This is a genomic window from Streptomyces fulvoviolaceus, from assembly GCF_000718165.1.
Taxonomy (GTDB): domain Bacteria; phylum Actinomycetota; class Actinomycetes; order Streptomycetales; family Streptomycetaceae; genus Streptomyces; species Streptomyces fulvoviolaceus.
Window position 1 is genome coordinate 57,033 of sequence record NZ_JOEY01000048.1, and the last position, 57,671, is coordinate 114,703.

General features: G+C 70.4%; 46 protein-coding genes and 1 pseudogene (2 of these 47 cut by a window edge). 19 read left to right on the top strand and 28 right to left on the bottom strand.

The window, feature by feature from the left end:
* Positions 1-772, top strand: partial view of a shikimate dehydrogenase gene (locus IG08_RS0140540; protein ID WP_030615201.1) — the 3' portion only. Its footprint begins 107 nt before the window's first position; 772 of the gene's 879 nt are visible here — the last part of the coding sequence; its start codon lies beyond the left edge, outside the window; the stop codon is at positions 770-772.
* 121 nt (positions 773-893) lie between these two features.
* The gene (locus IG08_RS0140545) at positions 894-2,687 is read left to right on the top strand and encodes a bifunctional sugar phosphate isomerase/epimerase/4-hydroxyphenylpyruvate dioxygenase family protein (RefSeq protein WP_030615202.1); all 1,794 of its coding nucleotides are present in this window, start codon (positions 894-896) and stop codon (positions 2,685-2,687) included.
* Here IG08_RS0140545 and IG08_RS0140550 read toward each other — a convergent pair.
* The 8 genes and pseudogenes from IG08_RS0140550 to tkt all read right to left on the bottom strand — a co-directional run bounded on the left by IG08_RS0140550 (position 2,674) and on the right by tkt (position 13,203).
* Positions 2,674-4,137 carry a hypothetical protein gene (locus tag IG08_RS0140550; RefSeq protein WP_030615203.1) on the bottom strand — a complete coding sequence of 488 codons (1,464 nt, stop codon included), beginning with the start codon at positions 4,135-4,137 and terminating at the stop codon, positions 2,674-2,676. The genes IG08_RS0140545 and IG08_RS0140550 overlap by 14 nt on opposite strands.
* A 208-nt stretch (positions 4,138-4,345) precedes the next feature.
* Positions 4,346-4,933: a histidine phosphatase family protein gene (locus IG08_RS0140555; RefSeq protein WP_030615204.1), complete on the bottom strand. Its 588-nt coding sequence runs from the start codon at positions 4,931-4,933 to the stop codon at positions 4,346-4,348.
* A gap of 6 nt (positions 4,934-4,939) precedes the next feature.
* Positions 4,940-5,818 (bottom strand): phosphogluconate dehydrogenase (NAD(+)-dependent, decarboxylating), encoded by an 879-nt coding sequence (gene gnd / locus IG08_RS0140560; protein ID WP_030615206.1) that lies wholly within the window; start codon positions 5,816-5,818, stop codon positions 4,940-4,942.
* Between the two features lies 1 nt (position 5,819).
* The gene (gene pgi / locus IG08_RS0140565) at positions 5,820-7,472 is read right to left on the bottom strand and encodes a glucose-6-phosphate isomerase (RefSeq protein WP_030615209.1); all 1,653 of its coding nucleotides are present in this window, start codon (positions 7,470-7,472) and stop codon (positions 5,820-5,822) included.
* Entirely contained in the window at positions 7,465-8,400 is a 936-nt protein-coding gene (gene opcA / locus IG08_RS0140570; protein WP_030615213.1) for a glucose-6-phosphate dehydrogenase assembly protein OpcA, read from the bottom strand. The genes pgi and opcA overlap by 8 nt, the downstream gene beginning before the upstream one ends.
* Positions 8,397-9,966: pseudogene (gene zwf, locus IG08_RS54880) on the bottom strand (glucose-6-phosphate dehydrogenase). The gene opcA and the pseudogene zwf overlap by 4 nt, the downstream one beginning before the upstream one ends.
* Positions 9,963-11,108: a transaldolase gene (gene tal, locus IG08_RS0140580; RefSeq protein ID WP_030615215.1), complete on the bottom strand. Its 1,146-nt coding sequence runs from the start codon at positions 11,106-11,108 to the stop codon at positions 9,963-9,965. Before tal ends, zwf begins: the two are co-directional and overlap by 4 nt.
* A 19-nt stretch (positions 11,109-11,127) precedes the next feature.
* Positions 11,128-13,203, bottom strand: a complete 2,076-nt coding sequence (tkt, locus tag IG08_RS0140585) for a transketolase (RefSeq protein WP_030615217.1) — start codon at positions 13,201-13,203, stop codon at positions 11,128-11,130.
* 146 nt (positions 13,204-13,349) lie between these two features.
* On the opposite strand from tkt, the gene IG08_RS0140590 reads away from it, so the two are divergent.
* Positions 13,350-14,255, top strand: a complete 906-nt coding sequence (locus IG08_RS0140590) for a helix-turn-helix domain-containing protein (RefSeq protein ID WP_030615224.1) — start codon at positions 13,350-13,352, stop codon at positions 14,253-14,255.
* Positions 14,256-14,479: 224 nt separating this feature from the next.
* Positions 14,480-14,908, top strand: coding sequence for a spore germination protein GerW family protein (locus IG08_RS0140595; protein WP_078655927.1), 429 nt, complete (start codon positions 14,480-14,482; stop codon positions 14,906-14,908).
* A gap of 51 nt (positions 14,909-14,959) precedes the next feature.
* On the opposite strand, the gene IG08_RS0140600 is transcribed toward IG08_RS0140595, so the two are convergent.
* From IG08_RS0140600 to IG08_RS0140615, 4 genes are all read right to left on the bottom strand, one after another.
* Positions 14,960-16,345 carry a glycoside hydrolase family 16 protein gene (locus IG08_RS0140600; protein ID WP_030615226.1) on the bottom strand — a complete coding sequence of 462 codons (1,386 nt, stop codon included), beginning with the start codon at positions 16,343-16,345 and terminating at the stop codon, positions 14,960-14,962.
* 143 nt (positions 16,346-16,488) lie between these two features.
* On the bottom strand, positions 16,489-18,324 hold the full coding sequence (locus IG08_RS0140605) for a hypothetical protein (RefSeq protein WP_052425064.1): 1,836 nt from the start codon (positions 18,322-18,324) through the stop codon (positions 16,489-16,491).
* 243 nt (positions 18,325-18,567) lie between these two features.
* Entirely contained in the window at positions 18,568-19,803 is a 1,236-nt protein-coding gene (locus IG08_RS0140610; RefSeq protein WP_030615230.1) for a L,D-transpeptidase, read from the bottom strand.
* 179 nt (positions 19,804-19,982) lie between these two features.
* On the bottom strand, positions 19,983-22,085 hold the full coding sequence (locus IG08_RS0140615) for an MMPL family transporter (protein ID WP_030615232.1): 2,103 nt from the start codon (positions 22,083-22,085) through the stop codon (positions 19,983-19,985).
* A 202-nt stretch (positions 22,086-22,287) separates the two neighbouring features.
* On the opposite strand from IG08_RS0140615, the gene IG08_RS0140620 reads away from it, so the two are divergent.
* On the top strand, positions 22,288-22,692 hold the full coding sequence (locus IG08_RS0140620; protein ID WP_030615235.1) for a VOC family protein: 405 nt from the start codon (positions 22,288-22,290) through the stop codon (positions 22,690-22,692).
* A gap of 89 nt (positions 22,693-22,781) precedes the next feature.
* Here the strand turns inward: IG08_RS0140620 and IG08_RS0140625 are convergent, their stop codons facing one another.
* Together IG08_RS0140625 and IG08_RS0140630 are read right to left on the bottom strand one after the other, a co-directional pair.
* Positions 22,782-23,450, bottom strand: coding sequence for a response regulator (locus IG08_RS0140625; RefSeq protein ID WP_030615238.1), 669 nt, complete (start codon positions 23,448-23,450; stop codon positions 22,782-22,784).
* Entirely contained in the window at positions 23,447-24,655 is a 1,209-nt protein-coding gene (locus tag IG08_RS0140630) for a sensor histidine kinase (RefSeq protein WP_030615252.1), read from the bottom strand. Before IG08_RS0140630 ends, IG08_RS0140625 begins: the two co-directional genes overlap by 4 nt.
* A 189-nt stretch (positions 24,656-24,844) precedes the next feature.
* On the opposite strand from IG08_RS0140630, the gene IG08_RS0140635 reads away from it, so the two are divergent.
* Positions 24,845-26,686, top strand: coding sequence for a sulfatase-like hydrolase/transferase (locus IG08_RS0140635; protein WP_420823310.1), 1,842 nt, complete (start codon positions 24,845-24,847; stop codon positions 26,684-26,686).
* Positions 26,687-26,693: 7 nt separating this feature from the next.
* Here the strand turns inward: IG08_RS0140635 and IG08_RS0140640 are convergent, their stop codons facing one another.
* Together IG08_RS0140640 and IG08_RS0140645 are read right to left on the bottom strand one after the other, a co-directional pair.
* Positions 26,694-27,449 carry an IclR family transcriptional regulator gene (locus tag IG08_RS0140640; protein WP_030615258.1) on the bottom strand — a complete coding sequence of 252 codons (756 nt, stop codon included), beginning with the start codon at positions 27,447-27,449 and terminating at the stop codon, positions 26,694-26,696.
* The gene (locus IG08_RS0140645; protein WP_030615261.1) at positions 27,446-27,877 is read right to left on the bottom strand and encodes a MarR family winged helix-turn-helix transcriptional regulator; all 432 of its coding nucleotides are present in this window, start codon (positions 27,875-27,877) and stop codon (positions 27,446-27,448) included. Before IG08_RS0140645 ends, IG08_RS0140640 begins: the two co-directional genes overlap by 4 nt.
* Before the next feature lie 245 nt (positions 27,878-28,122).
* On the opposite strand from IG08_RS0140645, the gene IG08_RS0140650 reads away from it, so the two are divergent.
* Genes IG08_RS0140650 through IG08_RS0140665 form a run of 4 tightly spaced genes read left to right on the top strand, consistent with a single transcriptional unit; the run spans position 28,123 to position 31,931 of the window.
* The gene (locus tag IG08_RS0140650) at positions 28,123-29,040 is read left to right on the top strand and encodes an SDR family NAD(P)-dependent oxidoreductase (RefSeq protein WP_030615265.1); all 918 of its coding nucleotides are present in this window, start codon (positions 28,123-28,125) and stop codon (positions 29,038-29,040) included.
* Positions 29,041-29,042: 2 nt separating this feature from the next.
* The gene (locus tag IG08_RS0140655) at positions 29,043-29,927 is read left to right on the top strand and encodes an amidohydrolase family protein (protein WP_030615267.1); all 885 of its coding nucleotides are present in this window, start codon (positions 29,043-29,045) and stop codon (positions 29,925-29,927) included.
* A 12-nt stretch (positions 29,928-29,939) separates the two neighbouring features.
* Positions 29,940-31,442, top strand: a complete 1,503-nt coding sequence (locus IG08_RS0140660) for an acyl-CoA synthetase (protein ID WP_030615270.1) — start codon at positions 29,940-29,942, stop codon at positions 31,440-31,442.
* A 33-nt stretch (positions 31,443-31,475) separates the two neighbouring features.
* Positions 31,476-31,931: a MaoC family dehydratase gene (locus tag IG08_RS0140665; RefSeq protein WP_030615273.1), complete on the top strand. Its 456-nt coding sequence runs from the start codon at positions 31,476-31,478 to the stop codon at positions 31,929-31,931.
* Positions 31,932-32,048: 117 nt separating this feature from the next.
* Here the strand turns inward: IG08_RS0140665 and IG08_RS0140670 are convergent, their stop codons facing one another.
* The 8 genes from IG08_RS0140670 to IG08_RS0140705 all read right to left on the bottom strand — a co-directional run bounded on the left by IG08_RS0140670 (position 32,049) and on the right by IG08_RS0140705 (position 43,565).
* Complete coding sequence (locus IG08_RS0140670) at positions 32,049-32,894, bottom strand: hypothetical protein (protein ID WP_030615276.1); 846 nt, start codon at positions 32,892-32,894, stop codon at positions 32,049-32,051.
* Positions 32,894-34,567 carry a PHP domain-containing protein gene (locus IG08_RS0140675; protein WP_030615279.1) on the bottom strand — a complete coding sequence of 558 codons (1,674 nt, stop codon included), beginning with the start codon at positions 34,565-34,567 and terminating at the stop codon, positions 32,894-32,896. The genes IG08_RS0140670 and IG08_RS0140675 overlap by 1 nt, the downstream gene beginning before the upstream one ends.
* Before the next feature lie 27 nt (positions 34,568-34,594).
* Complete coding sequence (locus IG08_RS0140680; RefSeq protein ID WP_030615283.1) at positions 34,595-36,433, bottom strand: LamG-like jellyroll fold domain-containing protein; 1,839 nt, start codon at positions 36,431-36,433, stop codon at positions 34,595-34,597.
* Positions 36,434-36,469: 36 nt separating this feature from the next.
* Positions 36,470-39,391: a glycoside hydrolase family 2 TIM barrel-domain containing protein gene (locus tag IG08_RS0140685; protein ID WP_030615288.1), complete on the bottom strand. Its 2,922-nt coding sequence runs from the start codon at positions 39,389-39,391 to the stop codon at positions 36,470-36,472.
* Positions 39,388-40,227, bottom strand: coding sequence for a carbohydrate ABC transporter permease (locus IG08_RS0140690; RefSeq protein WP_030615291.1), 840 nt, complete (start codon positions 40,225-40,227; stop codon positions 39,388-39,390). Before IG08_RS0140690 ends, IG08_RS0140685 begins: the two co-directional genes overlap by 4 nt.
* Positions 40,228-40,239: 12 nt before the next feature.
* Positions 40,240-41,190, bottom strand: a complete 951-nt coding sequence (locus tag IG08_RS0140695; RefSeq protein ID WP_030615294.1) for a carbohydrate ABC transporter permease — start codon at positions 41,188-41,190, stop codon at positions 40,240-40,242.
* Positions 41,190-42,476: an ABC transporter substrate-binding protein gene (locus tag IG08_RS0140700; RefSeq protein WP_030615297.1), complete on the bottom strand. Its 1,287-nt coding sequence runs from the start codon at positions 42,474-42,476 to the stop codon at positions 41,190-41,192. The genes IG08_RS0140695 and IG08_RS0140700 overlap by 1 nt, the downstream gene beginning before the upstream one ends.
* 69 nt (positions 42,477-42,545) lie before the next feature.
* Positions 42,546-43,565, bottom strand: coding sequence for a carbohydrate kinase family protein (locus IG08_RS0140705; RefSeq protein WP_030615300.1), 1,020 nt, complete (start codon positions 43,563-43,565; stop codon positions 42,546-42,548).
* A gap of 128 nt (positions 43,566-43,693) precedes the next feature.
* On the opposite strand from IG08_RS0140705, the gene IG08_RS0140710 reads away from it, so the two are divergent.
* From IG08_RS0140710 to IG08_RS0140730, 5 genes are all read left to right on the top strand, one after another.
* Positions 43,694-44,461, top strand: coding sequence for a DeoR/GlpR family DNA-binding transcription regulator (locus IG08_RS0140710; RefSeq protein ID WP_030615303.1), 768 nt, complete (start codon positions 43,694-43,696; stop codon positions 44,459-44,461).
* A complete protein-coding gene (locus IG08_RS0140715; protein WP_030615306.1) occupies positions 44,458-45,798 on the top strand; it encodes a 6-phospho-beta-glucosidase in 1,341 nt (446 codons plus the stop codon). Before IG08_RS0140710 ends, IG08_RS0140715 begins: the two co-directional genes overlap by 4 nt.
* 59 nt (positions 45,799-45,857) lie before the next feature.
* Positions 45,858-48,899, top strand: a complete 3,042-nt coding sequence (locus IG08_RS0140720) for an alpha-mannosidase (RefSeq protein WP_030615307.1) — start codon at positions 45,858-45,860, stop codon at positions 48,897-48,899.
* Between the two features lie 3 nt (positions 48,900-48,902).
* Positions 48,903-50,153 carry an alpha-L-fucosidase gene (locus IG08_RS0140725; protein WP_030615308.1) on the top strand — a complete coding sequence of 417 codons (1,251 nt, stop codon included), beginning with the start codon at positions 48,903-48,905 and terminating at the stop codon, positions 50,151-50,153.
* Between the two features lie 190 nt (positions 50,154-50,343).
* Entirely contained in the window at positions 50,344-51,222 is an 879-nt protein-coding gene (locus IG08_RS0140730) for a sulfotransferase family protein (protein ID WP_234343087.1), read from the top strand.
* Between the two features lie 154 nt (positions 51,223-51,376).
* Here IG08_RS0140730 and IG08_RS0140735 read toward each other — a convergent pair whose 3' ends face one another.
* Positions 51,377-52,522, bottom strand: coding sequence for an ATP-grasp domain-containing protein (locus IG08_RS0140735; protein WP_030615315.1), 1,146 nt, complete (start codon positions 52,520-52,522; stop codon positions 51,377-51,379).
* Between the two features lie 272 nt (positions 52,523-52,794).
* Between IG08_RS0140735 and IG08_RS0140740 the strand changes: the two genes are divergently transcribed.
* Positions 52,795-53,655 (top strand): metallophosphoesterase family protein, encoded by an 861-nt coding sequence (locus IG08_RS0140740; protein WP_030615318.1) that lies wholly within the window; start codon positions 52,795-52,797, stop codon positions 53,653-53,655.
* Entirely contained in the window at positions 53,652-54,332 is a 681-nt protein-coding gene (locus IG08_RS0140745; protein WP_030615321.1) for a 4'-phosphopantetheinyl transferase family protein, read from the top strand. The genes IG08_RS0140740 and IG08_RS0140745 overlap by 4 nt, the downstream gene beginning before the upstream one ends.
* A gap of 55 nt (positions 54,333-54,387) precedes the next feature.
* On the opposite strand, the gene IG08_RS0140750 is transcribed toward IG08_RS0140745, so the two are convergent.
* Entirely contained in the window at positions 54,388-54,627 is a 240-nt protein-coding gene (locus IG08_RS0140750) for a hypothetical protein (RefSeq protein WP_030615324.1), read from the bottom strand.
* Between the two features lie 218 nt (positions 54,628-54,845).
* Between IG08_RS0140750 and IG08_RS0140755 the strand changes: the two genes are divergently transcribed.
* Entirely contained in the window at positions 54,846-55,889 is a 1,044-nt protein-coding gene (locus IG08_RS0140755) for an alpha/beta fold hydrolase (RefSeq protein ID WP_030615327.1), read from the top strand.
* A gap of 25 nt (positions 55,890-55,914) precedes the next feature.
* Here IG08_RS0140755 and IG08_RS0140760 read toward each other — a convergent pair whose 3' ends face one another.
* Together IG08_RS0140760 and IG08_RS0140765 are read right to left on the bottom strand one after the other, a co-directional pair.
* Positions 55,915-56,445, bottom strand: coding sequence for a hypothetical protein (locus IG08_RS0140760; protein ID WP_030615330.1), 531 nt, complete (start codon positions 56,443-56,445; stop codon positions 55,915-55,917).
* A 32-nt stretch (positions 56,446-56,477) separates the two neighbouring features.
* Complete coding sequence (locus IG08_RS0140765) at positions 56,478-57,134, bottom strand: helix-turn-helix domain-containing protein (protein WP_030615333.1); 657 nt, start codon at positions 57,132-57,134, stop codon at positions 56,478-56,480.
* 226 nt (positions 57,135-57,360) lie between these two features.
* On the opposite strand from IG08_RS0140765, the gene IG08_RS0140770 reads away from it, so the two are divergent.
* On the top strand, positions 57,361-57,671 hold the beginning of the coding sequence (locus tag IG08_RS0140770) for an MmyB family transcriptional regulator (protein ID WP_030615335.1). It continues 349 nt past the right edge of the window; the window shows 311 of its 660 coding nt (coding positions 1-311); the start codon lies at positions 57,361-57,363; its stop codon lies off the right edge, out of view.

Genomic DNA, 57,671 nt, shown 5'->3' on the forward strand with positions numbered 1-57,671 from the left:
GTACCGGCTGATCGACATCGACACGCTCGGTGTGCCACCGGAGGCGGTCGGCGATCTGGTGCGGGCCGCCCGTGACCTCGGCTTCGACGGGCTCAACATCACGCACCCGTGCAAGCAGCTCGTCATCGAGCACCTGGACGCGCTCTCCCCGCAGGCCGAGGCGCTGGGCGCGGTCAACACCGTCGTCTTCGAGGACGGCCGGACCGTCGGCCACAACACCGACGTGACCGGCTTCGCCGCGTCCTTCGCGCGCGGGCTGCCGGATGCTCCGCTGGAGCGGGTCGTGCAGCTGGGCGCGGGCGGGGCGGGGGCGGCCGTGGCGCATGCCACGCTCACCCTCGGCGCCGAGCGGGTCACCGTCGTGGACGCGTTGGCCGACCGGGCCGCGGATCTGGCCGCTTCCCTGAACGGTCACTTCGGTGAGGGGAGGGCGGCCGCCGCAACCCCCGACCTGCTGTCGGACCTGCTTGCCAAGGCCGATGGTGTCGTCCATGCCACCCCCACGGGCATGGCCGCGCATCCCGGGCTGCCGTTCTCCGCGGACTCGCTCCACCCCGGGCTGTGGGTCGCCGAGGTGGTCTACCGGCCGCTGGAGACGGAGCTGCTGCGCACGGCGCGGGCGATTGGCTGCGCCACTTTGGACGGGGGTGGGATGGCTGTGTTCCAGGCCGTGGATGCGTTCCGTCTCTTCACCGGGCGTGAGCCCGACAGTGTCCGGATGCTTGCGGACATCGCGGAGATGGCCGGGGTTGTCGAGAGCTCGGCGGGTTAGGTCGTGTGACGGGTGCGGACCGGTCGCCGCTGGTCGCGCCCACGCGGCGGAGCCGCATATCGATACAGCCCCGCGCCCCTGTCGGGGCGCTGCAGTTCGGCATCTTGAAGGAGCTCGGCTCATGCGTACATCCATTGCCACTGTCTCTCTGAGCGGGTCCCTCACCGAGAAGCTGACGGCCGCCTCGCGGGCCGGGTTCGACGGTGTCGAGATCTTCGAGAACGACCTGCTCGCGAGCCCCCTCACGCCCGAGGAGATCCGCGCCCGCTGCGAGGACCTCGGCCTCACCATCGACCTCTACCAGCCGATGCGGGACATCGAGGCCGTGCCGGAGGAGGAGTTCGCGCGCAACCTTCGCCGCGCCCGGCACAAGTTCGAGTTGATGCGCAGGCTCGGTGCCGACACCGTCCTCGTCTGCTCCAGCGTCTCCCCGCTCGGTATCGACGACGACGCGCTCGCCGCCGAGCAGCTGAGCCGGCTGGCCGACCTCGCCCGGGACTCCGGCGTGCGGGTCGCCTACGAGGCGCTCGCCTGGGGACGGCACGTCAGCACGTACGACCACGCCTGGCGGATCGTCGAGACGGCCGGCCACTCCGCGCTCGGCACCTGCCTCGACAGCTTCCACATCCTGTCCCGGGGCTCCGATCCCAAGGGCATCGCGGACATCCCCGGCGAGAAGATCTTCTTCCTCCAGCTGGCCGACGCCCCGCTGCTCGCGATGGACGTCCTGCAGTGGAGCCGCCACTACCGCTGTTTCCCCGGTCAGGGCGGCTTCGACGTCGCCGGGCTCGTCCAGCACGTACTGAGCACCGGATACGACGGCCCGCTCTCCCTCGAGGTCTTCAACGACGTCTTCCGCCAGGCCGAGGCCGGCCCGACGGCCGTCGACGCCCGGCGCTCCCTCCTGGTCCTCCAGGAGGAGGTGGGCGTGGCCGCACCGCCCGCACCCGTCGTCCCCACGGGTGTCGCCTTCGCCGAACTGGTCACTCCGGACGCCGAGCCCGTCCAGGCGCTCCTGCGCGCGCTGGGCTTCGCCCGCACCGCCAGGCACCGCAGCAAACCCGTCCACCTGTGGCAGCAGGGCGAGGCCCGGCTGCTGGTCAACACCGGACCGGCCGTGCGCCGCGACGGCACCCAGCTCGCCGCGATCGGCCTGGAGTTCCCGGACCCGCCGGCCGCCGCCCGCCGCGCCGAGGCCCTGCTCGCCCCCGTGCTGCCGCGCCGCCGCGCCCTGGAGGACGCCCCGCTGGACGCGGTGGCGGCCCCCGACGGCACGGAACTCTTCTTCTGCGCCACGGACCGGCCCGAACTCCCCAACTGGCGGGCCGACTTCGAGGAGACCGGGGACGCCGAGCAGATCGCGGGAGTGACCCGCATCGACCACCTCGCACTCGTCCAGCCCTGGCACCACTTCGACGAGGCGACCCTCTTCCACAGCAGCGTGCTCGGTCTGCGCGCCCAGGAGAGCGTCGACGTCGCCGACCCCTACGGCCTGATGCGCAGTCGCGCCGTCACCAACGACGACGCAGGCATCCGCATCGCGCTCAGCGTCGGAGCGGCCCCCACCGACGACACCGTGCACGCCCAGCACATCGCGCTGGCCACCGACGACGTGGTCGCCGCGGCCCGCCGCTTCGTCGAGGCCGGCGGCCGTCTGCTGCCGATCCCCGCCAACTACTACGACGATCTCGCCGCCCGGTTCGAGTTCGCCGACGGCGAGCTGGAGACGTACCGCGAACTCGGCATCCTCTACGACCGTGACGCGCACGGCGAGTTCCGCCACTGCTACACCCGCACCGTCGGCCGGGTCTTCTTCGAGCTCGTCCAGCGCGACGGCTACCGGGGCTACGGCGCCCAGAACGCGCCGGTGCGCCTGGCCGCCCAGCACATCGTGAAGGGACTCACTGGCGGCTGACGGTCCGGGTCACGCCGGCGAAGACCGTCGTGGCCAGGATCCAGCCGGCGATGACGAGGGCATAGGAGAGCGCCTGGTAGCCGTCCTTCGGGGCGAAGGCACTCTCCTGGCCGAAGGAGATCACCGGCAGCAGCAGGTCGAGCGTGTAGAACACCGGGTTGAACTCCGGGGCCTCGTCCGCCTTCAGCGGCGGCGGATGGTGCAGCGCGAAGGCGACAGAGCCGACGGCGAGCAGTGACAGCAGCCAGCCGCAGGCGCGCAGCGGGTGGAAGCCGTAGCCGACGGTGGCGTCCTGCACCCGGCCCCACAGCCGCCCGTACCAGGGGAGCGTCATGCGGTGGCGGCGCTGCTTGGCGAGCTGGACAAGGCGGGCCGCGTGGTCGTCGCCGATCCGGCGGTAGGCGGCGGTCAACTGCTCGTAGGCGTGCGGGACATAGCCCTCGCGGTCCCGCTCCAGCATCGGCAGCCGGCGCTCGGTGGGCTCCTGCGGGGTGAGCGAGGTGTAGACGAGCCCGTTGAACTGGACCTCGTCGGGCACCACTTCAGGTTCCAGGAACAGCTCGTCGATCTGTGCGCGGCGCAGCGTGAGGGTGCCCTCCATGGGCGGGCCCTTGCGCAGCCACAGCTCCCCGATGGTGCAACTGCTCGCCCTGAGCGCCGCGTCGCCGGGATTCGACAGGCGTGCGTACGACAGGTCGAGGCGGCCCGCGATCCGGGCGCCCCGCAGCCCGATCCAGCCGAACGTGACCAGGCGCCGCATGTGGAAGTCGCTCTCCACGACCAGCGTCTGCGCGTCGAGCACGATGTCGCCGGGGTTGCTGAGGCGGGCGTCGTTGAGGTTGACCGACCCGGCGACCGAGGCGCCGTTGAGACGTACCTCCCCGTGCGTGCGCAGCCCGGGCGCCCACAGGTCGTCGCCGATGGACACGTGGTTGAGCTGGAGCGCGGGCTCCGTGGTGTCCGGCGGGGTGATCTCCGCCCGGTCCATGAACAGCGCCCCGGCGATCTGCGCGCCGCCGAGTCGCACCGGCCCGCGCACCTGGCAGTCCGTCAGCCGCAGGACGCCCTCCATCCGCATCGTGGCGGCGACCAGCCCCGGCAGCACGGAATTGCTCAGGTTCAGCTGACGCAGCCGGGAGCCGTACAGCAGCGGAGCGTCCTCGAAGAAGCAGTGGCTCAGCCGCACGGCGTGGACGACCGTGCCGTACTGCAGGTTCAGCAGGCCGGTGATCCGGGCGCCCGACAGCTTGAGCGCGGGTATCTCACCGTCCTCCTGCGGGCCGTTGAGCAGCAGGGCGCGCAACACCGTTGCCCGCACGGTCCGTTCGGACTCCCAGTCGGCGCCGTGTGCCGTGTCCTCGTCCTCCCCGGTGCGGAAGTCCACGGACTCGCCCCGGGGAAAGGCACGCCACACCCGCAGTTCGGCCGGGGTCAGGTTGTCGATCTCCATCAGCGGCGACTCTCGCCCGCCCCGCTCCCGGTGTCAACTCACCCCGACGCGGCAGCCGGGGCCGTCTGCCGGAGGGGCACTGCCGCACGATCCCGTTCACGTACTCCTTGGACGGTGGCGGCCCAGGCCGCTACGTCAACTCCCTCGCCCCACCAGGGGTGTTGAGCGAGTTCGGAGACGTTCTGCAGCCCGGGCGCCGTCCGGTGTCCTACAGCCGGGTGTTCCACTCCGCGATCACGGGCCGGCCGTGTTCCGTGGACAGTCGGCTGACCGTGCCGGTCGCCAGCTGGAAGAGTCGCCCGTCCGCCGGGGCGAGCCCCAGCCGCCGGGCCGTGAGTACCCGTAGGAAGTGGGCGTGGGCCACGAGGACCACATCGCCGCCGGGGAGGGCGGCGTCCACCCGGGCCAGCACACGGTCGGCGCGCTGCCCCACTTCCGCGGGTGACTCGCCGGGGTGGCCGTCCGGGCCCGGTGGTACGCCGTCGGTCCACAGGTACCAGTCGGGGCGGGTGCGGTGGATGTCGACGGTGGTGACGCCCTCGTAGGCGCCGTAGTCCCACTCGTGCAGGTCGGGGTCGGGTACGGCCCCGGTGATGCCCGCCAGTTCGGCGGTGCGTATCGCGCGGGCCAGCGGGCTGGTCAGCGCGAGGGCGTAGGTCCGCGACGAGAGGAGTGGAGCGAGGAACTTGGCCTGTTCCTCGCCGTGCTGGGTGAGGGGCAGGTCGGTCCAGCTGGTGTGCTGTCCCGACACGCTCCACTCCGTCTCGCCGTGGCGGACCAGCAGGAGGTCCCCCACGGCGCGCTACTCCTTCGACTCGACGGCGTGCCCGCCGAACTGGTTGCGCAGCGCCGCGATCATCTTCATCTGCGGCGAGTCGTCCTGGCGGGACGCGAACCGGGCGAAGAGCGAGGCGGTGATCGCCGGCAGCGGTACGGCGTTGTCGATGGCCGCCTCGACGGTCCACCGGCCCTCGCCGGAGTCCTCCGCGAAGCCGCGCAGCTTGTTCAGGTGCTCGTCCTCGCCGAGGGCGTTCACCGCGAGGTCAAGCAGCCAGGAACGGATGACCGTCCCCTCCTGCCAGGACCGGAACACCTCGCGCACGTCGGTGACCGAGTCCACCGCTTCCAGCAGCTCCCAGCCCTCGGCGTAGGCCTGCATCATGGCGTACTCGATGCCGTTGTGGACCATCTTGGAGAAGTGCCCGGCACCGACCTTGCCCGCGTGGACATAGCCGTACGGCCCTTCCGGCTTGAGCGCCTCGAAGATCGGCTGGAGCCGGTCCACGTGCTCCTTGTCGCCGCCGACCATCAGGGCGTAGCCGTTCTGCAGACCCCACACACCGCCCGAGACGCCCGCGTCGACGAAGCCGATGCCCTTGGCACCCAGCTCCTCGGCGTGCTTCTCGTCGTCGGTCCAGCGGGAGTTGCCGCCGTCGACCACGGTGTCGCCGGCGGACAGGAGGTCGCCGAGCTCGTCGACGACGGTCTGCGTCGCGGCGCCGGCCGGGACCATCACCCAGACGGTGCGCGGGGCTTCGAGCTTGTCGACCAGTTCGGACAGGCTCGCCACGTCGGAGACTTCGGGGTTGCGGTCGTAGCCGATGACGGTGTGGCCGGCGCGGCGGATCCGCTCGCGCATGTTGCCGCCCATCTTGCCGAGGCCGATGAGTCCCAACTGCATGTCAGTGCACTTCCTTCAGTTCACGGTAGGCGGCCACGAGGGCGGTGGTGGAGGCGTCGAGACCGGGCACGTCGGCGCCTTCGGTGAGGGCGGGTTCGACGCGCTTGGCGAGGACCTTGCCGAGTTCGACGCCCCACTGGTCGAAGGAGTCGATGTTCCAGACGGCGCCCTGGACGAACACCTTGTGCTCGTAGAGGGCGATCAGCTGGCCGAGGACGGAGGGAGTGAGTTCCTTCGCCAGGATCGTGGTCGTGGGGTGGTTGCCCTTGAAGGTGCGGTGCGCCACCTGCTCCTCGGACGCACCCTCCGCGCGCACCTCCTCCGCGGTCTTGCCGAAGGCGAGCGCCTGCCCCTGCGCGAACAGGTTGGCCATCAACAGGTCGTGCTGCGCCTTGAGTTCGTCGCTCAGTTCGTCGACGGGACGGGCGAAGCCGATGAAGTCCGCCGGGATGAGCTTCGTACCCTGGTGGATCAACTGGTAGTAGGCGTGCTGCCCGTTGGTGCCGGGCGTGCCCCACACCACCGGTCCGGTCTGCCACTCCACCGGGTTGCCGTCACGGTCCACCGACTTGCCGTTGGACTCCATGTCCAGCTGCTGCAAGTAGGCCGTGAACTTGGACAGATAGTGGCTGTAGGGCAGTACGGCGTGTGACTGGGCGCCGAAGAAGTTGCCGTACCAGATGCCCAACAGGCCGAGGAGGAGCGGGGCGTTGTCCTCGGCGGGAGCGTTCTGGAAGTGCTCGTCGACGATCCTGAACCCGTCGAGCATCTCCAGGAAGCGGTCCGGGCCGATGGCGATCATCAGGGACAGGCCGATCGCGGAGTCGTAGGAGTAGCGGCCTCCGACCCAGTCCCAGAACTCGAACATGTTGTCCGGGTCGATGCCGAACTCGGTGACCTTGCCGGCGTTCGTCGACAGGGCGACGAAGTGCTTCGCCACGGCCTTGTCCTCGCCGAGGCCGCCGGGGCCCTCCAGAAGCCACGAGCGGGCCGAGGTCGCGTTGGTGATCGTCTCGATCGTGGTGAACGTCTTGGACGCGACGATGAACAGCGTCTCCGCCGGATCCAGGTCGCGCACCGCCTCGTGCAGGTCGGCGCCGTCCACGTTGGACACGAAGCGGAACGTCAACTCCCGTGCCGTGAAGGCCCGCAGCGCCTCGTACGCCATCGCCGGACCCAGGTCCGAGCCGCCGATGCCGATGTTGACGACGTTCTTGATGCGCTTGCCGGTGTACCCGGTCCACTCGCCGGAGCGGACCCGGTTCGCGAAGGCGCTCATCTTGTCGATGACCGCGTGGATCCCCGGCACTACGTTCTCGCCGTCGACCTCGATCACCGCGCCCGCGGGGGCCCGCAGCGCGGTGTGCAGGACGGCCCGGTCCTCGGTGACGTTGATCTTCTCGCCCCGGAACATGGCGTCGCGCAGCCCGGACACGCCGGTGGCCGTGGCCAGTTCCTGCAGCAGGGCCAGCGTCTCGTCGGTGATCAGGTGCTTGGAGTAGTCGATGCGCAGATCACCGACGTGCACGACGTACCGCTCGGCCCGTGCGGGGTCCGAGGCGAACAGCTCCCGCAGATGGCCGTGCCACTCGGCACGGTGGTCCTCCAGGGCGGTCCACTCGGGGCGGCGGGTGAGCCGGGGAGAGTCAGACATGGGAAGGGGTCTCCTTGGTGCCCTCGCCCCGCAGGGCGACGGCGTACATCTCGTCCGCGTCGAGGCGCCTGAGCTCCTCGGCGATGAGTTCGGAGGTGGTGCGGACCTTCAGCGCGAGGGTGCGGGAGGGCTGGCCCGGCAGGGACAGCGTGGCCAGCGGGCCCTCGGGGCGGTCGATGACGACCTCGCCGTTCGCGGTGCCCAGGCGCACGGCCGTGACGACCGGACCGGCGGTGACGACCCGGTCGATCTTCACCTTCAGCCGCGCCTCCAGCCAGCGCGCGAGCAGTTCGGCGGCCGGGTTGTCCTCCTCGGCCTCCACGGCCCCCGAGATGATCCGCTCCCGGGCCTGGTCCAGCGCCGCCGCCAGCATCGAGCGCCACGGGGTGAGCCGGGTCCAGGCGAGGTCGGTGTCGCCGGGCGCGTAGGAGCGGACCCGGGTCTCGAGCACCTGAAGCGGGTTCTCCACCGCGTACAGGTCGGTGATCCGGCGCTGGGCCAGTGCCCCCAGCGGGTCCTTCGCGGGGTTCTCGGGCGCGTCCACCGGCCACCACACGACGACCGGGGCGTCCGGCAGCAGGAGGGGCAGGACGACGGAGTCGGCGTGGTCGGACACCTCGCCGTACGTCCGCAGGATCACGGTCTCGCCGGTGCCGGCGTCGGCGCCCACCCGGACCTCGGCGTCGAGGTGCGAGTTGGTGCGGTCGCGCGGGGTGCGGGCGTGCCGCTTGATGACGACCAGGGTGCGCGAGGGGTGCTCGTGCGAGGCCTCCTCGGCCGCCTTGATCGCGTCGTAGGCGTTCTCCTCGTCCGTGACGATGACCATCGTCAGGACCATGCCCACGGCAGGGGTGCCGATGGCGCGGCGGCCCTGCACCAGTGCCTTGTTGATCTTGCTTGCCGTGGTGTCGGTCAGGTCGATCTTCATGGCCTGCGCCAGCTCCGTCCGTCTCGTGCGAGCATCTCGTCGGCTTCCTCGGGTCCCCAGCTGCCCGACGCGTACTGCGCCGGCCGGCCGTGCGTCGCCCAGTGCTCCTCGATCGGGTCGAGGATCTTCCAGGACTCTTCCACTTCCTGGTGGCGGGGGAACAGGTTGGCGTCCCCGAGGAGGACATCCAGGATGAGCCGCTCGTACGCCTCCGGGCTGGACTCCGTGAACGACTCGCCGTAGGCGAAGTCCATCGTCACGTCCCGGATCTCCATCGAGGTGCCGGGAACCTTCGAACCGAACCGGACCGTCATGCCCTCGTCGGGCTGGACGCGGATGACGATCGCGTTCTTGCCCAGCTCCTCGGTGGCCGTGGAGTCGAAGGGGGAGTGCGGGGCCGTCTGGAAGACCACCGCGATCTCGGTGACCCGGCGGCCCAGGCGCTTGCCGGTGCGCAGATAGAAGGGCACGCCCGCCCAGCGCCGGTTGTCGACGTTCACCTTGATGGCGGCATACGTGTCCGTCGTGGAGGCCGGGTCGATGCCGTCCTCCTCCAGGTAGCCGAGCACCTGCTCGCCGCCCTGCCAGGCCGCCGCGTACTGCCCGCGCACCGTGTGCTCGCCCAGGTTCTCCGGCAGCTGCACCGACTTCAGCACCTTGAGCTTCTCGGTGAGCAGCGACTCGGCGTCGAAGGCGATGGGCTCCTCCATGGCGGTCAGCGCCATCAGCTGGAGGAGGTGGTTCTGGATGACGTCACGGGCGGCGCCGATGCCGTCGTAGTAGCCGGCGCGGCCGCCGATGCCGATGTCCTCGGCCATCGTGATCGCGGAGCGCCAGGATGTTCTGGACGGTCTCCTTGCCGAGGTAGTGGTCGATGCGGAACACCTGGTCCGGCTCGAACACGTCGTGCACGAGGGCGTTCAGCTCACGTGCGCTCGACAGGTCGTGGCCGAACGGCTTCTCGATGATCGCTCGTCGCCAGGAGCCCTCCGGGGCGTCGGCCAGCCCGTGCTTCTTGAGCTGCCGGACGACCTTCGGGAAGAACTTCGGCGGTACGGAGAGGTAGAAGGCGTAGTTGCCGTTGGTGCCCCGGGAGGCGTCCAACTCGTCGACCGCGGAGCGCAGTTGCTTGAACGCCTGGTCGTCGTCGAAGTCACCCGGGATGAACCGCATGCCCTCGGCGAGCTGCTGCCAGACCTCCTCGCGGAACGGGGTCCGGGAGTGCTCGCGCACCGAGTCGTGCACCACCTGCGCGAAGTCCTGGTCCTCCCAGTCGCGCCGGGCGAAGCCGACCAGCGAGAAGCCCGGCGGGAGCATCCCGCGGTTGGCCAGGTCGTACACGGCCGGCATCAGCTTCTTGCGGGACAGGTCGCCGGTGACACCGAAGATGACGAGCCCGGACGGGCCCGCGATCCGGGGGAGGCGGCGGTCCTGAGGGTGGCGCAGGGGATTGGACCACTCGTCGGACCAGTCGGCGGCCGGGAGGACCGGGGTGGCCGGGGTGGCCGGGGTGGTCACCTCCGCCGCCGTCTCGGTTTCCGTCGTGTCGGGAAGCTCCTCGCTCATTCGCCGTCGACCCCCTTGCTGTTCAGGGACTTCGTCACGGCGTCCAGCAGGTCGTTCCAGGCCACCTCGAACTTGGCGACGCCCTCGTCCTCCAGCTGCTGCACGACCTGGTCGTACGAGATCCCGAGCTGCTCCACGGCGGCCAGGTCGGCGCGGGCCTGCGCGTAGCCGCCGGTGACGGTGTCGCCGATGATGTCGCCGTGGTCGGCGGTGGCGTTCAGCGTGGCTTCCGGCATGGTGTTGACCGTGCCCGGCGCGACCAGGTCGTCGACGTACAGCGTGTCCTTGTACGCCGGGTCCTTCACGCCGGTCGAGGCCCACAGCGGACGCTGCTTGTTGGCCTTGGCGCCGGCGAGGGCGGTCCAGCGGAGCCCGCCGAAGACATCCTCGTAGGCCTCGTAGGCGAGCCGCGCGTTCGCCAGCGCGGCCTTGCCCTTGAGCGACAGCGCCTGGTCGGTTCCGATGACCGTCAGCCGCTTGTCGATCTCGGAGTCGACGCGGGAGACGAAGAAGGAGGCCACGGAGTGGATGGTGGAGAGGTCGAGGCCCTTCTCGGCGGCCCTCTCGAGGCCCGCCAGGTAGGCGTCCATGACCTCGCGGTAGCGCTCCAGCGAGAAGATCAGCGTGACGTTGACGCTGATGCCGAGGCCGATGACCTCGGTGATCGCCGGGAGACCGGCCTTCGTCGCCGGGATCTTGATCATCACGTTGGGTCGGTTCACCAGCCAGGCGAGCTGCTTGGCCTCGGCGATCGTCGCCCGCGTGTTCTGGGCGAGGCGCGGGTCGACCTCGATGGAGACCCGGCCGTCGCGGCCGCCCGTGGCGTCGTACACCGGACGCAGGACGTCGGCGGCGGCGCGCACGTCGGCGGTCGTCATCATCCGGACGGCCTCGTCGACCGTCACGCCGCGCACGGCCAGGTCGGCGAGCTGCTCCTCGTAGCCCTCGCCGGAGCCGATGGCGGCCTGGAAGATGGACGGGTTGGTGGTGACACCCACCACGTGCTTCGTCTCGACGAGTTCGGCGAGGTTCCCGGACTCGATCCGCTTGCGCGACAGGTCGTCCAGCCAGATGGAGACGCCCTCGTCGGACAGGCGCTTGAGTGCTCCCGCGGTCGCGGTTGCTTCGGTCACTTTGATCATCTTCTTTCTGGCGATCGGATCAACCGCGCGCGGCAGCGAGGGAGGCCTTGGCTGCGGCGGCGACGTTCTCGGCGGTGAAGCCGTACTCGGCGAACAGGGTCTTCGCGTCGGCGGAGGCGCCGAAGTGTTCGAGGGAGACGATGCGTCCTGCGTCACCTACGAACCGGTACCACGTCAGACCGATCCCGGCCTCGATTGCGACGCGCGCTCGCACGGACGGCGGAAGGACGCTGTCGCGGTACTCGCGCGGCTGCTCCTCGAACCACTCCACGGACGGCATCGACACCACCCGGGTGCCGACCCCCTCGGCCTCCAGCGCCTCGCGCGCGGCGACGGCGAGCTGGACCTCGGAGCCGGTGGCGATGAGGACGACGTCGGGGGTCGCCTTGGACGACTCGCGAAGGACGTAACCGCCCTTGGCCGCGTCCGGGTTCGGCGCGTACGTCGGCACGCCCTGGCGGGTCAGCGCGAGGCCGTGCGGGGCCGGGTTCGTGGCGTGCCGCTTGAGGATCTCGGCCCAGGCGATGGCCGTCTCGTTGGCGTCGGCCGGGCGGACGATGTTCAGGCCCGGGATGGCGCGCAGCGCGGCGATGTGCTCGACCGGCTGGTGGGTGGGGCCGTCCTCGCCGAGGCCGATGGAGTCGTGCGTCCAGACGTACGTCACGGGCAGCTGCATCAGCGCGGAGAGGCGGACGGCGTTGCGCATGTAGTCGGAGAACACCAGGAAGGTGCCGCCGTAGATACGGGTGTTGCCGTGCAGCGCGATGCCGTTCATCTCCGCGGCCATCGAGTGCTCGCGGATGCCGAAGTGGATCGTGCGGCCGTAGGGGTCGGCCTCCGGGAGCGGGTTGCCCTTCGGAAGGAAGGAGCTCGTCTTGTCGATGGTGGTGTTGTTCGAGCCGGCGAGGTCGGCGGAGCCGCCCCACAGCTCGGGGATGACCGCGCCGAGCGACTGGAGCACCTTGCCGGAGGCGGCGCGGGTGGCGACCGCCTTGCCCTCCTCGAAGACCGGGATCGATGACTCCCAGCCCTCGGGGAGCTGGCCGGCGACGATCCGGTCGAACAGCTTCGCCCGCTCCGGCTGGGCGCCGCGCCACTTGTCGATCTGCTTGTCCCAGGCGGCGTGCGCCTCGGCGCCCCGGTCCAGGGCCCGGCGGGCATGGGCGAGGACCTCGTCCGCCACCTCGAAGGACCGCGACGGGTCGAAGCCCAGGAGGCGCTTGGTGGCGGCGATCTCGTCGGCGCCGAGCGCGGAACCGTGCGAGGCCTCCGTGTTCTGGGCGTTCGGGGCGGGCCAGGCGATGATCGTGCGCATCGCGATGATGGACGGCCGCTCGGTCTCGGCCTGGGCGGACTTGAGGGCCGCGTAGAGGGCGTGGACGTCGATGTCGCCGCCCAGCGCGGGCTCGATCCGCTGCACGTGCCAGCCGTAGGCCTCGTACCGCTTCAGAACGTCCTCGGAGAAGGCGGTCGCGGTGTCGCCCTCGATGGAGATGTGGTTGTCGTCGTAGAGGAAGACGAGGTTGCCGAGCTTCTGGTGGCCGGCGAGGGAGGAGGCCTCGGCGGAGATGCCCTCCTCCAGGTCGCCGTCGGAGACGATCCCCCAGATGGTGTGGTCGAAGGGGGAGGCGCCCTCGGGGGCCTCGGGGTCGAACAGGCCGCGCTCGTAGCGGGCGGCCATCGCCATGCCCACCGCGTTGGCGACGCCCTGGCCGAGAGGGCCGGTGGTGGTCTCGACGCCGGCCGTGTGCCCGTACTCGGGGTGACCGGGCGTCTTCGAACCGTGGGTGCGGAAGGCCTTGAGGTCGTCGAGCTCCAGCTCGTACCCGGAGAGGAAGAGCTGGGTGTAGAGCGTCAGCGAGGTGTGGCCGGGGGAGAGGACGAAGCGGTCACGACCGGTCCACTCGGGATCAGCCGGATCGTGACGCATCACCTTCTGAAAGATCGTGTACGCCGCCGGGGCCAGGCTCATCGCGGTGCCCGGGTGGCCGTTGCCGACCTGCTGCACGGCATCGGCCGCCAGCAGGCGGGCGGTGTCGACGGCACGCCGGTCGAGTTCGGTCCATTCGAAGCTGTCCGGTGTCTGCGTGCTCATCTTCAAGAAGTCCTCGATCGGAGCGGAGTGACCGGTCTGTTGCGTTCAACCTTAAAAGTCTGACTTTTACAGGAGAAGGTCACCGTGTGTCAGCCTGTGGTGAAAGTGGGACACGGACAGCACCAGCTGAGCGGCACGAGAAGGACATGGCGGACAGAACCATCCAAGGCGGAGACGGTGACGGGGAAGTGGACGGGATCCGAACGTTCCCCTTCCCCGTAGAGCTGAGCGTGTGTGGAGTCGGCATGCAGGTCGGCCCCATGGGCACCGACCGCACCTGGCACGCCGACGCACCGCTGGAGCGCGTGCACCGCATCGACTTCCACGTCGTGATGCTCTTCGACGAGGGCCCCGTGCACCACATGATCGACTTCGCCGAGTACGAGGCGACGGCCGGCGACCTGCTGTGGATCCGCCCGGGGCAGGTCCACCGTTTCTCGCGCACGAGCGGGTACCGCGGAACCGTCCTCACCATGCAGCCCGGCTTCCTGCCCCGCGCCACGGTGGAGGCCACCGGCCTCTACCGCTACGACCTGCCGCCCCTGCTCCACCCCGACGAGCCGCAGCTCGCGGGGCTCAGGTCCGCGCTCGCCCAGCTCCAGCGCGAGTACGAGGACTCCTCGACGCTCCCGCTCAGCCTGCACACCTCGGTGCTGCGCCACTCGCTCACGGCGTTCCTGCTGCGCCTCGCCCACCTCGCGGCGAGCTCCGCGGAGGCGGCCAGACGGCAGTCCGACACCACCTTCACGCTCTTCCGGGACGCCGTGGAGAAGGGCTTCGCCACCAACCACAGCGTCAGCGCCTACGCCGACGCCCTCGGCTACTCCCGCCGTACCCTCGTCCGCGCGGTCCGCGCCGCGACCGGCGAGACCCCGAAGGGCTTCATCGACAAGCGCGTGATCCTGGAGGCGAAGCGGCTGCTGGCCCACACCGACATGCCGATCGGCCGCGTCGGCGCGGCGGTGGGTTTCCCCGACGCAGCCAACTTCTCGAAGTTCTTCCACCAGCACACGGACCTGACGCCGGCGGGGTTCCGGGCGGAGCTGCGGTGACGCTCCGCTGGGGGCACGGCGATGGGTCGTCTTTCGGCTGCGGATCCGTTGTGGCTGGTCGCGCAAGTCCCCGCGCCCCTTTGGGCGTTGAGTTGTTGTCGGTCCGTCGGGGCGCTGACGGAAGGGGGGCCTCCGGCCTATGGTGAAGCGGCTTGCGTTCGGCGTACGTCCATATCGCGGCGTAGCCCGGTCGGCGCCGCTCCCGAGGAGGACGGTGGCCCGCCATGAGTGAATCCGAGCACGACGCCCCGCCCCCGCCCGCACCCGTGGTCGGCCCGGACCCGACGGTGGCCCACCCCTCCGGCACCCTGCTGGACCGCCTCGCCGAAAGGCTCGGTGGCCGCGCCTCGGTGACCGTCGTCTACGGCGAACCCGTGACCGCCCACGACGTCACCGTCATCCCGGTCGCCAGGGTCGGCTTCGGGTTCGGCGGGGGAGTCGTACGCGTGGGCGGCGGGAAGGGGACCGGCGACGGCGGCGGAGGCGGTGGGGGAGTCGAGGCCAGGCCCGTCGGCTACATCGAGATGCGGGACGGCACCACCGTGTACCGGCCGATCCGGGACCCCTGGGTGGACGTCGTGGTCCCCCTCGCGGCCCTCGTCGTGGGAACCGTGCTCCCCAAGGTCGTCGAGGCGCTGCGCCGACGGAAGTGACGGCGACGCCCCGCGAGGCCTTCCTCGCGGGGCGCTGAGCCGACAGCCGTGTCAGTGACCGAAGTTGAACCAGTTCACGTTCACGAAGTCGGCCGACTGGCCGCTGGTGAAGCTGAGATAGACGTCATGGGTGCCGGTGACGGAGCTGATGTTCGCCGGGACCGTTCTCCAGGACTGCCAGCCGCCCGTGTTGGCGATCGAGAAGCTGCCGATCGGTGTGCTGGTACGGCTGTCCAGGCGCACCTCGACCAGACCGCTGACGCCGGTCGCCGCACCGCTCGCCACCCGGGCGACGAACTGAGTGGCCGCCGTGGAGCCGAAGTTGACGTTCTGGTAGAGCGCCCAGTCGCCGTTGGCGAGGGAGCCGATGTTCTGGCCGGCGCCGGTGTCGGTCGTCGTCTCCGTGGCCGTACCGGACTGGCTGTTGTAGGACTCGGCCTGGATGGTCGCGTAGGCGTCGCGGGTGTCGGTCGGCGGAGGCGTGGTACCGCTCCCACCGGCCGACAGCACCTGGACGTAGTCGACGGTCATCGGGACGCCGGACCGGGTGTCGCCGTCCAGGCCGCCGCCGAACGCGTCGGGGAACGCGCCGCCCATCGCCACGTTCAGGATGATGAAGAAGCCGTGGTTGGTGGCGTTGGTCCAGGTCGTCGCGTCGACCTGACTGGCCGTGACCGTGTGGAAGTTGACGCCGTCGACGTAGAAGCGGATCGCCTCCGGGCTCACCGAACGGTCCCACTCCATGGTGTAGGTGTGGAATCCCGACTGGCAGGTCGTGTTCGGGCATGCGACGGAGTTGCCGAGGCCGGTCGTCTCGTTGCACGGGCCGCCCGGGTTGGTGCCGCAGTGCATCGTGGCCCACACGGTGTTGCGGCCCTGGACGTTCTCCATGATGTCCAGCTCGCCGACGCTCGGCCAGTTCTGGTAGTTGCCCCGGTAGGGCGCGCCCAGCATCCAGAACGCCGGCCAGTAGCCCTCGGCCGCGGTGCCGGTGACGTTGGGCATCTGGATGCGCGCCTCGACGCGCAGCTTGCCGCCCGACGGGGGCTGGAAAGCGGTGCTGTTGGTCTCGATGCGGCCCGAGGTCCAGTTGCCCGCCGAGTCGCGGATCGGGGTGATGCGCAGGTTGCCGCTGCCGTCGAGGGAGACGTTGTTCGTGCTGTTCGTCATCGTCTCGACCTCCCCGGTGCCCCAGTTCGCGGGGCCGCCCGGATAGCCGGTGCCGGTCGCGTACTGCCAGTTGGAGGTGTTGACGCCGGTGCCCGCGGCGCCGTTGAAGTCGTCGAGGAAGACCTGGGTCCAGCCCGCCGGGGGCGTGGGCGCGGAGGCGTCGGCGGGGAGGGTGGCGGCCGTCGCGATGGCGGCCGCCAGACCGAGTGTGCTGAGTACGGCCACGAGCATGCGTCGCCGTCTGGGTATGCCGGAGGTTTCACTCATGGGGCGTGCCTCTCGGGTACGGAGTGGGGTGTGCGGGTCCCGGTGAGAGCGCTCTCAAAGTGGGCCCAATGTGCTCTCAGCCACTCCGGCCGTCAAGAGGTGTAACAGTGAAAGTCCTTTTGCCCCAGGTGAGTTAACCGTTCCTAAGTTGATTGGCCAATGTTGGCCGTATCGGGCATTCCGAACAGCGTGAGCTGGTCGTGGATGCTGGGCCCCCGAACGGTGGTGGGGCCGTGGGGCGGGTGCTTTCCGGGTGGGCGCGCTCGTGTCTGACGCACCACTAGGGTGCTGCGCGAGGTCCGTGCCGGAGCTGTCCGCTCCGTACGGCCTGTGCTGTGGTGACTCGACGCTACGGGGGCGGTGGTCCCGGTGCGATCCTCTGGTCGCACGGCCCCTGCCTCAGCACGCCGTGAGGCGGTGGTGGCAGGGGTTTGGCGGGGTCCGTCATTCCTGCGCCGGGCCGTACAGCCCAGACCGCGTCTGCCGACGACCACCGCGGCGGCATGATGCCCTGTGACGGTGGTCGAACCGGAAGAAGTCTGCTGTTCTTTGAGGGGGTTGAGCCAGTGCTGGGCACCCCACCTGCTCGAATACGCAGGGTCGACCGCGATCACGGAGAGCCCGGCATGGTGGGCCATCCCGGCCAACCGGTCACGGAATTTCCCGGTCGGGATGCCCGCCACCGTGCGCCGGAAGGCTTTGCCGCGCCTGCCCCGGCCCAGCTTCTCCCGGCCGGTGGCGCGGGCGTCGGCGAAGTCAAGGTTCTCGATCACGAGTGCCGCGCATTCATGGTGCTGCGCGAGGTGCAGAAGCTGCGAGATGGCTTCGCGCAGCCTCGCGTCCCGGGTGGTGGCGGGCAGCCCGGACAGCTGAAGGGGGATGGTGTGGGGGGTGGCGACGGGGTTGCCGTGGGGGTCGATGATCCAGGCGGCGAGGTGGTCGGCGTTCACGTCCACCGCGAGCACCCGATGCCGCCGCAGCGTCTCAAGGGCCGGGACCGTGACCTTCTGCCCCTTGGCCGTGGCAGACCAGGAGGCATCCAGGTACCAGCGTCCGCGCGTCGGGTCGTAGGTGATGTCGTAGCGGACCGAGGCGCCCGAGGCGATCCGGTCCGCCCATGCCTCGCCCCGGTGGCTGAAGGTCGCCGCCGCGTCCAGCACGTACCGGCCGCGCGGGGCGTTGGCGTAAGCCGGGCGCAGCGGGTCGGGCAGCACCATCGCGACCTGGCCGTCGGCCGGGTTGATGCTCAGGGTGTAGTTCCCAAATGGCGCCCCGGCCTCGCCGTCGGCGGTGAGAAACATCCGACGCGCCGACCAGACCTCACCCCAGCCCTCCACCTGCGCCCGCCAGTCAGCCTCGCTCAGCGGCTTGGGGGAGGTGGCGCTGTCGTAGAGATGGTGGCGGGAATGGAGCAGGCGGCGTCCGCCCCGGGTGATGCGCACCCGGCCGCTCTCGCGTTCCCGCACGGCCCGGCGCAGCTCGCCCTCAAGGATCTGCAGCCGTTGCTGCTTGGCCCGCCGCTCGGCGTTGTCGGCGTACCCGCGTACCCACCTGCGCCCTCGCCGCTCCCGGCTGCCGGGTGCGATGGCGAGGCGGGCGGTGATCGTGGCGATGGCCTGGCGCAGCGAGCCGATACGGGCGTTCAACGCCCGCCGGGCCAGCTGGTACTGGTCCTCGCTGGTGCGGGTGATCGACCCCGCCCAGCGGGACGAGGAACGGCCGGTCAGCGCCTTCTTCCGCTCGGCCCGCCGATTGCGCGCGGCGGGTACGTTCCCGATCCGCACCCGCGCCGCCAGATCCACCCCCGCCAGCGCGCCCAAGTGCGCCCCGACCGCCCGCAGGACGACTACGTCGGCGGGCGAGAGGTGCAGGCGGGTGCGGATGCGGCATCCTGAGGGCGGGGCGACGACGAACGGGGCGGACAGCGCACGGCGGGGACGCGGCTCCCGCTTCTTGGCACCCCGCCCCCGCTTGCCCATCGCCGTGCACCCCCGCCCACCTGCTGATGATCCCGATGGGCCGAAGCTAACCCCCGCCCCCACACCCCGGGAAGCACATGACCGCGAATGACGAACAACTGATCCGATCCGTGCGGGAAGGCCAGAAAGTGATCGTCGGCTAGATCATTCGCCACCGACCACAGCACCCTGACCTGTCCGAAATGGCCGACGCCGGCCTACACATCCGGGAGCTGCATCCAACCCGATGAAGGGGGGGACCTGTCAGAGCGCGCTCCCCGCCTTCCAGTCCGCCCAGCTCATGTTCCAGCCGTTGAGGCCGTTGGACGGGTCGACGGTCTCCTCGCCCGAGTTCTTCACGATCACCACGTCGCCGAGCATGGAGCTGTCGTAGAACTTGTAACCGGCCACGGAGCTGTCGCTGGCGCCCTTCGCGTCGTGCAGGCCGACGCAGCCGTGGCTGGTGTTCTCGCTGCCGAAGATCGAGGTGGACGCCCAGTAGTTGCCGTGGACGAAGGTGCCGGACGTGGTCAGGCGCTGGGCGTGCGGGACGTCCTTGATGTCGTACTCGTCGCCGAGGCCGACGGTGGAGGACTCCATGCGGGTCTGCTTGAACCGCTCACTGATCACCATGATCCCGGACCAGGTGGTGTGGTCGGAGTCGCCGCCGGAGACGGGGTAGGTGGCCAGCGGCGCCCCGTCCCGCTCGACCACCATCTGCTTGGTGGACAGGTCGACGGTGCTGATCTGCTCGCGGCCGATGTGGAAGGTGACGTCCTTCGACTGGACGCCGTAGACGCCGTCCGTGCCCTCGATGTCCTTGAGCCGCAGACCGAGCGTGATCGTCGTACCGGCCGCCCAGTAGGTCTCCGGCCGGAAGTCGAGACGGGTGTCGCTGAACCAGTGGCCCACCACCTCGACCGCGGGCTCGGCGCTGACCGTGATCGCCTTCTCGACAGCGGCCTTGTCGGACACGGCGTGCGTGAAGTTGACCGACACCGGCATGCCGACGCCGGAGGTCGAGTTCGCCTCCGGCGTGAAGTAGCCCACGAAGGTCTCCCCGGGGGACTTCGTGGTGAAGGTCACGGTCTTCTCGGTGCCGCCCGTCGTCTTGGCCGCGACCGTGTACTTCGCGCCCGAGTACGGGTTCCTTGTCGACGTCCATTTCGTCTTGGAGTCGTTGAAGGACCCGGCCAGGGTGGACCCGTCATTGCCGGTGACCTGCACGGACGAGAGCGTGCCGTCGGTCACCGTGACCTCGACGGGGCTGGTGAAGCCAGCCTTCTTAGTGCCGTCCGCGGGGGTGACCGAGAGAGTGGGCTTCTTGGTCGCGGCCTTCACCGACGCGGTTGCTTTCGTGGCCTCCGAAGCGTCTGCCGACCCGCTGCACCCTGTCAGTGCGGCAGCGGCCGGCACGGCGCCGAGGGCGACGAGTATCCCGCGCCGGGACCACCTCTCCGACTGCTGCTCGGACCGGTTCGATATGTGCGGGACGCCCACGGCACGCCTTCCTGAGATATCCACCTTTGCGGGTGCATCGTGCGCCTCGTACCTGGGGTGAACCTTTGAAACGGTGGATCACTGTCTGAGATTCCGGTGAGGAGACACTGAGAGAAGGCCTGACCGCGGCAGACACGCGGAAAGCCACGGGAGATACCGCCTGTGGCCTCCGGGGGACGTCAGACGTTCGTCGTCACGGACTGCTCGGGCGCCGCCGCCTCGCGCAGCCCGAACCGCTCGTGCAGCCGGCTGAGCAGCTTCGGCGCCCACCAGGCTCGCCGGCCGAGCAGCGCCATCGTCGCGGGGACGAGCAGCATCCGTACGACCGTCGCGTCGATCAGCACGGCCAGGGTCAGGCCGAGACCGATCTGCAGGATCGGGGAGAAGCCGCCCGTCATGAAGGCGCCGAAGACGACCGCGAGGAGCAGGGCGGCGCAGGTGACGACCCGGCCGGAGCGGCGCAGACCGGTCACCACGGCCTCCTGGTCGTCCCCCGTCAGCTGCCGGGCCTCACGCATCCGGGCCAGGATGAACAGCTCGTAGTCCATGGCGAGTCCGAAGGCGATCGCGATGATCAGCGGAGGTGCGGTGAGGCTGAGCGCACCCAGACCCTCGGCGCCCAACAGCCCGGCCAGATGCCCGTCCTGGAAGACCCAGACCACCACACCGAGTGCGGCACCCAGGCTGAGGAGAGTCGTCGCGATCGTGCGCAGCGGGATCAGTACCGAGCCGGTGAAGGCGAACAGCAGGACGAAGATGCCGGCCAGCACGGTCAGGGCCGCCCAGGGTGCCCGCTCGCCGAGCATCGCGCGGAAGTCGACCAGCCGGGCCGCGACACCGGTCACCTCGACGGGTTCGTCGCCGCGGACGTCCCGGATCCGCTCGACCAGGTCGGTGGCCGCCTCGCCGTCCACGCTGCCGGGCGGCTGCAGTTCGAGGACCGTGTTGCCACCCGCCAGGTCACGGGACTCGGTGTTCGGGGACAGGCCACGGATCCGGTCGGCGGTAGCTTCGTCGGTGCCGGGCTTGAGGACGACGGTCACCGGGGACACCCCGGTGCCCGCCGGGAAGTGGGCGTCGACGGTGTCGTACAACTGTCGTGCCTCGGTGCTGGAAGGGAGTTGCTGGGCGTCGCCGATGGCGATCCGCATGCCGGTGACGGGCAGGGCCAGTACCAGCAGGGCCGGGACGACGGTGACCAGGACGGCGATGCGGCGGCGCGCGGAGAAGCGGGCGATGCGGGCGAAGAGACGGCCCTCCTCGTCCCCGGACTTCACACGCGACGGCTTGATCTTCCCGCCGAACTTCGTGAGCAGCGCGGGCAGGAGAGCCACCGCGGCCAGCATGTCGATGACCACGACGGCGGCCACGGCCAGGCCCATGCTGCGCAGGAAGACGCTCGGGAAGACCAGCAGCCCGGTCAGGCTGACCGCCACGGTGAGCCCCGAGAACATCACGGTCCGCCCGGCCGCCGCCACCGTGCGGTGCACGGCCTCGACGACATCCTCGGTGTGCCGTCGCTCCTCACGGAAGCGGACCAGCATCAACAGGGCGTAGTCCACGGCGAGTCCGAGGCCCAGCATGGTGGTGACCTGGATCGCGTACACGGAGATGTCGGTGACCTGGCTGAAGGCGAACAGGGCCAGGAACGCGCCAGCGATCCCGCTCACCGCGATCACCAGCGGCACCGCGGCCGCGCGCAACCCGCCGAACACGACGAGCAGCAGGGCGAGGACGATCGGCAGGGAGATCAACTCGGCGTTCTTCACGTCCTCCTGGGCGCGTTCACCGAGCTGCCTGCCGAGCAGCTCGCCGCCGCTGACGTGGACCTCGGGTGCTTCGATCTGCTTGATGCGTGCCACGGCCGCGTCTGTCGCGTCCTCCTCGGCGTCGTCGGACAGCCCGCCCTCGAAGGTGACCGGAATGATCAGGGCCTGTCCGTCCCGGGCGGTGAGCCCGGGCGTGGTGTACGGATCCGGTACGGCGGCCACGCCGGCGATCTCACGGACCTCGGCGACGGCCCGGTCGACCTGGGCACGCAGCGCCGCGTCGGATACCGCCTCGCCCTCGACGACGGCGGTGATCTCCTCGCCGGTCGGGGAGATGCCGCTGATGTAGTCGTCGGCCATGTCCGACTCGGTGCCGGGCACGTCGGGCACGTCGTCGGAGAGCTTGCCGAAGACGCCCGTCCCGAGCCCGAAGCCGAGCAGCAGGAAGACCACCCAGAGGCAGATGACGGTCAGCGGGCGGCGGGTCGCTGCCCGGGCGAGTGAGGAGAGCACGGTCGCCTCCCGGCGAGTTGAGGAGTTCTACCGTCCTCAGGCTCCTGCCGCGGGCGTGCTCACCGGATCGCCGGGGGGAGCGGTTTCGGCGCCTCCGTCGTACGGGGGAGACCGGGCGTCCCCTCACTCCTCGGAGGGAGGAATTACCGGTACCGGTCGGGGAGTTGATCCACTCGACACCCGCGATCCCCGAGGAGCCCGTATGCCCGACGCACCCGCCGTCCGTGAACTCCGTCTCGTCGTCACGGCGGACGACTACGACGAGGCGCTGCGCTTCTACCGCGATGTCCTCGGCCTGCCCGAACGCGCCGCGTTCTCCTCTCCCGGAGGGCGGGTCACCATCCTGGAGGCGGGCCGCGCGACCCTGGAGCTGACCGACCCGAACCACGCCGCGTTCATCGACGACGTCGAGGTCGGGCGGCGGGTGGCCGGGCACATTCGGGTGGCCTTCGAGGTGGCCGACTCCAGCGCGGTGACGCGGGCGCTGGCCGACGCCGGGGCCGAGGTGGTGGCCGAGCCGACGCGTACGCCCTGGAACTCCCTGAACGCCAGGCTTGAGGCTCCGGGGGCGCTGCAGCTGACGCTCTTCACCGAGCTGGACGATTAGGGGCGCCGGAGACTGCGGGTCCGTGGGGGCTGGTCGCGCCCACGCGGCGGAGCCGCATGTCGATACAGCCCCCGCCCCCGTCGGGGCGCTCATGGTGCCCCTCGTGTGACCAGCCCCGTCTCGTACGCGCAGATCACCGCCTGCACGCGGTCCCTGAGGCCCAACTTGCTGAGCACGTTGCTGACATGGGTCTTCACGGTGTGTTCGCTCACGAAGAGAGCCGTGGCGATCTCCGCGTTGGACAGTCCGCGGGCCAGCATCCGCAGGGTCTCCACCTCGCGGGCGGTCAGGACGTCGAGGCGGTCGGGTGTGACGTCGTCGGCGGCCTCCTCGCGGCGGCGGCGCACGATGTCCGCGACGAGGCGGCGGGTCACGGCCGGTGCGAGCAGCGAGTCGCCGGCCGCGACCACGCGCACCGCGTGCACGAGGTCGTCCCGGCGCACGTCCTTCAGCAGGAAGCCACTGGCGCCCGCGTACAGCGCCTCGTACACGTACTCGTCGAGGTCGAACGTGGTCAGCATGACCACCTTGCAACTGGACTGCGCGCACACCCGCCGCGCCGCGTCCAGGCCGTCCATGACGGGCATGCGGATGTCGAGGAGCAGCACGTCGGGCGTGTGCCGCTGCACCGCGGCGACCGCCTCGGCGCCGTCGCCCGCCTCGGCGACCACCTCGATGTCCGGCTGCGCCTCGAGGATCATGGTGAAGCCGCTGCGGACCAGTTCCTGGTCGTCGGCGACGACCACGCGGATGCTCACCCGAGGGCCGCCTCCCGGTCGGCGGTGGCGGGCAGTCGTACGACGACCCGGAAGCCGCCGTCCGGACCCGGGCCGGTCTCGGCGCTGCCCCCGCAGGCGGTGGCCCGCTCCCGCAGGCCGATCAGCCCGTGCCCGCCCTGCGCGTGCGCGGGGCCCCTGCCGTCGTCGGTCACCGTGAGCGTCAACTCTCCCTCCCCCCAGTCGAGTTCCACCTCTGCGGAGGAAGCGTACGCGTGCTTCACGGTGTTGGTGAGGGCTTCCTGGACCGTGCGGTAGGCGGCGACCTCGGTGTCCGGGGGGAGCGGGCGCGGGCGGCCGGTGGAGTGGAGGCCGACCTCCAGGCCGGTGGAATCGGCGACCTGCCGGATCAGTGCGGGGAGCGCGGCGAGGTCGGGCTGCGGCAGGCGGGCCGGGCCGCCCGCCCGGCGCTCCTCGTCCTTCAACACACCCAGAATGCGGCGCAGTTGGGTCATCGCGTCCCGCCCGGCCGCCGCGATCGCGTCGAACGCCGCCTCGGCACGCGCCGGATCACTGCGCACCACGACCGGTCCGGCCTCCGCCTGGACGACCATCAGGCTCACCGCGTGGGCCAGGATGTCGTGCATGTCCCGGGCGATCCGGGCGCGTTCCTGCGCGATCGCGCGCGCCGTGTCGGCCGCCCGCTCCCGCTCGAGGCGGCGGGCCCGGTCCTCGACCGCTGCGGTGTAGGCCCGTTGGACCCGGGCCAGCACGCCGAGGCCGTAGGCGCAGATCATGCCGGTCACATGGAAGGCGTACTCGAAGGGCTCGGAGTGTTCCTTGTGCTGCATGGTCAGGACGGCTCCGAGCAGCCAGCCCGCGAGCATCGTGCGCCGCTGCCAGGGCAGACCCCGGGCGGCCATCGCGTAGAGGACGACCAGCCCGCCGTACAGCACGTCCGGCGGCGGGGCGTGGTAGTACGCCATCGCCGTGGTGGCCAGCGACACCGCCCAGGCGGACGTGTAGGGGAAGCGCCGCCGCCACACCAGGGGAAGCGCCGTGGCGGCGCCGAGCAGCCAGCCCTGCAAGGAGAGCGGGTCGTCGCCCTCGTCGGGGAACATCCACTGCAGGGAGGCGGCGAACAGCACCAGGGCGGCGAGCGCCGAGTCGACGACGTACGGATTCGTCGTCCTCAGGCGAGCCACGACGCTGGAGAACGCGGGGGAGAACCAGGACCGTGCGGACATGGGCGGCTCCTCGGGGCGGGGCCGTTCCAGTATCACGACAGCCCAACGGCCGGGACCTCACCGGTGAGAGGGATATCGCCGCCTCCATTTGTGATCACTCCGATGCCGCGGAGCGGGAACCTCCACCCGGGGCATTCCCTCTCAGGAGTTGAAACAGAGCGTTCACCGCGTGTGCATGGTCTTGGACGGATGGTTGCGATCACCATCGGTTCAGCAGCCCGCATCGCCGTCCACCGGGGGATACGTATGCCCAGCCGCCGCCGCTTCCTCACCGGGGCCGCCGCCGCGCCCGTCGCGCTCGCGGCCACCTCGGCGTGCGAGGCCGGCGACGAGACGCAGCGCGCGCTCGACAACAAGCAGGCCTCGGCCGTACCGGCAGTGCAGTCCCCGTCGGGCAGGCTCAACTTCGTCGTGATCCTCGCCGACGACCTCGGCTACGGCGAACTCGGCTCCTACGGCCAGAAACTGATCCAGACACCCCGCCTGGACGCCCTCGCCGCCGACGGCCTGCGCTTCACCGACGCCTACGCGGCCGCCCCGGTGTGCGCGCCCTCGCGCTGCTCGCTGCTGACCGGGCTGCACAGCGGGCACGCGACCGTGCGGGAGAACCCGTGGGGCCCGGGCGGCCAAGGCGCCCTGACCGACCGGGACTTCACCTTCGCCGAGGCGCTGCGGACGCTCGGCTACCGCACCGGCGCCATCGGCAAGTGGGGCTTCGGGCCGGAGGCGCCGGACCAGCCGAGCCACCCCAACTCCCGTGGTTTCGAGGAGTTCTACGGCTACCTCACCCACCACCACGCCCACGACTACTTCCCCGAGTACCTGTGGCACAACGGCACCCGCGAGGAGATTCCCGACAACAAGGGCGGCGCCCGCGAGGTCTACGCACCCGACCTCATCGAGGAACGCGCGCTGAGCTTCATCGACGCCCACCGGGACGAGCCGTTCCTGCTCTACCTCGCCCCGACCGTGCCGCACGCCCCCAGCCAGGACCCGGACGCCGGCGAGTACGCCGACCGGCCCTGGACCGGCCCGAACAAGCGGCACGCCGCCCAGGTCACCTCCTTCGACACCCTCGTCGGCCGTGTCACCGACCGGCTCACCGAACGCGGCATCGCCGGGCGCACCGTCGTCCTCGTCACCAGCGACAACGGACCCCATGAGGAGGGCGGCACCGATCCCGAACTCTTCGACGGCAACGGCCCGTTGCGCGGCATCAAGCGGAACCTCTACGAGGGCGGCATCCGCGTCCCGTTCATCGCCTGGTCCCCGCGGCACATCCCGTCCGGCACCACGGACCGTCCCACCCCGCTCACCGACCTGCTGCCCACCCTCGCCGACCTCGCGGGCGCGCCCGCCCCGACGGACGTCGACGGACTCTCGCTCGCCCCGCTGCTGCGCGGCCGCGCGAACGCCGCCCGCCACGACAGCCTGTACTTCTACCGCAACCACGCCGGTGTCACCCCGCGTTCCGACGCCGCCGACCAGGGCCGGGGCCGCCGTCTCGCGGAGGCGCTGCGGCGCGGCGACCTGAAGGCGGTCCGGTTCGCACCGGGACAGAACCGCCGCGTCCCCGACGGCCAGTGGGAGGTCGAGCTGTACGACCTCGCCCGGGACCCCGGCGAGCAACGCGACCTCGCGGCGGCGCGGCCCGCCCAGGCCGATGCGCTGATGAAGCTGATGCGCGAGTCATGGGTACCGACGTATCGGCGCACGCCCTTCGGCATCACCCTTGAAGTCACCGGTCAGGGCCCGGAGTTCACGGTCACCGCCACCCTCGCCAACGGCTCCGCGCGCCCCTGGAACGCGCCCCGGCTCACCCTCGACGCACCGAGCGGCTGGAAACTGCGCGCCCTGGCCCCGGTCACCGCGGCCCACCTGAACGCGGGCGAACACCTCACGACCCGCTGGCAAGTCACCCGCGCCCAGGTCTCGACGGGCACGACGCTCGTCTGCCGGGGCACGGCACATCACGGGGAGGACGAGGTGGCGTACACGGCCACGGTGACGGCCACCGGGTCGCGTACGTGAGCCGGCCTCAGTGCGGCTGCGGCCGCCACCCGAGCGCCCGAGAGATCCCGAGCGCCGCGAGCCGCACCGCCGGGATCAACACCGGTACCTGGGCGTCGGATTGGGGCACCACGACCGACACGGCGGCGACCACCGTCCCGTCCGGCCCGCGCACGGGGGCGGCCACCGACAGGGCGTCGTCCGTGACCTGACGGCTGCTCACCGCCACGCCCGTGCGCCGCACTTCGGCCAGCACCCGGCGCAGCTTCCCCGGATCGGTGATCGTGTACGGCGTGAAGATGGCCAGCGGCTCCGCGCAGTACTCCTCCTGGGCCTGCGGATCGCCGTGCGCCAGCAGCACGAGTCCGACCCCGGTGGCGTGCAGCGGCCAGCGCGCCCCGACGCGGATGTGCACACCGACCGAGGAACGCCCCGCGATCCACTCGATGTACACGACGTCCGACCCGTCCCGCACCGCCAGCTGCACGTTCTCGTGCGTGGCTTCGTACAGGTCCTCCAGGTACGGCAGCGCGAGCTGTCGCAGCCCGACCCCGCGCGGTGCCAGCGCGGCGACCTCCCACAGCCTTAGCCCCACGTGGTAGACGCCGGAGGCGTCCCGCTCCAGGGCGCCCCACGCGGTGAGGGCCCCGGTCAGCCGGTGCGTGGTGGTCAGCGTCAGGCCGGCCCGCCGGCTGATGTCCGACAGGGACAGCGCCGGGTGCTCGTGGTCGAACGCGGCGAGCACGGACAGCAGCCGGTCGGGCGCGGAGCGGACGTCGGTCATGGCTGGTTGAGGCCGTCTTCCGCGATCCGCCGCAGCAGCGTGTGCAGGGTGTCGCGTTCGGTCGCGTCGAGGGGGCCCAGAAGATCGTTGGTCACGCGCAGGCCCGCCTCGTCCGTGTCCCGCAGGAAGGTGCGGCCGTCCTCGCTGAGCACGACGATCCGGCTGCGGCGGTCGTCGGGGGAGGGGCGGCGCTCGGCGAAGCCCAGCTTCTCCAGGTCGTCGACCAGGCCGACGATCGCGCTCGGGTCGTAGCCGAGCTGCGCGCTCAGCTCGCGCTGGAGCACACCGTCGGAGGTGGCGAGGAAGCGCAGCACCGCGTAGTGGCGCAGGCGCAGGCCCGACTCCTGCAGGAACGTGTTGAACAGCTGCCCCGAGCGCAGTCCCAGGCGGTACAGCAGATAGCCGGTGTCCGCGTGCAGCCCGCGCATCCACGGTTCGTCCGCGTCGATCGTGTCCGGGTTCGTGACGTGCTGGCGTGTGATGGCGGGCTCCCTGGTCTCGGTCCCGGTCTCGGTCCCTCGGGTCGGTACGACATGCAGATTCCAGCATGACGCACTCATAGGTCAACAACAACTATTGACGTCGACAATGATTGCTCTTAGCTTCGATCTCGTAGCCGCAGCACGCGTCTCGTAGCCGCACCACCCGCATCAGCTCGTGAAGGGACTCATCCGTGCCCAGCATCGATCTCACCGGCAAGGTCGCCGTCGTCACCGGCAGTGGCCGGGGCCTCGGCCTCGCCTACGCGCACGCCCTGGCCGCCCACGGCGCCTCCGTGGTCGTCAACGACGTCGACGAGGCCGTGGCCGAGGCGGCCGTGAAGTCCATCACCGAGGCGGGCGGCACGGCCGTCGCCGAGGTCGTCCCGGTCGGCACCACCGAGGCCGCGGAAGCGCTGGTCAACCGCGCGGTCGAGGAGTTCGGACGCCTGGACATCCTGGTCACCAACGCGGGCATCCTGCGCGACAAGGTGCTGTGGAAGATGTCCGACGAGGACTTCGACGCGGTGATCACCACTCACCTCAAGGGCACCTTCACCTGCGCCCGCGCCGCCGCCGTCCGGATGCGCGAGCAGGGCGAGGGCGGCACCCTGATCCTGGTCGGCTCCCCGGCCGGACAGCGCGGCAACTTCGGGCAGACGAACTACGCCGCCGCCAAGGCCGGCATCGCCGCGTTCGCCCGCACCTGGTCGATGGAGCTGGGCCGCGCGAACATCACCGTCAACGCGATCGTGCCGGTCGCCGCGACCGCGATGACCGAGACGATCCCGGCCTTCGCCCCGTACATCGAGGCCCTTCGCAATGGCCAGGCGTTCCCCGACTTCCTCCGCAAGGGCGAGGGCTTCGGCACCCCCGAGGACTGCGCCGCCCTCGTCCCGTTCCTCGCCTCCGAGGCCGCCCGCGGCATCACCGGCCAGGCCATCGGCATCGGCGGCGACAAGGTGGCACTCTGGTCGCATCCGCAGGAGATCAAGACGGCCTACGCCGACGGCGGCTGGACCCCCGAGACCCTGGCCGACGCCTTCCCCACGTCGGTCGGTGCCGAGCTCCAGTCGGTCGGTATCCCGGCCCCCAAGTTCCCGGAGGCCTGACCATGACGACCCTCAACGTCGAGGATCTCGTCGCGATCGACGTCCACACCCACGCGGAGGTGTCCTCCAAGGGCCACTCCTCCCTGGACGAGGACCTGCACGACGCCTCCTCCGCCTACTTCAAGGTGGAGGGCAAGCGGAAGCCGACCCTTCAGGAGACGGCCGCCTACTACCGCGAGCGGAAGATGGCCGCCGTGATCTTCACGGTGGACGCCGAGTCCGCGACCGGCACCGCGCCCGTCCCCAACGAGGAGGTCGCGGAGGCCGCCGCCGCCAACTCGGACGTCCTCATCCCCTTCGCCTCCATCGACCCCTTCCGCGGCAAGGCGGGCGTCAAGCAGGCCCGCCGCCTGGTCGAGGAGTACGGGGTGAAGGGCTTCAAGTTCCACCCCAGCATCCAGGGCTTCTTCCCCAACGACCGCTCGGTGGCGTACGACCTCTACGAGGTCATCGAGGAGACCGGCACCATCGCTCTGTTCCACACGGGTCAGACGGGCATCGGCGCCGGAGTCCCCGGCGGGGGCGGCATCAGGCTGAAGTACTCGAACCCGCTGCACGTGGACGACGTGGCGGCCGACTTCCCGCACCTGAAGATCATCCTGGCGCACCCGTCCTTCCCCTGGCAGGACGAGGCCCTCGCCGTCGCCACGCACAAGCCGGGCGTGCACATCGACCTCTCCGGCTGGTCTCCGAAGTACTTCCCGCCGCAGCTCGTGCAGTACGCGAACACGCTGCTCAAGGACAAGGTGCTCTTCGGCTCGGACTTCCCCGTCCTCACCCCCGACCGCTGGCTCGCCGACTTCGCGAAGCTGCCGATCAAGGACGAGGTCCGGCCGAAGATCCTCAAGGAGAACGCCGCCCGCCTGCTCGGGCTGACGAAGTCGTAAGGGGCGTAGAAGATGCGCAACGAGGGACTGGGGTCGTGGCCCGCACGCCGGGCCCGCAAGACCCCGCACCGCACCGCCCTGGTCCACGGCGAGCAGTCGACCGACTACGGCACCCTGCACACCCGCACCACCCGCCTCGCCCACGCCCTGCGCGCCCGGGGCATCCGGCGCGGCGACCGCATCGCCTACCTCGGCCCGAACCACCCCTCCTACCTGGAGACACTGTTCGCGGCGGGCGTCCTCGGCGCGGTCTTCGTCCCGCTCAACACCCGGCTCGCCGGGCCCGAGGTCGCGTACCAGCTGGCCGACTCCGGCGCCAAGGCGCTCGTCTACGGCCCGTCGTTCCAGGGGCTGGTCGCGGGGCTGCCGGGCAGCACCGACGTCCGTACGTACGTCGAGGTCGGCGCCGAGTACGAGGAGGCGCTGGCGCAGGCCGGGACCGACCCCATCGACGAGCCGGTCGCTCCCGACGACACCTGCATCATCATGTACACCTCGGGCACGACGGGCCGCCCCAAGGGCGCGATGCTCACCCACGGCAACCTGACCTGGAACGCGATCAACGTCCTCGTCGACACCGACCTGATCGCCGACGAACGCGCCCTGGTATCCGCCCCGTTGTTCCACACGGCAGGGCTGAACATGCTCACCCTGCCGGTCCTGCTCAAGGGCGGCACCTGCGTCCTGGTCGAGGCCTTCGACCCGAGCGCGACCTTCGACCTGATCGAACGGCACCGGATCACCTTCATGTTCGGGGTGCCGACGATGTTCGAGCAGGTGGCCCGGCATCCGCGCTGGGCCGACGCGGACCTGTCCTCGCTGCGCATCCTCACCTGCGGCGGCTCCCCGGTGTCGACACCGCTGATCGCCGCCTACCAGGAGCGGGGCCTCACCTTCCTCCAGGGCTACGGCATGACGGAGGCGTCCCCCGGCACGCTGTTCCTGGACGCGGAACACGCGGTCAGCAAGGCGGGCTCGGCGGGCGTGCCGCACTTCTTCAGCGACGTACGTGTCGTACGGCCGGACTTCGCGCCGGTCGACATCGGCGAGACCGGCGAGGTCGTGGTCCGTGGGCCGCACGTCATGCCCGGCTACTGGGGACTGCCCGAGGAGACGGCCGCCTCCTTCGCCGACGGCTGGTTCCGCAGCGGGGACGCGGCCCGCGTCGACGAGGACGGGTACGTCCACATCGTCGACCGCATCAAGGACATGATCATCTCCGGGGGCGAGAACATCTACCCCGCCGAGATCGAGGACCTGCTCCTCGGCCACCCGGACATCGTCGAGTGCGCGGTCATCGGCGTGCCCGACGACAAGTGGGGCGAGGTGCCGCGCGCGGTCGTCGTGCCCCGCGAGGGGGCCTCGCTGGACCCCGACGAGGTGCTGGCCTCCCTGTCCGGACAGCTCGCCAAGTACAAGATCCCCAAGTCGGTGGTGGTCGCGGACGAACTCCCGCGCACCGCCTCCGGAAAGCTCCTCAAGGCCCGGGTGCGCAAGCGCTTCGGAAGCCACTGACGTCCTTTGACTCCCTTAAGGAAAAGGTTACTCATGAGCATCACCGTCAACGGCCTCGACGAACTGAAGAAGCTCGCGGGCAGCGACCTCGGCACCAGTGAGTGGATCGAGATCACGCAGGAGCGCATCAACACCTTCGCCGACGCGACCGGCGACCACCAGTGGATCCACGTGGACCCCGAGAAGGCCGCGGAAGGCCCCTTCGGCGCCCCGATAGCCCACGGTTACCTGACGCTCTCCCTCTTCATCCCGCTGTTCACCGAGCTGCTGGACGTCCAGGGCGTCACGACGAAGGTCAACTACGGCCTGAACAAGGTGCGTTTCCCCTCCCCGGTGAAGGTCGGCTCGCGCATCCGACTGGTCGGGAAGCTCGCCGATGTCGAGGAGGTGCCGGGCGGCGTGCAGATCACCGTCGACGGCACGATCGAGATCGAGGGCGCCCCGAAGCCGGCGGCGGTGCTGCAGAGTCTGTCGCGGTTCTACGCGTAAGCGCTCCGCTGGAGGTGCCGCGATGTGCCGTCGTTCGTCTGCGGCTGCATCGTGGCTGGTCGCACCCCGCGGCGGAGCCGCATATCGATGCAGCCCCGCGCCCCTTTGGGGCGCTGCCTAGCCCTGCCGGTACGAGTACACCGCCGTCGACAGCGCGCACGCTCCGGGCGGGATCATCTCCGCCCGGAGCGTTCCACTGTTGACGTCGTAGTCGACACCCTCCGACTCGAAGGTGCCGTCCGTGCAGATGCTGCGCTGCGGCAGCGCGAACAGGCTCTTCACCGCCCCGGTGATCGGCTGACCGTCCAACTTGTGGGGCAGGTCGACCTGGAGGAGCGGCCGGATCTCCGGGAACAGCGTGCCGGTCGCGTCGTTCGAGGCGCACACCAGCCGGGTGTCGGTGACGAAGTCGCAGCCCTGGATGTCGCGCACCGGCTTGTCCAGGGTGATCTGCCAGGCCTCCTTCAGGGCCCCGCCGGCCGGGGGCGTGGACGGGTTCAACAACGGCGCGGGAAAGACCTGGAGCCTGGTCTGGTCGCCCCACTCGCCCGACACCAGCCACTGCCCGTCGGGCGAGACGGCGGCGAAGGAGTTGTTCACCTTCTCGCCCGGGTTGAGCTGATGGACGTACTCGTACCGCTTCCCGGCCGGCGTGGTGACCGCGAACATCTTCGACGTGCCCGTGTCGGCGCCCTGGTAGGCGTCGAACACGTACCCGCGCGCGATGTCCGGGTCACCGACGTGGTTCCAGCCCTTGAGCCTGAGATCCAGCGGGATGTCGGTGAGACCTCGGTACAGCAGCGAACCGTTAGCCCGGCTGGCGAGCCCCTGCCCGCCGCCGAGCGTGTCGGTGTACGCCGTATCGGTCTCCACCCAGTGCGGTTCGCCGGACGCGAAGGCGCTCGGAGCGCTCAGCGTCAGGGCCGCCGATAAGGACGCGAGAGCAACAAGCTGACGCTTCATCAGGCACCTGCCACGTCGACGAACACGGGGTTCGAATAGAACCACGTATCCGCCCACGGGTCACCGTTTCCGGGCTCGTGCGCGATCGGCCCGTTCGGGTCGACCGAGGCGCCGAGGTAGCCCGCACCATGACGGTTGCCGTCGCTGCCGCGCAGCCGGACGTAGAAGGACTCGTCCCCGGCGGTCAGCGGGATGCGCAGGGTGTACGTCCCCTTCCGGCCGGACACGTCCTTCGTCTGTACGACCTTGGTGTCGGGCGCCTTCCAGGTGTCCCGGTCGGTCACCGGACCGCGCACCGCGCCCCGGATCACGTCGACGTGCGCCAACTCCGGGAGGATTCCCTGGGCGTTGGGCCGGGATGCCGTCGTCACGGTGACCTCCAGGGTGAGCTTGTCGCCCTTGCGGACCCGCAGCCGGCCGCCCAGGGTGACACCGCGGCTGTAGTCGCGCTCGCGCTTCAGCCGCACGTCCAGCCCGTCGAGCAGGTGCCCGTGGTCCAGCCAGACACGGCCCGCGCGCAGGCCCGCCATCACCGCGCGGTAGCCGTAGCGGGTGACGCCGACGTGGGTGCGGCTGAACTCGCCGGGCCAGAAGTCGCTGCCCGCCTGCGGGGTGTCGGTGTTCACCGGGTCGGGCAGCCGGCCGGTGTTGTCGAAGTTCTGCCCGGCGGCCCAGTCGCCGTTCTTCCAGGTGTCGAAGACGGTCCGGTGGTTGTCGGAGTTGGTGGTGATCGAGAACAGCCGGCCCTCGGCCAGCATCGAGTCCCACAGGCCGCCGACGGTCGCGGTCGCCCAGTCGAAGCCGCCGTACGTCAGATACGCGTCCGCCGGATAGCCCGACCAGGACTGCGCCGACGGCTTGTTCTCGTACTCGCCGCGGATCGAGGTCGTGCCGCGCCAGCCGGGGATTGCCGCGCCCTGGGCGCCGGGCGCGCCCTCCATGCCGATCATGATCTCGGGGGCCGCGTCCCGCCAGCCCCGCATCTCGTGCGGGGAGTCGATGCCGAGGCGCAGCGGGTGGTTGGCGAGGACGAGGACGTCGTCGACGTAGCCGGTGCGGCGCTGCTCGGCGAGCCACTGGATGGCCTTGACGGCGTGCGCCTCGTTGCGGGCGGTGTCGGTCGCGCCCGCGGAGCCCTCGGTGTAGCCCAGGAGCTTGCCGTCGTAGGCGAGCTCGAACTGCGTGAGCAGGTCGACCTCGTGGGGGCCGGGGGCGGCGAACACCGTGCAGTGCTCGGCGGCCGGGATGTACCACTCCAGGCCCTGGAAGATCAGCTGACGCGGGTTCTCGGCGCGCGCCTTGAGGATCTCCTTGTGCTCCATCGCGGCGCCGTAGTAGGCGTGCCCGAAGTTGGAGTGCTCGTTGAACACCATCCAGTCCAGGCCGTACTTGGCGGCCGCCTGGGCCTGCTGGGAGAACGTGTACTTCGCGTCGTGGCTGTAGACGGAGTGCACGTGGTGGTCGCCGACGAGGTAGGCGAGGCGCGGGTCGTCGCCGCCGAAGCCGGTGTTCTCGGTGGCGGCGAACGCGGGCGCCGCGGCCGACCCGAGGGCGAACGCGGCGCCGAACAGCCCTGCGCGGCGCATGAGTTGGCGACGAGAGACGCCCTGGGCGTCGAGCTCGGCGGGGGAGACGGACGGGTCGGCCCAGACGGGCAGCTGCTGCTCGGTCATGATCTTTTCAAGTCCTCTTGGAGGGCGTCAGTGGGTCATGAACGACGTGACAGGCAGCGCCCGTCCGACAATGCGGACGTCGCCGAGACGGCCGTAGAGGATCTGGTCGATCTTCCCGCCGTACTCGTAGCCGCCCAGCAGCCACGGCAGCCCGACGGAGGTGATCCCGATGGCGGCGGCCGTCGGGTTGCGGACGACCGGGCAGCCCTGGACATACAGCGTCGTGTGCTTGCCGTCGTTGACGATCGCGAGGTGCCACCAGGTCTCCAGCGGGGTCTCCTGGCCCCAGTTGGTGGCGATGCCCTCCTGGTTGAGCGGGCGCATGGCCCACTGCGGTTCGCGGTCGTTCGACAGGGAGAGGGTGGCGAGCGGCTCGTCGGGGTCGTCGCCGGTCTTGCCGGCGGCCCCACCCGTGCCGGTACGGCTGACGATGCCGGACCAGGCGTTGTGGTCGGGGTCCCAGTCGGCGGGGAGACGGTAGAAGGCCTCGATGGTGTAACCGGCCTTGAACTTCGCCGAGTTGAGAGGCGCACCGTCGATCGTGCGCAGGTACGCGCCCTTCAGCGGGGACTTGTAGCCCTGGAACTCCAGGCTGCCGTGGCCGGGTTGGTCGGGGTGGTGGTCGGACGACCAGGTCAGCTTGCCGTCGCCGACCGTGACGACGGTGAGGTCGTTGCCCCGTCCGGAGAGGTCACGGATGGTGCCGGACACGGCCGAGTCGAAGCGCCAGTACGCCGCCGTGCCCGGGATCACGACCTTCGAAGCGGGCCGCGCGGCGCGGGCGGGCACCGGATCGAAGCCGGCGAAACGCTCCTCGAAATCGATCGGCACCGAGAACCGGTCGGCGTCGCCGCTGAGTTCGATCTCCTGCCGCTCCAGCTCGTTGAGCCCCTTCGCGGCCCGGCCCAGGATCCAGGGGGAGACCGTTTCCACGTCGATCACGCCGCGGTCGAGGTCGAAGCGGTACAGGCGGATCATGGCGGCGCCGCCGAAGTACCGGTTCTGATAGTTCGTCAGGTGCAGGTGTACGTCGTTGCCCGCCGCGTTCTTGCGCGTTGCCCGACCCGCGGGCCAGTAGTGCCCGTTGAGCGTGAGGAAGATCTGGTCGTGGTCCTCGATCAACTGGTCCCACAGCTGCTGCCCGTACGTCGACAGGGTGTCGTCCTCGACGACCAGCTCGTGGGTGGTGAGGACGACGGGCGTGGTCGGATGCGCGGCCAGGACCTCCTTCGCCCAGGCGTACCCCTTCGCGGACAGCCGCCAGTCCAGCGCGAGCACCATCCACTCCCGGCCGGCGGCCTTGAAGAGGTGGAAGGTGTTGTAGCCGTCCGGGGAGGCCCCGCCGAAGGACGACTTGCCCTTGAACCGGTCCGGTCCGAAGGCGTCCAGGTACGTCGTCGCACCGCGCTGGTCGTCCGTCGACGACTTCACGTCGTGGTTGCCGGCCAGGACGCTGTAGCCGACGCCCCGCCGGTCCAGCAGCTTGAACGCCTCGCCGATCGCGGCGAATTCGGCCGCCGCGCCGTTCTGGGTGAGGTCGCCGAGGTGCGACAGGAAGACGATGTTCTCTGCGGTGTCGTCGCCCCCTTCCAGCAGATAGCGCAGGGACGCCTCGACCGGTGCCTTGTCGATGCTCGGCCCGTCGAAGAGGTACTGCGTGTCGGGCATCACCGCGAGCGTGAAGCGGCGGCTGTAGGCGTCGGGCCGCCATCCGCTCGTGCTCGCGGGGGCCGCCTCGGCGACGGCCGGCAATGCGACCCCGGCGGTGGCGGCGGCGCCGAGGAGCGCGGTGGCCCTGAGGAAACTGCGTCGTCCGGCACCGGCCTGCGCGGCCTCGCCCTGATGGTGGTCATGCGAAGTACACACGTGTGCTCCGTGAGAGGTGGTGAAGCCGGGAGAAACTCAGAGAACGCGCAGGGTCCAGCTCCAGCGGTGGACACCCGGGGGGATGCGGTACTCGGGGAAGGTGTCGGGGCCGCACGACGCCGTGCCCAGCCCCCGGTGTGCCGCGTCGATGTGCACCACGCACCCGGCGCGCGGCACCAGTTCGTCGTGGTGGGAGGCGGCCGTCAGGTCCTCGGCGCGATGCCGGGTGACCGAGACCTGGCGCGGCTCGTCCACCGCGACCGCGAGGCCCGTGGCGTCCGGCGCCGACAGCGTGAACCGCCGTACGCCGTGCCGGCCGCCGCTCTCCTGCGGACGAAGATAAGGGGTGAACAACGCGTCGACCGGCAGGGAGTGGTGGCCGACGGGCGCGCCCGCGCCGCGGTCGGGATACGACTCCCAGGGCCCCTGCCCGAACCACTCCAGCAGGTCCAGGCCCGGCACCGTCTCGAATACGGACCCGACCCGGGCCACGTCGTCGAACGCCTCCGGCAGCTCGGCCTCCTCGTCGATCCGGACGCCGCCCTCGACCGCGGTGAGCACCTGCCGGTGCCGCACGACCCCGGCCGTGCCGGCGTACTCGGCGACCACGCTCACGCCGGCGCCGTCCTGCCGTACCGACACCACCTTGCGGACGAGCTCGTCGAGCCCCCAGGCCCGCCAGCGCAGCGCCATGCCGCCCAGCTCGTCGTTGTCGGTGGGCGCCCGCCACAGGGACAGCGTCGGGGCGGCGGTGAGCAGCGGATGGACGAGCAGGCCCTCGCCGTCGACCTCGACGGGCCGGTCCACGGGAGCGGCCTGAAGGGCGGCGGGCTCCCGCAGCCGGACCTGCGGCACACACACCTCGGTGCCGCGCGGCGCCCACGGCAGGTCCTCGGCCGTCGTCACCCGCAGGGTCAGCCAGGCCTCGCCGCCGTCCCGTGGCACCTCGAAGGGCAGCGGCACGGCCGCCGTCTCGCCGGGCCGCAGGTCGGGCAGTTCGGCGGGCGCGGTCAGCGTACGGCCGTCGGCCAGGGACAGCTCCCATACGCCGGTCAGCCAGTCCAGGCCGCGGAAGTGCTGGTGGTTGCCGAGGACGACGCCCTCGTGCTTGAAGCACTCGATCCGCAGCGGCGCCGCGATCTCCCGGTGCTCGAACATCGCGGGTTTCGGGGTGCGGTCAGGAAAGACCACCCCGTCGGCGATGAACGCGCCGTCGTGGATGGTCTCGCCGAAGTCGCCGCCGTACGCCCAGCGGTGGCCGGGCGCGGCGACACCGTTGTCGTAGAGCCCGGCGCCCCCACGCCCGACCGGTCTGCCGTCGTTCACACGCTGGAGAATGCCGTGGTCCCAGAACTCCCAGATGAACCCGCCCTGAAGACCTGGCGTTGACTCGATGGCGGCCCAATGGTCCGCGAGCGTGCCGTTGCTGTTGCCCATGGCGTGGGAGTACTCGCACTGGATGAGCGGCTTGGTCTGCCTCCCGGACAGGGCGTGCGCGACGCAGTCCTCCAGCGGTGCGTACATGGGGCAGGCGATGTCGGAGGCGAGCTCCGGGTCCGCCCAGTCGAGCTTGGCCGCGCCCTCGTACTGGATCGGCCGGGTCGGGTCGTGCCGGCGCACCCAGCCCGCGGCGGCGTCGTGGTTGGCGCCGTAGTCGGACTCGTTGCCCAGCGACCAGACGATGATCGAGGGGTGGTTCTTGTCCCGCAGCACCATCCGCGAGACCCGGTCCACGAAGGCGTTCAGATAGCGCGGGTCGTCGGCGATCTCGTGGGCGTGGTCGTGGGACTCGATGTCCGCCTCGTCGACGACGTAGAAGCCGAGCTCGTCGGCGAGGTCGTAGAGGGCCGGGTCGTTCGGGTAGTGGGAGGTGCGGATCGCGTTGAAGCCGAAGCGCTTCAGCAGGACGAGATCCGCGCGCATGTCCTCGTACGACACCGTCCGCCCCGTCAGCGGATGGAAGTCGTGCCGGTTCACGCCCCGGATGAACACGCGCTCGCCGTTGACCAGCAGGCCCCGGCCGATGATCTCGACGTCCCGGAAGCCGACGCGGTGGTGCGAGGTGTCGGCGACGGTGCCGTCGGCGCGGTGCAGCCGTACGGTCAGGCCGTACAGCTCGGGCGTCTCGGCGTTCCAGGTGCGGACGTCGGGGACGGTGGCGAGGATGCGGGCCTCGCCGAGGAAGTCGGAGACGCGGTCGTCCTCGGCGTTGGCCCGGTCGAACTCCCTGTCCTGGCTGAGGAGTTGACCCTCCAGTTCGCCGCTGACATACCACCCTTCGGGCAGCGCACCGCCAGCGTTCCGCACCCGGCAGTCGACCCGCAGCTCCCCGCTGAAGGCCGCCCGCACGGTCACGTCCGCGAGATGGAGGGGATCCGTGGCGTACAGCAGCACCGAGCGCGTCACGCCCCCGTGCCACCACTGGTCCTGGTCCTCGATGTGCGAGGCGTCCGACCACTTCACCACGGTCAGTCGTACGGTGGCCCGCTCGCCGGGACGCACCACATCCGTGAGATCGAACTCGGCGGCCAGGTGCGAGTCCTTGGAGATGCCGACGGGCCGCCCGTCCACGTGCACCAGCAGCACGCTCTCGGCGGCCCCGATCTGGAGCACGATCCGGCGTCCGGCCCAGTCCCCGGGCACGTCCACGTCACGCTCGTACACGCCCGTCGGGTTGGCGGCGGGCGAGGCGGGCGGGAAGTCCGGGAAGGGCATGCGGACGTTGGTGTACTGCGGGAGGTCGTCCGTGCCCTGCATGGTCCAGACACCCGGCACGTACGCCGCCGACCACACACCGCCGACCGGCGCGTCCGGGCCGGGCAGCAACTGGAAACGCCAGTCGCCGTCCAGGGAATCGGCTCCGGAGCGCCGGTCGACGGCGTTCATGGGCAGCCGCCCCCAGGAGGTCACCTCGGGTGACTCCCAGGGGCGCAGGGCGAGCAGTGGATCGCTCGTCATCCGCGGACGGCTCCCTTCGCGAGGTCGCCGATGATCTGCTTGGCGCCGACCGCGAACACGATCAGCAGCGGGATGAGGGCGAGCAGGGCGCCGGTCATCACGATGCCGTAGTCGGTGGTGCCATGGGTGCCGTTGAGCTGGGACAGCGCGACCTGGAGCGTCACGTTGTTCGGGTTGGTGAGGGAGATGAGGGGCCAGGCGAAGTCGTTCCACTGGCCCATGAAGGTGAAGATGCCGAGGAAGGCGAGGCCGGGGCGGACCACCGGCAGCGCCACGTGCCAGTACTGGCGCAGGAAGTTCGCCCCGTCGAGCTTGGAGGCGTCGAGCAGCTCGTCGTGGATGGCGGTCTTCATGTACTGGCGCATCCAGAAGATGCCGAAGGCGTTGGCCGCGGCCGGCACGATCAGCGCGGTCATCGAGCCGATCCAGCCGATCTTCGCCATGAGGACGAACTGCGGGATGACCGACAGCTGCGCCGGGACCATGAAGATGACCATGAGCAGCCCGAACAGCAGGCCCTTGCCGGGGAACTCGAACTTGGCGAAGACGAAGGCCGCGAGCGAGTCGAAGAGCAGGACCAGGAAGGTCACCGACGTCGCGACCAGCAGCGAGTTCCACATCGACCCGAAGAAGTCGATGGCGTCGAAGAGATTGCGGACGTTCTCCAGGAAGTGTGTGCCCGGCAGCAGCTTCGGCGGGTAGGAGAAGATCTCCGTCGAGCTGTGCGTCGACATGACCACGGCCCAGTAGAACGGGAAGGCCGAGATCAGTGTGCCGATGATCAGCGGGAGGTGCAGCGCGATCCCTCTGCGGCGGGACCCCTTGATGGATGCCATGGTGCGCCCTTCCTAGTCGCCCCGGCGCTGCACGAGGCGCCAGTTGATGATCGAGAAGAGGACGACGACGAGGAAGATGCCCCACGCCACCGCGGCTCCGTACCCGAAGTCGTTGTTGTCGAAGGTCTGCTGGAAGAAGTAGAGGACCATCGTCTGGCCCGAGTGGCCCGGACCGCCCGCGAACGTCGAGTCGTTGGACGAGGTCTGGAGCAGGACCTGTGGTTCGGAGAAGCTCTGCAGGCCCGTGACCGTCGAGACGACGAGCACGAACAGCAGCGTGGGCCGCAGCAGCGGCAGCGTGATCCGGAAGAAGGTCTGAATGGGGCCGGCGCCGTCCATGCGCGCCGCCTCGTACAGGTCGCTCGGGATGGTCTGGAGCCCGGCGAGGAAGATGATGGCGTTGTAGCCGGTCCACTGCCAGGTCATCAGCGCCGCGATGGTGACCTTGATGCCCCACGGCGTGTTCAGCCAGGCCACCTGGTCGATCCCCACCGCGTTGAGGACGGCGTTCACCATGCCCGCGTTGGTGGAGAAGATCGAGCCGAAGACGATCGCGATCGCGACGACCGAGGTGACGTTCGGCAGGAAGTACGCGACGCGGTACAGGCCCTTGAACCGGACCGCGGAGTTGAGCATCACGGCCGTGACCATCGCCAGGAAGATCATGGGGAAGGTGGCCAGCGCCCAGATGATGATCGTGTTGCCGATCGAGTTCCAGAAGTCGCTGTCGCTCAGCAGGTACTGGTACTGCGAGAGCCCGGCCCACTCCATCGAGCCGAGTCCGTCCCAGCGGTGGAAGGACAGGTAGAGCGAGAAGCCGACCGGGAACAGGCCGAAGCCGAGGAAGATCAGGTAGAAGGGGGAGATGGCGGCGTAGAGGTGCCAGTACTTGCGCAGGCCCTTCTTCGGCCGGACCGGGGAGGGCTGCGCCACAGCGGGCGGGGTCTGCTCGATGACGGCCATCAGTAGCTCACCCCCAGGTGCTTCGCGATGCGACGGCACTTGCTCATGGCGTCACTCCAGGCCTTCTTCGGGTCCTTGCCGAGGACGCCGACGTTCTTGATCTCGTCCTTGATGGGCTGCGAGAGCGCGATGTCGTACGGGCTGTTGTAGGCGACCACGATCTTCTGCGCGGCGGGCCCGAAGATGTCGGTCGTGACCTGGCCGCCGAAGAAGGGGTCGGGCTCCTGCATCTGCTTCAGGCCGTAGGAGGCGGGCGTGGAGGGGAAGAGGCCCGCGTCGATATAACCCTGCGCCTGGTTGGTCGCGTTGAGCATCCAGGCGATGATCTCGAAGGCCTGCTCGGGCTCCCGGCACGCCTTGGTGATCGACAGGAACGAGCCGCCGCTGTTGGAGGGCCGCACGGGCATCTGCGCCACCCGCCACTTGCCCTTGGTCTTCGGCACGCCGTTCTTGATGTCGAAGCTGGCCCAGGAGGCGTTGAGCTGGCTCGGCAGCTTGCCGTCCTGGATGGCCGACAGCTGGTCCGGGGTGCCGCTGACCAGGTCGGAGACGATCTTCCGCTGCTTGGCCTCCACGGCCAGCGCCCAGGCCCGGCGCACGTGTTCCTGGTCGCCGATGAAGTGGCGGTCCTTGTCGACGTACCGCTTCGCGCCCTGCTCGACGACGTTCCCGAAGACGGAGGTGATGTCGGTGAGCAGCTTGGCCTCCGGGACACGCTTGCCCAACTGCACACCCGCGTCGAAGAACTTCTCCCAGGTGTTGAGTTCGTTGGTCACGTCGTCGGGCTCGTACGGCAGCCCGGCCTTGCGGAAGACCTCGTACTGGTAGTAGTGCGCGACCGGGCCGCAGTCGATCGGGAAGCCGACCATCGTGCCGTCGTCGGCGATGCCCTGGTCCCACTTCCAGGACAGGTACTGGCTCTTGTACTTCTCCGCGCCCAGCGTCCGCAGGTCGATGAACTGGTCCGCGTTCGGCAGGTAGGCGGCCATGTCCTCGCCCTTGAGCCCCGCGATGTCGGGGATGTGGGCCCGGCCGGTGATGGTGGTGATGAGCTTGGAGCGGTACTGGCCGCCGATCTGGATGGCCTCCAGGTCCACGGAACTGTCGTAGCGGGCCTTGGCGTTCTTCACGACGGTGTCGCTCAGGCCGCCGCTCCAGTACCACAGGACCATGTTCCGGCCGGTCGAGCCGGTCGGAACGGCACAGCCGGATGCCAGGCCGCCCAGCGTCGTGGCGGCCGTACCGGCCAGGCCCGCGCGCAGCAGGCCTCTTCGTGAGAGCCGCACAGCTCCCACCGCCTTTCGGATCTTTTCGGGTCTTCGCGAACGAGGGGGCATGCTGTTTCTTTGGGGGGATCAGTGCTGCCGTGCGGGGGGTGTCACGGGTGCGTACTGCACGGGAGGCCCGGGATCCGCGGGGATCCGGTCCGCCAGGAAGCCGTACGCCTTCTTGAGCTCGGGGTCGGTCAGCGCGCGCCACCAGCGGTCGACGCCGTACCAGCCGGGGGCCGCCAGGGCCCCGCCGGGATGCCGGACGGACAGTCCGGCGGACAGGACCGCGAACCGCAGGCGTTCCGCCAGCGGCCAGCCGCCGAGGGAGGCCGCGACGAAGCTCGCGCCGAAGACGTCACCGGCGCCCGTCGCGTCCAGGACGTCGACGGCCAGGGCCGGGACGTCCGCGTACTCGCCGGTCGTCTGGTCGACGGCGAGCGCGCCGTCCCCGCCCCGCGTGACCACGGCGACGGGCACCAGCTCGGAGAGCGTGCCGAGCGCCGCCACCGCGCTGTCGGTGCGGGTGTAGGCCATCGCCTCGGTCTCGTTGGGGAGGAAGGCGTGGCACAGGGAGAGCTGGTCCAGGAGGTCGGTCGACCACTCCTGGGTGGGGTCCCAGCCGACGTCGGCGTAGATCTGGGTGCCGTTCGCGGCGGCCTTGGCGAGCCAGGCACGCGGTTCGGCCTCGATGTGCACGAGGGCCGTGCGCGCCTCGGGCGGGTCGCCCATCAGCGCGTCCTGCGAGTACGGCGGCTCCTGGCCGTGGGTGACCAGGGCCCGGTCGGAACCGTGGGCGATCGAGACGGTGACGGGGGTGGGCCAGCCGTCCGCGGTGCGGGAGAGCGAGAGGTCGACGCCTTCCTGGTCGTCCAGGACGTCACGGCAGTACTCGCCGTAGAAGTCGTCGCCGAAGACCGTGGCCAGGGAGGTCCTGAGGCCGAAGCGGGAAGCGGCCACCGCGAGGTTGGCGATGCCGCCGGGGCCGCAGCCCATGCCGGCCGTCCAGATCTCCTCGCCCGGCGTCGGCGGCCTGCCCAGACCCGTGAGGACGAGGTCGTAGAAGAGCAGCCCGGTCAGCAGCACATCAGGCCGATCGTCGTCCACGCGCACATCCTCTCGTCAAAAGTCTTCAATTTCGATGACCGGAATCGTGCGCCGCTCAGCGACATTGGTCAATACCTGAGCAGAACTGAGCATGGAAATGATTGGCAATGACGAGTACTGTTCACGTCGTGCTGGCAGAACGACGACACCAACTGATCCTGCGGGCCCTGCGCTCGGGCGGCCCCGCGGCTGTGACCGACCTCTCCGAGCAGCTCAATGTGAGCCCCGCCACCATCCGGCGTGACCTGGTCAAACTGGAGGAGGACGGGCTGCTCACCCGTGTGCACGGCGGTGCGCGGGCGGAGGAGGGCGACCAGCCCTTCGCCGAGGTCGCCGAGGTCCGGGTGGCCGAGAAGGACGCGATAGCGGCCCGGGCCGCCGCCCTGGTCCAGGACGGTCAGTCCGTGCTGCTCGACATCGGCACCACCGCCTACCGGCTGGCCCGCCAGCTGCACGGCCGGCGCCTCACTGTGATCACCAGCAACCTGGTGGTCTACGAGGAGCTCGCCGACGACGAGGGCATCGAGCTGGTGCTGCTCGGCGGCATGGTCCGCCGCGAGTACCGCTCCCTGGTCGGCTTCCTCACCGAGGACAACCTGCGCCAGCTGCACGCCGACTGGCTCTTCCTCGGCACCAGTGGAGTGCGCCCGGGCGGGCAGGTGATGGACACGACGGTCGTCGAGGTCCCGGTGAAGCGGGCCATGATCAAGGCCGGTGACAAGGTCGTCCTGCTGGCCGACTCGGCGAAGTTCCCGGGTACGGGCATGGCGAAGGTCTGCGGTCCCGAGGACCTGGACGTGGTGGTGACGAACGGGCCGGTGAACACCGAGACGCGGGCCTCCCTTCAGGAGGCCGGTGTCGACGTGATCCTGGCAGGAAAGGCTGGACCAGCGTGAAGCTGACGATTCTGGGCGGCGGCGGATTCCGTGTGCCGCTCGTGTACGGGGCGCTCCTGACGGACCACGCCGAGGGCCGGGTCACGGAGGTCGTCCTGCACGATCTGGACGACAGCAGACTGCACGCGGTCGCCCGGGTCCTGGACGAGCAGGCCGCCGACGTGCCCGACGCGCCCAAGGTGACCGCCACCACCGACCTCGACGAGGCCCTGCGCGGCGCCGACTTCATCTTCTCGGCGATCCGCGTCGGCGGACTGGAGGGCCGGGCCAACGACGAGCGGGTCGCACTCGCGGAAGGCGTCCTCGGTCAGGAGACGGTCGGCGCGGGCGGCATCGCCTACGGCCTCCGTACCGTTCCCGTCGCCGTCGACATCGCGCAGCGCGTGGCCCGCCTCGCACCCGACGCCTGGGTCATCAACTTCACCAACCCCGCCGGCCTCGTCACCGAGGCCATGTCCCGCCACCTCGGCGACCGCGTCATCGGCATCTGCGACTCGCCGGTCGGCCTCGGCCGCCGTATCGCCCGGGTGCTCGGGGTCGCCAACCCGCGCGAGGCGTTCATCGACTACGTCGGCCTCAACCACCTCGGCTGGGTCCGCGGCCTGCGCGTCGCGGGCCGGGACGAGCTCCCGCGGCTGTTCGCCGACCCCGACCTGCTCGGCTCCTTCGAGGAGGGCAAGCTCTTCGGCGTCGACTGGCTGCAGTCCCTGGGCGCGATCCCGAACGAGTATCTGCACTACTACTACTTCAACCGGGAAGCCGTGCGGTCCTACCAGGCGGCCGAGAAGACCCGCGGCGCCTTCCTGCACGACCAGCAGGCCCGCTTCTACGAGGAGATGCAGCGCCCCGACGCTGCCGCCCTCACCGCCTGGGACCGCACCCGCGCCGAGCGCGAGGCGACCTACATGTCGGAGAACCGGGAGACGGCGGGCGCCGGCGAGCGCGACGCCGACGACCTCTCCGGCGGCTACGAGAAGGTGGCCCTCGCGCTGATGCGGGCCATCGCCCGCGACGAGCGCACCACCCTGATCCTCAACGTCCGCAACAAGGGTGCGCTCGCGGTCCTCGACTCCGAGGCCGTCATCGAGGTCCCCTGCCTGGTCGACGCCAACGGCGCGCACCCCGTGTCCGTGTCCCCGTTGCCCGACCACGCCACCGGTCTGGTCTGCTCGGTGAAGGCGGTCGAGCGGGAGGTGCTGGCCGCCGCCGAGTCCGGATCCCGTACGACGGCGGTGAAGGCGTTCGCGCTGCACCCGCTCGTCGACTCCGTCAACGTGGCCCGCAGGCTGGTCGAGGGCTACAGCGAGGTCCATCCCGGCCTGGCGTACCTTAAGTAAGCGCGCTCGGTAAGCGCTTTCCCCACCTTCTTGGCTTCCCGGTTTCCTGGAGACTTCTCATGCACGACGAACGCCGCCGGATCGAGGAGCGCGTCGAGCGCGTCCACAACCAGCGCATCAAGCCCGCGATCTACGCGGCCACCGTCCCCTTCGAGGTAGAGGCCTGGCAGGCGCCGGGCGAGCCGGTGTCCTTCGAGGAGGCGGCGGCCGCGCGGTACGCGCCCTTCGCCATGGACACCCCGTGGGGTCCGCCGTGGGGCACCACCTGGTTCCGCATGCGCGGCCAGGTGCCCGCCGAATGGGCGGGCCGGCGCGTCGAGGCGGTCATCGACCTCGGCTTCGTGGGCGACTGGCCGGGCAACCAGGCCGAGGCGCTGGTCCACCTGTCCGACGGCCGCCCCTTGAAGGCCGTCAACCCGCTCAACCAGTACGTGCCGATCGCCAACCCGGCGACGGGCGGCGAGCAGATCGACTACCTGGTCGAAGCGGCCTCGAACCCCGACATCCTCGCCGACAACTTCTCCAAGATCACGCCCATGGGTGACGTGCTCACGGCCGGCGACAAGCCGCTCTACACCTTCCAGCGCGCCGACATCGCGGTCCTGGACGAGAACGTCTGGCACCTCGACCTCGACATCCAGGTGTTGAGCGAGCTCATGGTCCACCTCGCCGAGCACGAGCCGCGCCGGCACGAGATCCTGCACGCCCTGGACCGTGCCATGGACGCCGTCGACCTGGACGACATCTCCGGCAGCGCGGCGGCGGTCCGCGAGGTGCTCGCCCCGGTCCTGGCCAAGCCCGCCAACGCGAGCGCGCATGTGATCTCCGGCGTCGGCCACGCCCACATCGACTCCGCCTGGCTGTGGCCGATCCGCGAGACCAAGCGCAAGACGTCCCGCACCTTCTCCAACGTCACCTCGCTCGCCGACGAGTACGACGACTTCATCTTCGCCTGCTCGCAGGCCCAGCAGTACGAGTGGGTGCGCGACAACTACCCGCACGTGTGGGCGCGCATCCAGGAGTCGGTGAAGAAGGGCCAGTGGGCGCCGGTCGGCGGCATGTGGGTCGAGTCCGACGGCAACCTGCCCGGCGGCGAGGCGATCGCCCGCCAGCTCGTCCACGGCAAGCGGTTCTTCATCGAGCACTTCGGCATCGAGACCAAGGGCGTCTGGCTGCCCGACTCCTTCGGCTACAACGCCGCCTACCCGCAGCTCGCCAAGCTCGCCGGCAACGAGTGGTTCCTCACCCAGAAGATCTCCTGGAACCAGACCAACAAGTTCCCCCACCACACCTTCTGGTGGGAGGGCATCGACGGCACCCGCATCTTCACCCACTTCCCGCCGGTCGACACCTACAACGCCCGCTTCAGCGGCGAGGAGATGGACCGCGCGGTCCGCAACTACCAGGAGAAGGGCGCCGGTACGCGCTCCCTCGCCCCCTTCGGCTGGGGCGACGGCGGTGGCGGCCCCACCCGCGAGATCATGGAACGCGCGCGTCGACTGGCCGACCTGGAGGGCTCGCCCAAGGTCGTCGTCGAGCACCCGGACGAGTTCTTCGCCAAGGCCCGCGCAGAGTACGAGGACGCCCCCGTCTGGGAGGGCGAGCTCTACCTGGAGCTGCACCGCGCCACCTACACCTCGCAGGCCCGCACCAAGCAGGGCAACCGCCGCAGCGAACACAAGCTCCGCGAGGCCGAGTTGTGGGCCACGACGGCCGCGCTGCACGCGCCGGGCTACGCGTACCCGTACGAGAAGCTGGACCGCCTCTGGAAGACGGTGCTGCTGCACCAGTTCCACGACATCCTGCCGGGGTCCTCGATCGCCTGGGTGCACCGCGAGGCGGAGGCCGAATACGCGCGGGTGGCCGAGGAGTTGGAGGTGCTGACGGCGGAGGCGGTGGCCGCGCTGGGCGGCGGTGGTACCCGTGTGTTCAACACGAGCCCGTACGACCGCGCCGAAGTGGTCCGTACGGCCGACGGCGCACCGGCGTACGTGGAGGTGCCCGCGAGCGGCAGCGCGCCCCTGACCGACGCCGGGCCCGCGCAGCCGGTGACGGCCGAGGGACGGGTCCTCGACAACGGCCTGGTCCGGGTGGAGGTCGCGGAGGACGGCACGCTGTCGTCCGTACGGGACCTGCGGGCCGGCCGGGAGGTCCTCGCCGGCGCGGGCAACCTGCTCCGCCTGCACACCGACCTCCCGAACTACTGGGACGCCTGGGACATCGACAAGCACTACCGGAACCGCTTCACGGACCTGCTGGAGCCGGAGTCGGTGGCCGTCGTCGAGGCGGAGCCGCTCGTCGGCGCCATCCGAGTCACCCGCTCCTTCGGCAAGGGCTCGAAGATCACCCAGACGATCACCGTCCGCGCCGACAGCCCGCGCATCGACTTCGAGACCGAGATCGACTGGCACGAGGCCGAGAAGATCCTCAAGGCCGGCTTCCCGGTGGACGTCCGGGCCCCGCACTCCTCCGCGGAGATCCAGTTCGGCCACGTCCAGCGCCCCACCCACACCAACACCAGCTGGGAGGCGGCCCGCTTCGAGGTCTCCGGCCACCGCTGGGTGCACGTCGCCGAACCCGGCTACGGCGTCGCGGTCATCAACGACTCGACGTACGGGCACGACGTCACCCGCACGGTCCGCGAGGACGGCGGTACGACGACCACCGTCGCCCTGAGCCTGGTCCGCGCCCCGCGCATCCCGGACCCCGAGGCCGACCAGGGCAAGCACCGCTTCACGTACTCGCTGCTGCCCGGCGCGAGCATCGAGGACGCCGTCGCGGAGGGCTACGCCCTCAACCTGCCGCTGCGGGTCGCCGATTCGGCGGGCGTACCCGAACCGGTCGTCTCCGTCGACGGCGAGGGCATCACCGTCGAGGCGGTCAAGCTCGCCGACGACGAGTCGGGCGACGTGGTGGTGCGGCTGTACGAGTCGCGTGGCGGCCGTGCGCAGGGCGTGCTGCGCACGGGCTTCCCGCTGGCGGGCGGCCAGGTGACCGACCTGCTGGAGCGTCCGCTGGAGGACGCCGAGGTCGTCGACGGTGGTGTCCGCGTCCAGCTGCGGCCCTTCCAGATCCTGACGCTCCGTCTGGGGAGGGGCTGACCCATGCCCATGCAACCCTGGTTCACCGACGCCAAGTTGGGGATCTTCGTCCACTGGGGCATCTACGCCGTCGACGGCGTCCAGGAGTCCTGGTCGTTCTACGACGACATCGTCCCGCACGACCAGTACATGTCCCAGCTGGACCGCTTCACGGGCGCCAAGTACGACCCGAAGGCGTGGGCCGACCTGTTCGCCCGTGCGGGCGCGAAGTACGCCGTACTGACGACCCGTCACCACGACGGCGTGGCCCTGTGGGACACGGAGTACGGCGACCTCAACCTCGGCCGCGACTACCTGACCGGCTACGTGGAAGCCCTGCGCGAGAAGGACCTCAAGGTCGGCTTCTACTACTCGCACTCCGACTGGAACCACCCCGACTACGCCTCCACGCGCAAGCCGGGCCGTCCGCCGGAGATGGAGGACAACCGCTACTCCGAGTGCTCGGCCGAGGACGAGGACCTGGACGCCTGGGAGCGGTTCATCGCCTACCGCGACGGCCAGATCCGGGAGCTGTCCTCCCGCTACCGGCCCGACCTGATGTGGTTCGACGGCGAGTGGGACCGCAGCGAGGAGCAGTGGCGCATCCCCGAACTCGCCGCGCTCATCCGCTCGTACAGCCCCGACGTCGTCTTCAACGCCCGCATGCTCAGCGGGGGCGACTACGCCACCCCCGAGCAGGGCGCTCCCATCGAACCGCCCGACGGGCCCTGGGAGTTGTGCCTCACGATCAACGACTCGTGGGGCTATCAGCACCAGGACCACAACCACAAGTCGCTCACCCACCTGGTCCGCTATTTCACCGAGACCATCGGCGGGGGCGGCAACCTGCTGCTCGACGTCGGCCCGATGGAGGACGGCACCATCCCGCAGCCGCAGGTGGAGCGGCTCGAAGGACTGGGGGAGTGGATCCGCAAGCACTCCGAGGCGGTGTACGGCACGGTCCGCGGACTCCCGGCCGGGCACCACTACGGGCCCAGCACCCTCTCCGCCGACCGCCGCACCCTCTACCTCACCCTGTTCGACATCCCGCGTGCCGAGATCGGCGTCCGCGGACTGGTCACTCCGGTCCGCAAGGTCACCGTGCTCGGCACCGGTACCGAACTCGGCCATCGGGTCGTCGGCGGGCTGCACGACGCGGTCGGCGTGCTGTGGATCGACCCGCCGGCCGAGGCCGACCTCGACCCGCACGCCACGATTCTCGCGGTCGAACTGGACGGGGAGATGGAGCTGTACCGCGGGTCGGGGCGGTTCTGAGGACCGGTTCCGAGGGCCCGCCGCACAGCAGTTCCCCAGCATTTCCCAGAAACAATTAAGAAATCGGTAAATCACCAGGTCACGGGCCCGATTCAGGGTTCCGTGACCTCGGTGGTTTCCCGTTCCGACACCTGGAGTTCGCCTTGTGCCCCTGAGATGCGGAGGCAAGGTGCAAGAGAAAGGTGTCACGGTGCGAGACCCGCGTATGTCTGCGATCGGCAAGGGGCTGAGGCGCCGGGGGAGGCTGATGAAGGAGGCGGTGAGCCCGCCGCGCCGGACCCTGGACGCCGTGCCCACCCCCAGGCCCCGGCCCGCCGCCAAGGCGTCGTACACCGCCCCCTGCGCCCCGCGCCTGGTGGAGTCCCCGGTGTTCGTGCTGTCCTCCGTGCGCTCGGGCTCGACCCTGCTGCGAGTGCTGCTGAACAGCCACAGCCGGATCCGCGCCCCGCACGAGATGCATCTGCGCACCCTGAACGTCGAGTTGAGCCGCAGTTTCACCGCGGAGGCCATGAAGGCCCTCGAACTGGACCGGCGCGAGCTGGAACACATGCTGTGGGACCGGGTCCTGCACCTCGAACTCGCCCGCAGCGACAAGGACGTCATCGTCGACAAGACACCGGCGAACACCCTCATCTGGCCCCGGCTGCACCGATGTTGGCCGCACGCGAAGTACATCGTCCTGCTGCGCCACCCGGGCGCGGTCATCGCCTCCCTGACCAGCCGGCGCACGGACCCCGACCACGAGGCGATCCGCGCCGAAGTCCTCCAGTACGCCGAGAAGCTGGAGGAGGCGCGCCAGAGTCTGGACGCGCACGTGATCACGTACGAGGAACTCACCGCGGAGCCGGAGAAGACGACCCGCGACCTGTGCGACTACCTCGGCCTCCCCTGGGAGAGCGCCATGCTCGACTACGGCACCAAGGACCACGGCACCTTCCGCCCCCAGCTCGGCGACTGGAGCAGCACCATCAAGTCGGGCCGCATCCAGCCCGCCCGCACCGCCGACCCCGCCGCCGAACTGTCGCCGCGCCTCGCGGAGTTGGCGAAGGCGTGGGGGTACCCCGTCTAGGCACCCTCACGCGACTGACACTCGGCCGGTGAAGCCGGCCGTGATCCCGGGAACGGCGTTCGGGAGTGCGGAGTTGCACGACCAAGCCGGTGTGGGCCGATCATGACCGATGCGCTAGGTCATGTTCGGCCCACACCGCGGGTGAAGGTGCTGATCAGGCCCGGGCGGTGGCAGGCGTGCCGGCCTCCGTGGTGACCTGCTCGACCGGTTCCGCCGTCGGTGCGGGCACCGCCGGCAGCAGCGGCCCGGTCTCCTCCGCGCGCTGGTGCGGGATGGACACCGCACGCAGCGGGCGCGGTCCCGACACCACCGTGTAGTCCTGGCCGAGGAACGGCGGCTCCATCTCGCCCGGGTCCTCGCCGAGCGCCAACTGCACTGCGGCCCAAGGGGCGTTGACGCCGCAGAGCGACAGCTGGTGCAGACCCCCAGCTGGACGCGTGTTGACATCCATGAGAACGGGGGTGTCGCCGAACATACGGAACTGGATGTTGGACAGGTAGTGCAGCCCGAAGCCCTCGGCGATCCGGCGGGCCGGCTCCAGCCACTGCTCGTGCAGGGTGAAGCCGCGGCGGCGGCCGTTCTTCGTGCGGCCCACCGCCAGGCGGACCCGGTTGTCCGGACCGGTGAGGCAGTCCACCGACACCTCCGGCTGCTCCAGGCGCGGCATGACCAGCCAGTCCACGGACTCGTCGGCCTCCTTCAGCGCCTCCACGACCAGGTCCAGCGGCACGTACGGGCCCGGGAAGCCGTTGAGGTGCATGAGCGAGAAGGGGGTGCGCGTGATGACGCGGAAGCCCACCCCGCCCGCTCCGGACGCCGGCTTGAAGCACGCCTTGTAGCCGCCCGCCTCCAGCTCCTCCACGGCCGCGACCAGCTCGTCAGCGGTCCGCACCCGCCACCACGGCGGCACCGGCGCACCGATGGCCTGGACCGCCTCGTAGGCGATCACCTTGTCGTGGAAGACGGCCACGGCCTCGGGCGGCGGCGCCAGCAGCGCCGTACCGACCGCCTCGAACTCGGCGCGGTGCGCCACGATCGCCGACTGGTGCAGCCGGGGCACGAACACGTCGATGCCGCGGCGCGCGCACTGGTCCAGCGCGAACTCCACGTACGCGGCCGGGGACAGACCCTCCGGCTCCAGATCGGCGGTGTCGGCGGCGGCCAGCACGGGGGAGTCCGCGTCGCCGTGCGTGGCATGGATCTCGACGGCGCGATCGCTGGGATTTCGTCGCAGCTGATCCATGAAGAACACGTTCTCCGCGTACGTGCGATTGAGCCAGACGCGTACGCGAGAGAGCATGCAGGCCGCCTTTCGGGCATTTCGGGCACAACGAAGCAGGCCGTGCCCGGCGAGGTTGATCGGAGGGACACCAAACCGCCCTGCGCGAAGGGAAGTTCATGGCGGTGGTGTTGGGGCGATCATACGGCTTTCGAGAGGTGCCGCGTGCAACGTGCGTGTTACGGATTTCCCGATCATGCGGTACGGCAAGATCAGGTGCCTCGATCCGACCTTGTAGCAGGGCGGCAAATGTGTTCTCGTGGTCCCCATCGAGTGCTCGGAAGGGGCGGGAAGTGACGTCGACGGCCGGCGGCGCCGGACAACTGCTGGCCATCAGCGACCTGCACATCGGCTACGCCGAGAACCGCGCCCTGGTCGAGGAGATGCGCCCCGGGACGGACGACGACTGGCTCCTCGTGGCGGGCGACGTCGCCGAGACCGTCGCCGACGTCCGCTGGGCCCTGGAGACCCTCGCGGGCCGCTTCCGGAAAGTCGTCTGGGCTCCCGGCAACCACGAACTGTGGACCCACCCCCGGGACACCGTCACCCTGCGCGGCGTCGCCCGCTACGACCACCTCGTCGACGTCTGCCGGGAACTCGGCGTCACGACCCCCGAGGACCCCTACCCCGTCTGGGACGGCCCCGGCGGCCCGGTCGCCGTCGCCCCGCTGTTCCTGCTGTACGACTACTCCTTCCTGCCGGCCGGCTGCACCACCAAGGAACAGGGACTGGAGTACGCGCACGGCACCGGCATCGTCTGCAACGACGAGTACCTGCTGCACCCCGACCCCTACCCCTCCCGCGAGGCCTGGTGCCGGGCCCGGGTCGCCGAGACCGAGCGCAGGCTCGCCGCACTGCCCGACGACCTGCCCACGGTCCTCGTCAACCACTACCCGCTCGACCGCCATCCCACGGACGTCCTGTGGTACCCCGAGTTCGCCATGTGGTGCGGCACCACGCTGACCGCCGACTGGCACCGCAGGTTCCGTGTCGAGACCATGGTCTACGGCCATCTCCACATCCCGCGGACCACCTGGCACGAGGGCGTCCGCTTCGAGGAGGTGTCGGTCGGCTACCCCCGCGAGTGGCGCAAGCGACCGGAGCCGCCGGGACAACTGCGGCGCATCGTGCCGAGAGAGGTCGGGGCCCGGTGATCGAGGAACTGCTGCCGGACTCGGTGGTGGCCGTCGAGGTGCACGGCACCGACGAGCCGGAGAACACGGTGCTCTACCCGGAGGAGGAGGTGCTCGTCGCGCGGGCCGTCGCCAAGCGGCGCCGAGAGTTCGCCGTCGTGCGCGCCTGCGCCCGCCGGGCCATGGAGAAACTCGGCGTGCCGCCGCGCTCCGTCCTGCCCGGCGAACGCGGCGCCCCGCAGTGGCCGCCCGGACTGACCGGCAGCATGACCCACTGCGACGGCTACTGCGCCGCGGCCCTCGTCCGCGCCACCGACCTCGCCTCCCTCGGCATCGACGCCGAACCGCACGGACCGCTCCCGGAGGGCGTCCTGGCGAGCGTGGCACTGCCCGCGGAACGGGCCCGGCTGCAGCGGCTCGCCGCCGCACACCCGGGGATCCACTGGGACCGGCTGCTTTTCAGTGCCAAGGAGTCCGTCTACAAGGCGTGGTTCCCCCTCACCGGCAAGTGGCTGGAGTTCACCGAGGCCGACATCGAGATCCGCGTGGATCCCGGGGAGCCGCTCGGCGGCGGCATCCGTGCCGATCTCCTCGTACCCGGACCGCTGGTGGGCGGGGAGCGGCGCGGGTACTTCGAGGGCCGCTGGACGATCCGGGACGGGCTGGTCGCGACGTCCGTCGTCGTGCCGTACGCCTGAGCGCACGGCACGGCACGGCACGGCACGTCGCGGCACGGCTTCCGGGCCTATGGCTCTACGGCTCCGGCGGGCACCAGCTCTGCAGCAGTCGGAAGAACGCCTCCTCGTTGCCCGCCAGTCCCGCGTCCGCGAGGGCCTGTTCCGCCTCGGCGAGCACGGCGGGCGGGACGAGCGGTGGCCGGCCGGAATCCGGCGGACCGGCCGCGGTGTCGAAGACGGCTCGGACCGTGTGCAGCAGCCGCAGATAGGCCTGGACGGCGGTGCGCTCGCGGTCGGTCAGTACGGCGGTGGGCATCGGGCGGCTCTCCCAGGTCGGCTCGGTCGGTCACGCCCTCATACGGGGGCGCATCTCCAGCTTGCCGCCCACCACTGACAATCCGGCCGCGGTACGTATCGGTTCGCCCGCTTAGCGGAGGCGAAACCTCACCGAAATCCCTTGTGGGAAAGGAGTCCTACGCTGGAGTTAAGGGCTTTCGGCCGCTGCCTGGCGGCCAGTGAACGGGAGGCGAGTACGTGGTCGACGACCCGCGCCGGCGCCCGGTGCGCGCCGTGCGGCTGCGCCCGGTGGGCGATGGAGAACTCGAGTTGCAATACCGCGTCGTGCACGGTTACCGCCGCGCCTTCCGCATGGCGGGCGAGGGCCCGGCGCTGGTGCTCATCCACGGCATCGGGGACTCCTCGGCGACCTGGGCCGAACTGATCCCCGACCTCGCCCGCACCCACACCGTGATCGCCCCCGACCTGCTCGGCCACGGCGACTCCGACAAGCCGCGCGCCGACTACTCGGTCGCCGCGTACGCCAACGGGGTGCGGGATCTGCTCACCACGCTCGGCATCGAGTCGGCGACCCTGGTCGGGCACTCGCTGGGCGGGGGCGTGGCGATGCAGTTCGCCTACCAGTTCCCCGAGCGCACCGAGCGGCTCATCCTGGTCAGCGCGGGGGGAGTGGGGCGCGAGGTCAACCCGGTGCTGCGGCTGGTGTCGCTGCCCGGCGCCCACCTGATGCTGTCCTCGCTCCGGCTGCCCGGCATGCGGCTCCAAGTGGGCCTCGCCGTACGGCTGATGAAGCTGATGGACACCGACCTCGGCCAGGACGCCCCCGACCTGCTCAACCTCGTCGACGCGCTGCCCGACGAGACCTCGCGCAACGCCTTCATCCGCACCCTGCGGGCGGTCGTCGACTGGCGCGGGCAGGTCGTGACCATGCTGGACCGGTGCTATCTCACCGAGGGCATGCCGACCATGCTGCTGTGGGGGGACCGGGACAGCGTGGTGCCCGTGCGGCATGCGTACGGGGCGCACGAGGCCATGCCGGGGAGCCGGCTGGAGATCTTCGAGCAGGCGGGGCACTTCCCGTTCCACAGTGACCCGGCTCGGTTCGTGTCGCTGGTGGAGGAGTTCACGGCGACCACCGCTCCGGCCGACTGGAGTCGGGAGCACTGGCGGGAGCTGCTGCGGGAGGGACGGCCGGGGACGTCCGCCGGGCGGCCCGACACGGTTCGCAACCGGGCCGTGGCACAGGACCTGCGGGAGGCCAGCGAGCGCAGCGCCACCTGATCCGACAGGGGACGTGACACAGGCTCTAACCCTGCGGGCCCCGGTAGCCGAGGGAGGCCTCGATGCGGCCCGCCAGGTGGTCGCGCTGGACCGGGCCCCGGAGGGCGGAACCCTCCAGCCATGTGCGGCACTTGCTGGCGAGGAGCAGGCCGAAGTTCTCGGCCTCCTTCTCGTCGTCCTGCTCGAAGCGGCTGCGGGCGGCCACCTTCAGGACGGTGGCCGTCAGGTCCGCGTCGTCGCTGAGGAGGCGGGCCGCGACGGCGGCACCCTCCACGTGGTGGCTGCAGTGGCCGGCCTTCATGTGCCACAGCTCGTGGCCGAGGATCACCAACTGGTGGTCGGGGGCGGTGCGTTCCTCGACCACGACGAGATCCCGGTCGGCCATGTCGAGCCACAGGCCGCTGGCGGTACCGGGCGGGAAGGCGGCCGTACGGAAGTGGACGGGACGGCCGCGGCGTCTGCTCATCGCGCCGCACAGGGCGCCGTACAGGTCCTCGGGCCGTGCCGGTGCGGGGAGCTCCAGCTCCGCCACCAACTCGCCGCACAGGCGGCGCATTTCCTTACCGATGCCCACAGTTCTCCCCCGGATCAGGACTCGGGCCGCTTGACGCTCTCCAGGAGCATGTCCAGCCACTCCGCGACCTTGTCACGGTGCTGGTCGGTGGGCAGCTGCGCGGCCCGCCAGGCGATCCCGCGGACGCCGTGGTCCTGCAACAGCCGCTCCAGCGGGTCCTGGACGGCCGCGGCCGCCTCCCGCTCCCGGTCGGCGAGCTTGTGCAGGAGCTCCTGTTCGCTGCGCTGCAGTGCGCCCGCGAGCGCCTCGGGGTCCTCGGCCGTCAGGAATCCGGCATGCACCCGGAAGAACCGCTGTATGGCGTCGCAGTGCTCCATCGTGGGGCGCCGGTCGCCGTTGATGAGCGCGCCGGCCTGCTGCCGCGACATGAAGGCGCCATCCGCGATCTCCTGCTGGGTGTACTTGCGCCCGTTCGGCTTGAGCCGGGTGCGGCGCAGCAGGTCCAGCCGCTGCAGGAACCGGGCCTGTACGTCCGGCTCACCCGCGGGCCGCCCGCTCAGCAGCGCCTTGACCACCGGCTCGGGGACACCGGAAGCGACGGACAGACGACGGGTGTCGAAGACCTCGGGGTGCGGCACACCGAGCCGGTCGGCGAGTGCGGTGACGCGGACGACGACGGCCGTCAGTACAGCCGTTGCCGCGCCGTCCGGACCCTCGAAGCCATCCGACACCGACAGATCTCCTACGTCTCTTCACCCAGGCTTCTCACAAGCGGTTGCCGTGAACTTCCCGGAGAGTAGCGGGTTGTTCGAACTCACATCCAGGTCTCGCCACAACTGTGGCCAATTTCAGCCGTCAACAGGCACGAAATGCCACGATAGTTGACACGGCTCGCGTCGGGGCAGCAGGATCAAGGCGCCGTGTGAAGGCCGCATAGGCAAGAGGGGTGACCTCCCGATGGCGTATCAGGCAGGTGGGCAGCGGTCCGTTCCGCGGCCCGTCCCCGAGGGTGTCGAGGCCCAGGCCTATCTGCAGGACTACACCACCCTCGTGGAGGCCGTCCCCTTTCCCTCGGTCGTCCTCGACCGTTGCTGGGACGTCGTGCTGGCCAACGCCGCTTTTGCGTCACTCTTCCGTGGTGTGGGCCCCCATCCGACCGCCATGCCCGGCGACAACTTCCTCAGGTTCGTCCTCTTCCACCCCGACGCGAGCACCGTCCTCGGTGAGCACGAGTCCCGCTGGTGTCTGCCGATGCTGGCGCACTTCGC

Excerpts from the sequence above, each read along its gene's own strand:
- IG08_RS0140545 (WP_030615202.1), top strand. The coding sequence starts at position 894 with ATGCGTACATCCATTGCCACTGTCTCTCTGAGCGGGTCCCTCACCGAG.
- IG08_RS0140550 (WP_030615203.1), bottom strand. The coding sequence starts at position 4,137 with ATGGAGATCGACAACCTGACCCCGGCCGAACTGCGGGTGTGGCGTGCC.
- gnd (WP_030615206.1), bottom strand. The coding sequence starts at position 5,818 with ATGCAGTTGGGACTCATCGGCCTCGGCAAGATGGGCGGCAACATGCGC.
- pgi (WP_030615209.1), bottom strand. The coding sequence starts at position 7,472 with ATGTCTGACTCTCCCCGGCTCACCCGCCGCCCCGAGTGGACCGCCCTG.
- opcA (WP_030615213.1), bottom strand. The coding sequence starts at position 8,400 with ATGAAGATCGACCTGACCGACACCACGGCAAGCAAGATCAACAAGGCA.
- tal (WP_030615215.1), bottom strand. The coding sequence starts at position 11,108 with ATGATCAAAGTGACCGAAGCAACCGCGACCGCGGGAGCACTCAAGCGC.
- tkt (WP_030615217.1), bottom strand. The coding sequence starts at position 13,203 with ATGAGCACGCAGACACCGGACAGCTTCGAATGGACCGAACTCGACCGG.
- IG08_RS0140590 (WP_030615224.1), top strand. The coding sequence starts at position 13,350 with ATGGCGGACAGAACCATCCAAGGCGGAGACGGTGACGGGGAAGTGGAC.
- IG08_RS0140595 (WP_078655927.1), top strand. The coding sequence starts at position 14,480 with ATGAGTGAATCCGAGCACGACGCCCCGCCCCCGCCCGCACCCGTGGTC.
- IG08_RS0140600 (WP_030615226.1), bottom strand. The coding sequence starts at position 16,345 with ATGAGTGAAACCTCCGGCATACCCAGACGGCGACGCATGCTCGTGGCC.
- IG08_RS0140605 (WP_052425064.1), bottom strand. The coding sequence starts at position 18,324 with ATGGGCAAGCGGGGGCGGGGTGCCAAGAAGCGGGAGCCGCGTCCCCGC.
- IG08_RS0140620 (WP_030615235.1), top strand. The coding sequence starts at position 22,288 with ATGCCCGACGCACCCGCCGTCCGTGAACTCCGTCTCGTCGTCACGGCG.
- IG08_RS0140630 (WP_030615252.1), bottom strand. The coding sequence starts at position 24,655 with ATGTCCGCACGGTCCTGGTTCTCCCCCGCGTTCTCCAGCGTCGTGGCT.
- IG08_RS0140635 (WP_420823310.1), top strand. The coding sequence starts at position 24,845 with ATGGTTGCGATCACCATCGGTTCAGCAGCCCGCATCGCCGTCCACCGG.
- IG08_RS0140640 (WP_030615258.1), bottom strand. The coding sequence starts at position 27,449 with ATGACCGACGTCCGCTCCGCGCCCGACCGGCTGCTGTCCGTGCTCGCC.
- IG08_RS0140645 (WP_030615261.1), bottom strand. The coding sequence starts at position 27,877 with ATGCGCGGGCTGCACGCGGACACCGGCTATCTGCTGTACCGCCTGGGA.
- IG08_RS0140655 (WP_030615267.1), top strand. The coding sequence starts at position 29,043 with ATGACGACCCTCAACGTCGAGGATCTCGTCGCGATCGACGTCCACACC.
- IG08_RS0140660 (WP_030615270.1), top strand. The coding sequence starts at position 29,940 with ATGCGCAACGAGGGACTGGGGTCGTGGCCCGCACGCCGGGCCCGCAAG.
- IG08_RS0140665 (WP_030615273.1), top strand. The coding sequence starts at position 31,476 with ATGAGCATCACCGTCAACGGCCTCGACGAACTGAAGAAGCTCGCGGGC.
- IG08_RS0140670 (WP_030615276.1), bottom strand. The coding sequence starts at position 32,894 with ATGAAGCGTCAGCTTGTTGCTCTCGCGTCCTTATCGGCGGCCCTGACG.
- IG08_RS0140675 (WP_030615279.1), bottom strand. The coding sequence starts at position 34,567 with ATGACCGAGCAGCAGCTGCCCGTCTGGGCCGACCCGTCCGTCTCCCCC.
- IG08_RS0140685 (WP_030615288.1), bottom strand. The coding sequence starts at position 39,391 with ATGACGAGCGATCCACTGCTCGCCCTGCGCCCCTGGGAGTCACCCGAG.
- IG08_RS0140690 (WP_030615291.1), bottom strand. The coding sequence starts at position 40,227 with ATGGCATCCATCAAGGGGTCCCGCCGCAGAGGGATCGCGCTGCACCTC.
- IG08_RS0140695 (WP_030615294.1), bottom strand. The coding sequence starts at position 41,190 with ATGGCCGTCATCGAGCAGACCCCGCCCGCTGTGGCGCAGCCCTCCCCG.
- IG08_RS0140720 (WP_030615307.1), top strand. The coding sequence starts at position 45,858 with ATGCACGACGAACGCCGCCGGATCGAGGAGCGCGTCGAGCGCGTCCAC.
- IG08_RS0140725 (WP_030615308.1), top strand. The coding sequence starts at position 48,903 with ATGCCCATGCAACCCTGGTTCACCGACGCCAAGTTGGGGATCTTCGTC.
- IG08_RS0140735 (WP_030615315.1), bottom strand. The coding sequence starts at position 52,522 with ATGCTCTCTCGCGTACGCGTCTGGCTCAATCGCACGTACGCGGAGAAC.
- IG08_RS0140750 (WP_030615324.1), bottom strand. The coding sequence starts at position 54,627 with ATGCCCACCGCCGTACTGACCGACCGCGAGCGCACCGCCGTCCAGGCC.
- IG08_RS0140760 (WP_030615330.1), bottom strand. The coding sequence starts at position 56,445 with ATGCGCCGCCTGTGCGGCGAGTTGGTGGCGGAGCTGGAGCTCCCCGCA.